Annotated in this window: 69 protein-coding genes and 2 tRNA genes (2 of these 71 only partly in view); 59 read left to right on the top strand and 12 right to left on the bottom strand. The window is 30.0% G+C overall.

The features are described from left to right. From NMK29_RS16165 to NMK29_RS16385, 45 genes are all read left to right on the top strand, one after another. On the top strand, positions 1-501 hold the 3' portion of the coding sequence (locus NMK29_RS16165) for an AraC family transcriptional regulator (protein ID WP_108801921.1). 618 nt of this gene lie to the left of the window's left edge; only the last 501 of its 1119 coding nucleotides appear in the window; its start codon lies beyond the left edge, outside the window; it ends in the stop codon at positions 499-501. Positions 502-566: 65 nt separating this feature from the next. Beyond that, the gene (locus NMK29_RS16170; protein WP_108801922.1) at positions 567-1256 is read left to right on the top strand and encodes a CPBP family intramembrane glutamic endopeptidase; all 690 of its coding nucleotides are present in this window, start codon (positions 567-569) and stop codon (positions 1254-1256) included. Between the two features lie 132 nt (positions 1257-1388). Then, positions 1389-2423 carry a serine hydrolase gene (locus tag NMK29_RS16175; protein WP_108801923.1) on the top strand — a complete coding sequence of 345 codons (1035 nt, stop codon included), beginning with the start codon at positions 1389-1391 and terminating at the stop codon, positions 2421-2423. A gap of 634 nt (positions 2424-3057) precedes the next feature. Then, positions 3058-3795 carry a LytTR family DNA-binding domain-containing protein gene (locus NMK29_RS16180; RefSeq protein ID WP_108801924.1) on the top strand — a complete coding sequence of 246 codons (738 nt, stop codon included), beginning with the start codon at positions 3058-3060 and terminating at the stop codon, positions 3793-3795. 122 nt (positions 3796-3917) lie between these two features. Further along, complete coding sequence (locus NMK29_RS16185) at positions 3918-5132, top strand: alpha/beta hydrolase (RefSeq protein WP_108801925.1); 1215 nt, start codon at positions 3918-3920, stop codon at positions 5130-5132. 447 nt (positions 5133-5579) lie between these two features. Continuing rightward, positions 5580-6377, top strand: coding sequence for a hypothetical protein (locus NMK29_RS16190; protein WP_108801926.1), 798 nt, complete (start codon positions 5580-5582; stop codon positions 6375-6377). A 42-nt stretch (positions 6378-6419) separates the two neighbouring features. Then, positions 6420-6962, top strand: coding sequence for a hypothetical protein (locus NMK29_RS16195; RefSeq protein WP_108801927.1), 543 nt, complete (start codon positions 6420-6422; stop codon positions 6960-6962). Positions 6963-7057: 95 nt separating this feature from the next. Then, the gene (locus tag NMK29_RS16200) at positions 7058-7756 is read left to right on the top strand and encodes a hypothetical protein (protein ID WP_108801928.1); all 699 of its coding nucleotides are present in this window, start codon (positions 7058-7060) and stop codon (positions 7754-7756) included. Positions 7757-7950: 194 nt separating this feature from the next. Then, on the top strand, positions 7951-8484 hold the full coding sequence (locus NMK29_RS16205; RefSeq protein WP_108801929.1) for a sigma-70 family RNA polymerase sigma factor: 534 nt from the start codon (positions 7951-7953) through the stop codon (positions 8482-8484). A 63-nt stretch (positions 8485-8547) separates the two neighbouring features. Further along, the gene (locus NMK29_RS16210) at positions 8548-9429 is read left to right on the top strand and encodes a PhzF family phenazine biosynthesis protein (protein WP_108801930.1); all 882 of its coding nucleotides are present in this window, start codon (positions 8548-8550) and stop codon (positions 9427-9429) included. A 147-nt stretch (positions 9430-9576) separates the two neighbouring features. Further along, the gene (locus NMK29_RS16215; RefSeq protein ID WP_108801931.1) at positions 9577-10161 is read left to right on the top strand and encodes a Crp/Fnr family transcriptional regulator; all 585 of its coding nucleotides are present in this window, start codon (positions 9577-9579) and stop codon (positions 10159-10161) included. A gap of 80 nt (positions 10162-10241) precedes the next feature. After that, positions 10242-10943, top strand: coding sequence for a hypothetical protein (locus NMK29_RS16220; protein WP_108801932.1), 702 nt, complete (start codon positions 10242-10244; stop codon positions 10941-10943). 164 nt (positions 10944-11107) lie between these two features. Further along, positions 11108-11434: a hypothetical protein gene (locus tag NMK29_RS16225; RefSeq protein WP_108801933.1), complete on the top strand. Its 327-nt coding sequence runs from the start codon at positions 11108-11110 to the stop codon at positions 11432-11434. Positions 11435-11443: 9 nt separating this feature from the next. Then, the gene (locus NMK29_RS16230) at positions 11444-12043 is read left to right on the top strand and encodes a hypothetical protein (RefSeq protein ID WP_108801934.1); all 600 of its coding nucleotides are present in this window, start codon (positions 11444-11446) and stop codon (positions 12041-12043) included. 86 nt (positions 12044-12129) lie between these two features. Then, positions 12130-12684: an RNA polymerase sigma factor gene (locus NMK29_RS16235; RefSeq protein ID WP_255411745.1), complete on the top strand. Its 555-nt coding sequence runs from the start codon at positions 12130-12132 to the stop codon at positions 12682-12684. Between the two features lie 29 nt (positions 12685-12713). After that, a complete protein-coding gene (locus tag NMK29_RS16240) occupies positions 12714-12995 on the top strand; it encodes a hypothetical protein (protein ID WP_108801936.1) in 282 nt (93 codons plus the stop codon). Between the two features lie 13 nt (positions 12996-13008). After that, positions 13009-13422: a hypothetical protein gene (locus tag NMK29_RS16245; RefSeq protein ID WP_108801937.1), complete on the top strand. Its 414-nt coding sequence runs from the start codon at positions 13009-13011 to the stop codon at positions 13420-13422. An 87-nt stretch (positions 13423-13509) separates the two neighbouring features. Further along, positions 13510-14859 carry a YHYH protein gene (locus NMK29_RS16250; RefSeq protein ID WP_108801938.1) on the top strand — a complete coding sequence of 450 codons (1350 nt, stop codon included), beginning with the start codon at positions 13510-13512 and terminating at the stop codon, positions 14857-14859. A gap of 67 nt (positions 14860-14926) precedes the next feature. Next, positions 14927-15958: a hypothetical protein gene (locus tag NMK29_RS16255; RefSeq protein WP_108801939.1), complete on the top strand. Its 1032-nt coding sequence runs from the start codon at positions 14927-14929 to the stop codon at positions 15956-15958. A gap of 674 nt (positions 15959-16632) precedes the next feature. After that, positions 16633-17469 (top strand): LytTR family DNA-binding domain-containing protein, encoded by an 837-nt coding sequence (locus NMK29_RS16260; RefSeq protein WP_108801940.1) that lies wholly within the window; start codon positions 16633-16635, stop codon positions 17467-17469. Positions 17470-17593: 124 nt separating this feature from the next. After that, positions 17594-18253 carry a CPBP family intramembrane glutamic endopeptidase gene (locus NMK29_RS16265; RefSeq protein WP_108801941.1) on the top strand — a complete coding sequence of 220 codons (660 nt, stop codon included), beginning with the start codon at positions 17594-17596 and terminating at the stop codon, positions 18251-18253. A 475-nt stretch (positions 18254-18728) separates the two neighbouring features. Continuing rightward, positions 18729-19310, top strand: coding sequence for a pentapeptide repeat-containing protein (locus NMK29_RS16270; protein ID WP_108801942.1), 582 nt, complete (start codon positions 18729-18731; stop codon positions 19308-19310). A 133-nt stretch (positions 19311-19443) separates the two neighbouring features. Further along, entirely contained in the window at positions 19444-20037 is a 594-nt protein-coding gene (locus tag NMK29_RS16275; protein WP_108801943.1) for a hypothetical protein, read from the top strand. A 62-nt stretch (positions 20038-20099) separates the two neighbouring features. Next, on the top strand, positions 20100-20564 hold the full coding sequence (locus NMK29_RS16280; RefSeq protein WP_108801944.1) for a hypothetical protein: 465 nt from the start codon (positions 20100-20102) through the stop codon (positions 20562-20564). A gap of 121 nt (positions 20565-20685) precedes the next feature. Next, the gene (locus NMK29_RS16285; RefSeq protein ID WP_108801945.1) at positions 20686-21357 is read left to right on the top strand and encodes an AIM24 family protein; all 672 of its coding nucleotides are present in this window, start codon (positions 20686-20688) and stop codon (positions 21355-21357) included. 83 nt (positions 21358-21440) lie between these two features. Then, positions 21441-22415: a polysaccharide deacetylase family protein gene (locus NMK29_RS16290; RefSeq protein WP_108801946.1), complete on the top strand. Its 975-nt coding sequence runs from the start codon at positions 21441-21443 to the stop codon at positions 22413-22415. Between the two features lie 127 nt (positions 22416-22542). Then, positions 22543-23130 carry a leucine-rich repeat domain-containing protein gene (locus tag NMK29_RS16295; RefSeq protein ID WP_108801947.1) on the top strand — a complete coding sequence of 196 codons (588 nt, stop codon included), beginning with the start codon at positions 22543-22545 and terminating at the stop codon, positions 23128-23130. A 120-nt stretch (positions 23131-23250) separates the two neighbouring features. After that, positions 23251-23655 carry a DUF3592 domain-containing protein gene (locus NMK29_RS16300; RefSeq protein WP_159092088.1) on the top strand — a complete coding sequence of 135 codons (405 nt, stop codon included), beginning with the start codon at positions 23251-23253 and terminating at the stop codon, positions 23653-23655. A 225-nt stretch (positions 23656-23880) separates the two neighbouring features. After that, a complete protein-coding gene (locus NMK29_RS16305; protein WP_108801949.1) occupies positions 23881-24948 on the top strand; it encodes a polysaccharide lyase family 7 protein in 1068 nt (355 codons plus the stop codon). A 132-nt stretch (positions 24949-25080) separates the two neighbouring features. After that, entirely contained in the window at positions 25081-25809 is a 729-nt protein-coding gene (locus tag NMK29_RS16310; protein ID WP_108801950.1) for an SDR family NAD(P)-dependent oxidoreductase, read from the top strand. Positions 25810-25949: 140 nt separating this feature from the next. After that, positions 25950-26483, top strand: coding sequence for a molybdopterin adenylyltransferase (mog, locus tag NMK29_RS16315; RefSeq protein WP_108801951.1), 534 nt, complete (start codon positions 25950-25952; stop codon positions 26481-26483). A 183-nt stretch (positions 26484-26666) separates the two neighbouring features. Beyond that, positions 26667-27482 carry a helix-turn-helix transcriptional regulator gene (locus NMK29_RS16320; RefSeq protein ID WP_108801952.1) on the top strand — a complete coding sequence of 272 codons (816 nt, stop codon included), beginning with the start codon at positions 26667-26669 and terminating at the stop codon, positions 27480-27482. 80 nt (positions 27483-27562) lie between these two features. Continuing rightward, positions 27563-27937, top strand: coding sequence for a VOC family protein (locus NMK29_RS16325; protein WP_108801953.1), 375 nt, complete (start codon positions 27563-27565; stop codon positions 27935-27937). 41 nt (positions 27938-27978) lie between these two features. Beyond that, entirely contained in the window at positions 27979-28134 is a 156-nt protein-coding gene (locus NMK29_RS16330; protein WP_159092089.1) for a hypothetical protein, read from the top strand. A gap of 62 nt (positions 28135-28196) precedes the next feature. Further along, positions 28197-29585 carry a hypothetical protein gene (locus tag NMK29_RS16335; protein WP_108801954.1) on the top strand — a complete coding sequence of 463 codons (1389 nt, stop codon included), beginning with the start codon at positions 28197-28199 and terminating at the stop codon, positions 29583-29585. Further along, positions 29585-29657, top strand: a tRNA-OTHER gene (locus NMK29_RS16340). Before NMK29_RS16335 ends, NMK29_RS16340 begins: the two co-directional genes overlap by 1 nt. Before the next feature lie 3 nt (positions 29658-29660). Next, positions 29661-29733, top strand: a tRNA-Lys gene (locus NMK29_RS16345). Between the two features lie 94 nt (positions 29734-29827). Beyond that, positions 29828-30505, top strand: coding sequence for a YiiX family permuted papain-like enzyme (locus tag NMK29_RS16350; RefSeq protein WP_108802313.1), 678 nt, complete (start codon positions 29828-29830; stop codon positions 30503-30505). 187 nt (positions 30506-30692) lie between these two features. Further along, the gene (locus NMK29_RS16355; protein ID WP_108801955.1) at positions 30693-31256 is read left to right on the top strand and encodes a TetR/AcrR family transcriptional regulator; all 564 of its coding nucleotides are present in this window, start codon (positions 30693-30695) and stop codon (positions 31254-31256) included. Positions 31257-31331: 75 nt separating this feature from the next. Further along, positions 31332-31889: a carboxymuconolactone decarboxylase family protein gene (locus NMK29_RS16360; RefSeq protein WP_108801956.1), complete on the top strand. Its 558-nt coding sequence runs from the start codon at positions 31332-31334 to the stop codon at positions 31887-31889. Between the two features lie 187 nt (positions 31890-32076). Continuing rightward, positions 32077-32556 carry a hypothetical protein gene (locus tag NMK29_RS16365; RefSeq protein ID WP_108801957.1) on the top strand — a complete coding sequence of 160 codons (480 nt, stop codon included), beginning with the start codon at positions 32077-32079 and terminating at the stop codon, positions 32554-32556. A gap of 117 nt (positions 32557-32673) precedes the next feature. Continuing rightward, the gene (locus NMK29_RS16370) at positions 32674-33543 is read left to right on the top strand and encodes an AraC family transcriptional regulator (RefSeq protein WP_234424206.1); all 870 of its coding nucleotides are present in this window, start codon (positions 32674-32676) and stop codon (positions 33541-33543) included. A 57-nt stretch (positions 33544-33600) separates the two neighbouring features. Beyond that, positions 33601-34674, top strand: a complete 1074-nt coding sequence (locus NMK29_RS16375; protein ID WP_108801958.1) for a family 16 glycoside hydrolase — start codon at positions 33601-33603, stop codon at positions 34672-34674. Positions 34675-34850: 176 nt separating this feature from the next. Continuing rightward, on the top strand, positions 34851-36128 hold the full coding sequence (locus NMK29_RS16380; protein ID WP_108801959.1) for a DoxX family protein: 1278 nt from the start codon (positions 34851-34853) through the stop codon (positions 36126-36128). Between the two features lie 896 nt (positions 36129-37024). Next, a complete protein-coding gene (locus NMK29_RS16385; RefSeq protein ID WP_155839795.1) occupies positions 37025-37174 on the top strand; it encodes a hypothetical protein in 150 nt (49 codons plus the stop codon). 57 nt (positions 37175-37231) lie between these two features. On the opposite strand, the gene pdxH is transcribed toward NMK29_RS16385, so the two are convergent. Further along, positions 37232-37849 carry a pyridoxamine 5'-phosphate oxidase gene (gene pdxH, locus NMK29_RS16390; RefSeq protein ID WP_108801960.1) on the bottom strand — a complete coding sequence of 206 codons (618 nt, stop codon included), beginning with the start codon at positions 37847-37849 and terminating at the stop codon, positions 37232-37234. Then, the gene (locus NMK29_RS16395; RefSeq protein ID WP_108801961.1) at positions 37846-40245 is read right to left on the bottom strand and encodes a heavy metal translocating P-type ATPase metal-binding domain-containing protein; all 2400 of its coding nucleotides are present in this window, start codon (positions 40243-40245) and stop codon (positions 37846-37848) included. The genes pdxH and NMK29_RS16395 overlap by 4 nt, the downstream gene beginning before the upstream one ends. Before the next feature lie 118 nt (positions 40246-40363). On the opposite strand from NMK29_RS16395, the gene NMK29_RS16400 reads away from it, so the two are divergent. The 10 genes from NMK29_RS16400 (at position 40364) to NMK29_RS16445 (ending at position 48187) form a co-directional block, all read left to right on the top strand. Beyond that, positions 40364-41275: a universal stress protein gene (locus NMK29_RS16400; protein ID WP_108801962.1), complete on the top strand. Its 912-nt coding sequence runs from the start codon at positions 40364-40366 to the stop codon at positions 41273-41275. Positions 41276-41505: 230 nt separating this feature from the next. Further along, the gene (locus tag NMK29_RS16405) at positions 41506-42354 is read left to right on the top strand and encodes a universal stress protein (RefSeq protein WP_108801963.1); all 849 of its coding nucleotides are present in this window, start codon (positions 41506-41508) and stop codon (positions 42352-42354) included. A 12-nt stretch (positions 42355-42366) separates the two neighbouring features. Continuing rightward, positions 42367-43275, top strand: coding sequence for a universal stress protein (locus NMK29_RS16410; RefSeq protein WP_108801964.1), 909 nt, complete (start codon positions 42367-42369; stop codon positions 43273-43275). A gap of 29 nt (positions 43276-43304) precedes the next feature. After that, positions 43305-44156: a universal stress protein gene (locus NMK29_RS16415; RefSeq protein ID WP_108801965.1), complete on the top strand. Its 852-nt coding sequence runs from the start codon at positions 43305-43307 to the stop codon at positions 44154-44156. A 129-nt stretch (positions 44157-44285) separates the two neighbouring features. Beyond that, a complete protein-coding gene (locus tag NMK29_RS16420; protein ID WP_108801966.1) occupies positions 44286-45134 on the top strand; it encodes a universal stress protein in 849 nt (282 codons plus the stop codon). Between the two features lie 67 nt (positions 45135-45201). Beyond that, a complete protein-coding gene (locus NMK29_RS16425) occupies positions 45202-45555 on the top strand; it encodes a universal stress protein (protein ID WP_254097233.1) in 354 nt (117 codons plus the stop codon). Then, positions 45515-46054 carry a universal stress protein gene (locus NMK29_RS16430; protein ID WP_254097235.1) on the top strand — a complete coding sequence of 180 codons (540 nt, stop codon included), beginning with the start codon at positions 45515-45517 and terminating at the stop codon, positions 46052-46054. The genes NMK29_RS16425 and NMK29_RS16430 overlap by 41 nt, the downstream gene beginning before the upstream one ends. Before the next feature lie 12 nt (positions 46055-46066). Continuing rightward, positions 46067-46504, top strand: a complete 438-nt coding sequence (locus NMK29_RS16435) for a hypothetical protein (protein WP_108801968.1) — start codon at positions 46067-46069, stop codon at positions 46502-46504. Positions 46505-46539: 35 nt separating this feature from the next. Next, positions 46540-47211 (top strand): hypothetical protein, encoded by a 672-nt coding sequence (locus NMK29_RS16440; RefSeq protein ID WP_108801969.1) that lies wholly within the window; start codon positions 46540-46542, stop codon positions 47209-47211. Next, positions 47180-48187 carry a 2-hydroxyacid dehydrogenase gene (locus NMK29_RS16445; protein ID WP_234424207.1) on the top strand — a complete coding sequence of 336 codons (1008 nt, stop codon included), beginning with the start codon at positions 47180-47182 and terminating at the stop codon, positions 48185-48187. Before NMK29_RS16440 ends, NMK29_RS16445 begins: the two co-directional genes overlap by 32 nt. Here the strand turns inward: NMK29_RS16445 and NMK29_RS16450 are convergent. From NMK29_RS16450 to NMK29_RS16465, 4 genes are all read right to left on the bottom strand, one after another. Further along, on the bottom strand, positions 48184-48597 hold the full coding sequence (locus NMK29_RS16450; protein ID WP_108801970.1) for a DUF6691 family protein: 414 nt from the start codon (positions 48595-48597) through the stop codon (positions 48184-48186). The two genes, NMK29_RS16445 and NMK29_RS16450, sit on opposite strands and share 4 nt — an antisense overlap. A 4-nt stretch (positions 48598-48601) precedes the next feature. Continuing rightward, complete coding sequence (locus NMK29_RS16455) at positions 48602-49159, bottom strand: YeeE/YedE family protein (protein WP_108801971.1); 558 nt, start codon at positions 49157-49159, stop codon at positions 48602-48604. A 98-nt stretch (positions 49160-49257) separates the two neighbouring features. Further along, positions 49258-49713, bottom strand: a complete 456-nt coding sequence (locus tag NMK29_RS16460; RefSeq protein ID WP_108801972.1) for an isoprenylcysteine carboxylmethyltransferase family protein — start codon at positions 49711-49713, stop codon at positions 49258-49260. Between the two features lie 83 nt (positions 49714-49796). Beyond that, the gene (locus NMK29_RS16465; RefSeq protein ID WP_108801973.1) at positions 49797-50003 is read right to left on the bottom strand and encodes a DUF2892 domain-containing protein; all 207 of its coding nucleotides are present in this window, start codon (positions 50001-50003) and stop codon (positions 49797-49799) included. A 200-nt stretch (positions 50004-50203) separates the two neighbouring features. Between NMK29_RS16465 and NMK29_RS16470 the strand changes: the two genes are divergently transcribed. Next, a complete protein-coding gene (locus NMK29_RS16470) occupies positions 50204-50809 on the top strand; it encodes a bifunctional 2-polyprenyl-6-hydroxyphenol methylase/3-demethylubiquinol 3-O-methyltransferase UbiG (protein WP_234424208.1) in 606 nt (201 codons plus the stop codon). 6 nt (positions 50810-50815) lie between these two features. Here NMK29_RS16470 and NMK29_RS16475 read toward each other — a convergent pair whose 3' ends face one another. The 6 genes from NMK29_RS16475 to NMK29_RS16500 all read right to left on the bottom strand — a co-directional run bounded on the left by NMK29_RS16475 (position 50816) and on the right by NMK29_RS16500 (position 55725). After that, the gene (locus NMK29_RS16475) at positions 50816-51415 is read right to left on the bottom strand and encodes a Crp/Fnr family transcriptional regulator (protein ID WP_234424209.1); all 600 of its coding nucleotides are present in this window, start codon (positions 51413-51415) and stop codon (positions 50816-50818) included. 93 nt (positions 51416-51508) lie between these two features. Beyond that, positions 51509-51940, bottom strand: coding sequence for a rhodanese-like domain-containing protein (locus NMK29_RS16480; protein ID WP_234424210.1), 432 nt, complete (start codon positions 51938-51940; stop codon positions 51509-51511). 72 nt (positions 51941-52012) lie between these two features. Beyond that, complete coding sequence (locus tag NMK29_RS16485; protein WP_108801976.1) at positions 52013-52645, bottom strand: Crp/Fnr family transcriptional regulator; 633 nt, start codon at positions 52643-52645, stop codon at positions 52013-52015. Between the two features lie 20 nt (positions 52646-52665). Then, positions 52666-53436 (bottom strand): patatin-like phospholipase family protein, encoded by a 771-nt coding sequence (locus NMK29_RS16490; protein ID WP_108801977.1) that lies wholly within the window; start codon positions 53434-53436, stop codon positions 52666-52668. 11 nt (positions 53437-53447) lie between these two features. After that, positions 53448-54869 (bottom strand): cardiolipin synthase, encoded by a 1422-nt coding sequence (gene cls / locus NMK29_RS16495; protein ID WP_108801978.1) that lies wholly within the window; start codon positions 54867-54869, stop codon positions 53448-53450. A gap of 19 nt (positions 54870-54888) precedes the next feature. Then, positions 54889-55725 carry a universal stress protein gene (locus NMK29_RS16500; RefSeq protein ID WP_108801979.1) on the bottom strand — a complete coding sequence of 279 codons (837 nt, stop codon included), beginning with the start codon at positions 55723-55725 and terminating at the stop codon, positions 54889-54891. A gap of 174 nt (positions 55726-55899) precedes the next feature. Here NMK29_RS16500 and NMK29_RS16505 point away from each other — a divergent pair, with 174 nt between their 5' ends. The 3 genes from NMK29_RS16505 to NMK29_RS16515 form a co-directional block, all read left to right on the top strand. Continuing rightward, complete coding sequence (locus NMK29_RS16505) at positions 55900-56331, top strand: hypothetical protein (RefSeq protein ID WP_108801980.1); 432 nt, start codon at positions 55900-55902, stop codon at positions 56329-56331. A 172-nt stretch (positions 56332-56503) separates the two neighbouring features. Continuing rightward, positions 56504-57571, top strand: a complete 1068-nt coding sequence (gene corA / locus NMK29_RS16510; protein ID WP_108801981.1) for a magnesium/cobalt transporter CorA — start codon at positions 56504-56506, stop codon at positions 57569-57571. Positions 57572-57594: 23 nt separating this feature from the next. Beyond that, a protein-coding gene (locus tag NMK29_RS16515; protein WP_108801982.1) for a mechanosensitive ion channel domain-containing protein crosses the window boundary here: on the top strand, positions 57595-57671 show its 5' portion. The gene runs 421 nt beyond the window's last position; only the first 77 of its 498 coding nucleotides appear in the window; its start codon is at positions 57595-57597; the stop codon falls past the right edge of the window.

Here is a 57671-nt window from a genome sequence, read left to right on the forward strand (position 1 = left end):
TATATGTATCCTGTAATTAACATTGGCATTTTACTAAGTTTTATGATTACAATACAAGTACTCTTTTCATTTATTTTTAATTCAAATGTATTATCTCAAATCTATGTTAGCATACCTAAAAAAGGCATTATAAAACAAGATACCAAACCAATAAACCAATTTAAAAATGAATTAGATGAGCTAAAAAAGGCTTTAGAAACAGAAAAGTATTATCAAGATGAAAATCTTTCATTGGTGAAGCTTTCAAGTTATCTAAATATTAAATCTGTAGAGTTAACTGAAATCATTAAATACAGTGAGTTTGAAAATTTTTACGATTTAATAAATACGTATAGAATAGAATCTATAAAAAGAGAACTCATATCATCTTCAGAACAAATTATGATTATTGCCTATGATAATGGTTTTAATAGTAAATCTGCATTTAATAGAATATTTAAAGAAAAAACAGGTCAAACACCTAGTGCTTTTAGAAATTTAAACAGAAATACGTCCCAATAATATTAAAAGGACGTCCATCCCTTCGACTGCCACTACTTTTGTTTCAAATTAAAATTTAAACAATTATGAAAAAAGTTTGGCAAAAAATTCCCGCTTGGTTAAAAGCAATGTTATTAAACATTATTTTATTATACCCAATAATAACTATTAATCATATAATAATAAAACTTAACCTTGAACACTTTCCAGAATATGGTATAGGTTTAATACTTGTTTTGATGATGCTTTACTTGTATTGGAGAATTATAATTAAATGGAATCCATTTACAAGTAAAGACGATATTGAAATAAGTTTTACGTTCAATATTTTAGATAAAAAAAACATAATAAGCATTTTAGGTTTAGGTTTATTTACTGTTTTAACTATTTACTTTAGTTATATAATTTTTGACATCGATAACTCACCACAATTAGACTTTATAAAATCATTTTCAAATTATGATGCTATAACAGCAATTCCACTTTTGTTAGCATTAACACTCACAGCTGGCGTAGTAGAAGAAGTTACTTATAGAGGTTTTATGCAGAATACTACAAATAGAAAATACGCTAAAATAGTAAGCTATTTAATTATTGGAGTATTATTCGCAATCATTCATTTTTTACCACTAGAGTTAATACTACCATATATTCTAATTTCCATTGCTTATAGTTTTATTGCTGATAAACAAAAGTCAACTGGCTTGGTAATATTCACTCATTTTTTAGCAGATTTTGTACTGTTTATGTTGATTTATCTCAATGTATTATCATAATAGTACATTCTTTATATAAGCACAATTAATTTCAAAAAGATAGTTATACGAATTTTTTGAAAACTTATGTTCAAATTGTAACAATATCTAAAATCTTAAATCTTTAGTACATACCCTTAAATTTCAAATTCTATGTATAAAATAGTATTAGCTTTAGTTATCATACCCTTTTTCGCCATTTCTCAAGTAGAGAAATCAGAAGAAAAACTAGAATCCTTACCGAACTTTGGAAATCAAAGAAGTATTGAAAATTGGTTAGAAGAAAACAAAATTCCGGCCATTGGAATAGGAATCATTGAAAATGGAAAACTTTCAAATATTAACGTCTACGGAAATCTTAAAAAAAATGAACAAGCGCCATATCACACGATATTCAAAGTCGCTTCTTTAACGAAACCAATTGTTTCAATTCTTACGCTTAAGCTTGTTAGTAACGGGGATTGGGATTTAGACGAAACCCTAGATAAATATTGGATTGACCCAGATGTAATTGATGACCCCAAACATAAACAATTAACAACGAGACATATTCTCACACACCAAACAGGGTTTCTTAATTGGAGGAGACAACACAAAACGAAAAAACTTACGTTCGATTTTGAGCCGGGAACAAATTTCAGGTATTCTGGAGAAGGCTACGAGTATCTCAAAAATGCTTTGGAACGTAAATTTAAAATGTCTTTAGAAAAATTAGCCGATTCTCTATTGTTTAAACCCATTGGAATGCTTGATACCAAATTTACATGGCAACATGGAGTTGATGAAAAAAGATTTGCTTTCAATCATGATAAGAACGGTGAAATTTTAGAAACAATTAGAAACGAGAAAGCTTACGCTTCAGACTTAATGTTATCCACTATTGAAGATTATGGTAAGTTCGCTGAATTTGTAATAAATGGTGCAGGTTTATCTAAAGAAATTTATAACGAAATGATTGACTTACAGGTAGAGACACAAAATGATTCCTATTTCGGGTTAGGTTGGGAAATCATACCTGATTGGTACGGAGAAAAAATCTTAATGCATTCTGGTGGAGACCCAGGAGTGAGAACATTGATTATATTGAATTTGCAAAAGAAAAAAGGTCTCATAATTTTCACCAATAGCGATAACGGAGGTTATCTTCTGTGGGAAAAAACAATTATAGAACCCATTCTAAGAGATTAATTAATTGAAAATAGACTTTGCCCAACAATGTTTATAAGCAATAGTAAATTAAGTGATAAAACAAAGGTTAGTGTATAACCAAAAGGTTTGTGAATAGAAATCTGCTACTGCTTATACACGAAATCGTAATGTGTCATACGAAAAAAAGATTTTGGAATTGAATAAACTTTTAAAATATCGAGAAAAACTAAATCTCACTTAAGAGGAATTAGCTAAAAAAACAGATGTTTCTGCTTGAACTATTCAGCGTATCAAAAAAAGTAACAGAACCAAAAGGGCATACTCTAAAGGTTTTGACAAATTAATATTTTTAAATAGTTTATTTGAAGTTATGATACAACAAGTTTATCCAACTTTTTTCTTGGTTACTTTATTTTTTCGGGCATTGGATTGATCGGACTAACATTATTGATAAAGCAAACTCACAACACTATATATAGCAAATATGGCGATTAGATTTTAATCGGAAATAATAGCTTATCTATTCTCCCTACTACTCATAGTCGAAGTCGTTAGCAATAATTTCCTATATAAAGAAACGCTACTCATTCGATAAACATTAACAAAATCGCAACAACATTTATATAATTTATTAAATGCTTAAATTAGTCCCAAACTCAAATATTATTAACAAATGAATAAACTTAATCCGTCTATAAAACATCACTTATTGATAGGGGTATTTATAGGAATTTGGATATTCTGTTTTGTTTACTTTATAAGGCCATTTGAGATAGAAACTTTTTCAAATACTAATTGGGTAGGTCTCGGAATTGGGTTTTCATTTCTTACATTTTTGTGTTACGGCATGGTAGCTGTTATACAAAACAAGGTTTATAAAAAGATAATGAGATGGAACGTTACTTTTGAGATTATAACTATTCTATGCTTATGCTTGATTTTGAATATTGTTTTCTATAAGTATTCTAAAAGTTCAATTGTAAATAGTGTCTATAATTTTTATTTCTTTTCTTTTCTATTTGCAAAGACATGTATTGTTTTAGTCCCCCTATTAATATTCTCTAGATTATACGTTGTAAGACTCATTCCTCATAAAGAGACTCAACTCACCATAAAAGGAGATAATAAATTAGATATTCTTAAAGTGTACCCTTCGGATTTAATAAGCGCATCTAGCTCCCAAAACTATGTAGAGATTTTCTATTTAGATAATGGAGAGTTAAGTTCAAAGCTTATTCGTTCTTCATTAAAAAAGCTGCATCAAGAGATTCCTTTTTTAGTACAAGTGCATCGTTCGCACTTTATAAATCCAACACATTTTAAGTCGTGGAAAAACCAAAACACGATTTACCTTACCCAAATGGAGGTCACTGTTTCCAAAAATTATAAAGACATTATTTTAGCCTTATAATTTTCGTCCCTGAAAAATCACATTTAGTACCAAACCCATATTCTTTAAGGATTTGAAGCTTTTTAAAATGTATTTTTATCCTGTGATAATATTACTAACAATTCTTCATAAAAGTTTCTTCGATGAAAAAAATATCATTATTATTAATTCTTATAAGTATACATTTTCAGATCAATGCTCAGTTTTGTAAAAACGAAAAAAACGAAATAGTTATTGGAATAGAAGATTCTTTATATTCTTATGTCCTTAAAGAACATCGTACTATTTGGGTACATCTTCCAGAAGAAATAGAAAAAGGAAAAAAATACCCGGTAATATATGTATTAAATTCTCCCAGGCATTTTTATCCAGTGACAGGCATGTTAAAATTATTGGAGGATTTTGATATTCCAAAATCTATAGTTGTGGGAATTACAAATACAGATGGTACTAGAGATTTTACTCCTACCAATGTAATTGTAGGCCGTCAAGGACAATCTGTTGAAACTTCTGGTGGCGCTTCTAATTTTCTAGAATTTATGCAATGTGAACTTGCTCCATATCTTGAAAAAAAATATCCTACAGATAAGCTGAGTACCATTGTAGGGCATTCTATAGCAGGACTTTTTACAGTATATGCCTATGTAAACCACCCAGACGTTTTTGACAATTATTTGGCTATAGACCCAAGTCTTTGGTGGGATAAAGAAAACCTAGTAAAACAATCTAAAAAGTTACTTGAAAAAGATAATTATAAAAACAAATCATTACATCTTGCTGTAGCAAATAGTTATAAAGTAGACACTGTTAAAGTTAGGAGAATGGATGATGAACCCACCGAAGGGTTAAGAGCAAATCTTAAATTTCACGATATACTGGTAGAAAATCAAAAACATCTTGAAACATCTTGGAAGTATTATCCAGAAGAAGATCACGGAGGTATTGTAACACTGGGAATGTACAATGGTTTACGATCTGTATATAAATGGTATAAATTTAAAGAAAGATGGCGTTTTAATACTCCAAAAAGATATAGTAAAGAAGAGCTGACACAACCTTTTTATGATCACTTTAATAAACTTAGTACTAGGTTTAAACGCGATATGAAACCAAAATGGGAGTTTGTAAATGAATTAGGATTCTTCATGTTAGACGTACACGATTTACCTGAAAAAGCCAAAGCCTACCTTGATATTAACTTACATTTTTATCCAGAAGAATCTAGAAGTTATGTAGCAATGGGTGATTTCTATTCAAAAATAAAAGAAAAGAAAAAAGCCATAGAACAATATCAAAAAGCTATTAAAATTGATGATAATAAAGATGCCAAAAAAAAGCTAAAAGTACTAACTAAATAAAAATTGTGACCTAGGACAATACAGTTTTCTAGATAACTATAAGTACCTAAAATATTAAGGTATTGAGGAATAATTTGAACTCAAAAAATCAACGAAATAGCAACATAGTATAAAACTAATTACTAGTACAGGTCTTTTTATAAAAGTCCTTACGAATTTTATATTCTGCTTCTATTTTCTAAATTAGTTGTCAAACAATGCAACTAATCTTATCCCAAACGTTAGCGACAAGTTGAAAATGAAAACTAAATCAACATCAATATTCCTTTTAATGATTTCTTTTATTAGTTGTAAAACTGACAAAAAAGAAGTATCTGATTTAAGTTTACAAAGTGAAAACATATAGTCAATACTGATTCAAGCACACTTGAAGTAATCAAACTCAAGACAGATAAAAATTTTAGATTTAAAGGGCTTGCAATTGATTCATTAAAAAAAATAGCATATTTGGGAAGTTGGGACAAAAAACAAATTGTTAAAGTATCATTAAAAGATAAAACTCATTCTACAATTCCAACAAAATATAGCGGAAAATTAAACGGAATGGGGACTTTCTTAAAGAAAAACTTGCTCTATGCTGTAATGAATGAAGTTGATGATGACCCAAACATTAAAGCTATTTCTGTATTACTTGTAATAGACACTAATTCCGATAACGTATTGCAAGCCTATGAATCTACAGCTAAAAACGGTCGAAATCATTTTAATCACGTTGTAGTTGATAATAATGGTGTTGCGTATATTTCAAACACACTTCAATCAAGTATACATACTGTTGATACGAAAAACCCAAAGGATAGTCTGAAAATATTCTTTGAGCATAAAGATTTATCTTTTGTACACGGAATAGATTTAAACAATAATGGCGAAAAGCTTTTTACAACAGCTTACGATGGAGGAATTAGATTTTTAGACATAAAAACTAAGCAGTTTTATTCGTTTCGAGACACTACATTAAATGCCAATGATGGACTTAAATATTACAAAGGTGACTTATACGGAGTAGGAAAAAATGCTATAAAAAAATACGCTCTTAACAAAGAAGAGAACAAAGTAATAAAAGTAGATACATTATTAATTGACCACCCTTTTTTCAATGACCCAAGATGTTTACATATTCAAAACGATTTCCTTTTTTGTTTAGCCAATATAGAATTTGAACCCGTTATTTTTCCAGGTGGAATCAGAAAAAAAAGAAAAAAAGCACTAGATGATACTTATTTAATAAAACTTAAACTAGAATAAAAACCAGTGCCTAACAAGCTTAAAAACACCTATTAACATTAGATGAAAAAGATTATCAAAGCATTTTTCAAAGAGATAGTTCCTATTATCGTTGGTATTTTAGTCGCATTATATATCAACAATTGGAATGAAGATAGAAAGGACAAAAATTATATTAATCGAATATCAACATCTATCCAAAACGAATTAACCGAATCCCATAATGATATAAACATAAAATTAGTTCAGCAAAAAACGTTAATTGACTCTCTTAAATTTTATTTAAAAGACGACCAAATTTCATTAGATATAATAATAAAAAAAGCAGATGGTATTTATATCCCGAAAATAAGAATCAACTCTTGGAAAGCAATTTCTAATTCAAAAATTGAATTAATGGATTATCAGAAAGTTTCTACTTTGGCAGATATCGAGGAGCAAAAGGATCTTTTGCAAATGAAAGCTGAAAAGTTAATAGACTTTATTTATTCAAATTATAAAGAAACTGAAAAAGAGAAAAAGGAATTTATGATAATAATGATGTCTGAAGTTATAAGTACCGAAAAATCTTTGCAAGAAGATATTAGGAAAATTATTAAAGAATAAAGGCCAGTCTGAATAATAAAAAATGTCTCAAGATTAAATACTATTATTAAAAAGTTCAGAAAATAACTAAAGCATAAAAACCCTTTACTAACAACATGTATAAAACTATAAATACATTTCTTCTTTCACTTTTATTCTATTACTCATATTCTCAAGCTGGTAAAATTACTGTTATTATCCCTGATTGCGGAGTAGACTCACAATGGAAAGAAATAAAAACAGATGTAAATAAAGTATATTGGGGTGTTTATGAGGAAAAAAAGTATCATAACTGGGGTAATTTTCTAATCAAAAAATATGATAATACTAAATCTACTATCCCAAAATTTTTAATAAAAGGGTTGAATTTAAAAGATAGTATTTTCACAACAGGAAAATGGATAAATAGAATGTTGTACCCTGCAGAATCAATTACATTTTCTGTTTATAATATAGAGGATGAAGAGAATAGCAAAAATTACTTTCTCTACGCCAAAGGGAATATAATTGAAACAGAAAAAGGTGAATTCCCTTATTTTAAGAAAATTAAAAATTATGAACTTGTTGTAGATTCATACAACGATAACACTAGACAAACAATTAGAAAAATGGATCTTTTTTCTTTTCCTTCTGGTGGTTTTGAAGGAGGAGTGTTTATCCATTGGATTGGAGATTTGAATTGCGACAAGCTACTTGATATGCTAATTGGAACTTCTGAACATTATGCCGGATCAACGCTTTCATTATTTTTATCTGACAATATTTCCAAAGAGTTATTTAAAGAATATAAAGTGGGTGGGTGTTCCTGGGACTAACACTATTGCTAACATTACATATGAAATTCAAACGAAGTTTAGTACTAGATAGAGGTCATTTCTTTTTTGCTGTAACGCTAAATTTTCATAAATTGAATAAGAAAAAAAATGTGCAGATAAATTGATGGGGGCAAGTATATTTACTATGTTCCAATTAATATATTTGACGTTGGCAACAAGCTAAAACCAATATTGTGAATACTGAAGAAATCAATACAATTTGGATTGACCTACATGAAGAACTTTATAAGTTCATTTTAGGAAAAATGAAAGATGAACAAATAGCAAAAGATATTCATCAAGAGGTTTTCTTAAAAATTCAAACTAAAATCCATCAACTAAAGCATACTTCTAAACTTACTTCTTGGGTTTACCAAATCACAAGGAATACCATTATTGACTACTTCAGAAAAGCAAACAATAAAAACGTATCAATAAGCGATTTAGAAATTCCACAAACGGATACTAATAGTTTTGATTACAAAAACTTGACCAGCTGTATCAATCAAAAAATCGAAAATCTTTCCTCTCTTCATAAAGAAGCAATTATTTTAACTGCCTTTAAAAACTACTCTCAAAAAGAACTTGCAGAACATTTAAAAATCTCATATTCTGGCACAAAATCAAGAGTTCAAAAAGCTAAGGAAATTCTAAGGGAAAACATTTTAAATTGTCCGAATGTAGAATCCGATAGTACGGGGAAGCTGATAGACTTTGAAAATAATTAAATTTAACTACGTCTTTTTCTAACTAATTGCGTCCATCTCATATAACATATAAAAAAAATAAAAATGGGCAGTTCAAAAAAAATAGTTACCGTACAGATACTTAACGCCTTTGCGGAAAATGGAAAAGGTGGTAATCCAGCAGGAGTAGTTTTAAATGCAGATGAATTATCTAATAAAAATAAACTTGAGATTTCTAAAAAAGTAGGGTTATCAGAAACCGCTTTTGTTTCAAAATCTAAAACGGAAGACTTTAAATTAGACTTTTTTACTCCAAATAAACAAATAGCACATTGCGGACATGCTACAGTAGCAACATTTTCTTATTTAAAACAAATTGGTTTACTGAAAAATAATAGTTCTTCAAAAGAAACTATAGATGGAAAACGAAAAATAGAAATAATTGGAGATTTAGCATTTATGGAACAATTGGCTCCAAAATATACTGATGTAAGTCATAAAGAAAGTGTTGTTTTAAAATCTTTAGGATTGAAGAAAAAGGACTTAATTCCAAATGCTCCAATCCAAATAGTTAATACTGGAAATTCATTTATACTAGTTCCAGTTATAAGCAATGAAATTTTAAAGAATACAATTCCTGATTTTGATTTGATAAATGAAGTTAGTGATGAGTTTGATTTAATTGGTTATTATGTATTCTCTACCGTGACAGAATTTGATGCCACTTCAAGAATGTTTGGTCCTCGTTATGGAATATTAGAAGAGTCAGGAACAGGAATGGCTGCCGGACCACTTGCTTGTTATTTATTTGACATTTTAAAAATTAAAAAAAGCACTTTTAATATTCAACAAGGCAAGTATATGGAAAAGCCCTCACCAAGCCTGATTATTGTTAACTTACAAATAGACAAAGGAGAAATTAAAGATTTAATGGCTGGTGGTAAAGGAATATTACATAGGAAATTAGAAATTGAAATTGACAATTAAAAGCAAGTTGTCAAAACTGTGTATAATTAATTGCGGGTTATTGTTTCTCGGAAAATTCTATTAACTCCCCTCAGGTTCGTCCACTTTTGCTATCTTTAGTTGCAACGCGACTAACCATGCATAAACACGTTGTAGCCAATACGAAAAATGAACCCGACTAAGAACAATTCCCTGACAAAATTCATTAAACAAACCATTCCTTTTAATGAGATGGAAGTAAACGAAATTGTTGACTATTTTCATTTATTAAAATTAAAAAAGGGTGATTACTTTTTAAAAGAGAATCAAATCAGTGATGATTATTTTTTTCTTGAAAAAGGATTAATGAGAACATATCTACACGATTTAGAGGGAAAACAAATTACTACAGATTTTTTTTCTGAAAATAACATTGTTTTTGAAGTTACATCATTTTTTATGAGAGTGCCTTCAGAAACCAACATTCAAGCCATTTCAGACTGTATAGGTTATAGGATTTCATATGAAGAATTAAACATGCTTTTTCATAACAAACCAGCATTTAGAGATTTTGGACGAGCTATTTTGGTTAAAGAATTTATCGCATCGAAAAAAAGAGTGTACGCTATGATTAATCAAACTGCCGAAAAACGATATCAAAATTTGCTCTCTTCAAAACCAGAAATTATAAAAAGCTCCCCCTTGAAGTACATTGCTTCCTATTTGGGTATTACCGACAGTACACTTAGTCGAATAAGAAAAAACATTATATGATGTAACTCAATTTCTTGCCTTTTATCAAGTGTAGTTAGTTTTTTTAAACTGAATTTTGTAGTATTCAAAACGTTGAAAAAATGACAGAAATTGCAATTACTACATCCATTGGGTTTACATTAACAACGGTACTTACTCTCTGGTTCTTTTTTAAAGCTTCAAGAAGTAAAAAAGCACTTTACGCTATTTTATTTTGGATGAGTATAGTAGGTACTCTCGGTATATTTGGATTCTATCAAAAGATAGATACCTTTCCTCCAAGATTTATATTCTTACTTGCTCCAAGTATCATATTTGTCTTTTTACTTCTTCTAAATAAAAAAAGTAGAAATTTTATGGACAATATAAATTTAAAATGGTTGACTTTATTGCATACCATTCGAATTCCTGTAGAAATTGTTCTGTACTATGTCTATTTAGGAGGATTAATTCCTGCCCTTATGACTTTTGAAGGTTATAATTTTGATGTTGTTTCTGGGATAACAGCTCCTATAATTTATTACTTGGTCTTTGTTAAGAAAGTACTGGATAAAAAAACACTTTTAATTTGGAACTTTTTGGCTTTAATATTACTAATAAACATATTAACTATTGCCATACTAAGTGCCCAAACACCATTTCAAAAATTGGCATTTGAACAACCGAATATAGGTGTAACTTATTTTCCATTCGTTTGGCTTCCAGCGGTTATTGTTCCTATAGTTTTATTTTCCCATTTATCCAGTATAAGACAATTATTAAAACTTCAAAATAAAAACGGAAAGATTGAAAATGAGGCATAAATAATAAGTACTGGCTAGAACAAAGTATAAAATTAATTGCTTGTAAAACTTACCCAAGAAATATCTCGTAAACTTTTCTGCTCGTGATTCATTTACTAACTTTAGTGCTTAATCACACAACAAAACCATGGACGAACACGTGTTGTGCTTAATTTAAAGAAACATTGTCATTTCCTAAGAAAAAATCTAGAAAAATTATTATTGATAATCATTCTTTTAGATGGATGATTAAAGTAGATTATTATGGAGTAATGTTATTAATAATATCAGAAGAATATAATGGTCAAAAACTGTTTGCAAACTTTAGACATAGTATAAACGGAAAAGGCTCTTGCATGTATAGTAATCCATTTATTGTAGAACCTAACTTAGTCAGAAGAACAATTTTATATGGAATATCTAAAGGTTATAACCCTAAAGAAAAAGGTAATGATATGAATTTAGGTGATTTAAGTAAAGAATTAGTCATCAAAACAATTGATAAAAACTAATTAATATAAATGAAATTCGGAATCTTTGATAGCTTTTGGGACAATCAGCCAAACCACTTACCTCTTTTAAATCTAAGAATTGATTTATCTGATACCGAAACTTTCAATCTTGGAAAATCTTTAAAACTACTAGACCAAATAATATCTAACAGTACGATAGAAGAAATATACAATGATACATTAGCAATGTTAGCTGAATTAAACTGGAGGCTTCATTTAGTAGCATTAATTACGATTCTAAAACTCGAAAAATCAGAGCAGCAAAAATTCATTGATTTTTTATGGAAACGACTTTGTCTAGGGACTTGGGTAAGTCCACAGCTTTTAGTAACTCTTTTGAAAATTGATTTTAATTTTAAAGAAAAGTCCGAACTGTTGCTTAATGAAATCGGATTGAATGAATTCAGAACAAATTATCTTAGTGAACAAGAATTAGTTGGAAGAACGTTTAATTATGAGTTGGCTGACTACAAAATATTAAACTCTCTAAGATATTTAAACGACAGAAAAATTCTAACGGATATTGATGATGATAATGGAGCGAAAATTGCTCAAAACTGGAATGAACAACTAACCGAATTGAATAAACTTGGACTAATAAAAAACTAAACTACTTATTGATCCGTTGATGAATATAGGACAGTGTTCCTATTTAGATATGACCATTTTACATAAGCAATAATTCTGTATAAATTATCCATAAAAAACTTTTAAAACATATAGCCCTAGGTGATCGTAAAGCTTTTCTAAAATTATATATATTGTATAAAGATAAAGTATATAATACAGCTATAGGATATGTGCAAAATATTGAGGAAGCAGAAGAAATCACACAAGACGTTTTTTTAACTATTTATAACAAAGCTAATACATTCCAGGGAAAAGCTAAGGTAAGTACCTGGATTTATAGAATTACTGTAAACAAAGCGCTAAATCAAATAAAAAAAAGAAAAAAACACACTATATCTAGAAATGAAATCAAAGAGTTTTATCGTATTGATTTCAACCATCCGGGAATTCAATTGGAAAATCAGGAGAAAGCGCAATACCTGTTTGCAGCCATTAATAAACTTCCTGAGAATCAAAAAACTGCATTTCTATTAAGTTATGTAGAAGGATTACCTAGACAGGAAGTTGCTGATGTTATGGAGACTACATTAAAATCTGTAGAGAGTCTATTACAACGAGCTAAGGTTAAATTAAGAAATCAATTAACTGCTATATATCCCGAAGGAAAAAAGAAAAAATGAGGTCTAACAAATATTAGGATAACGAAACAATGGATAAAAAAGAAAAATGGGTACATGAAACTTTAAAAAGTTTGGATAACATAAAGACTGCCTCCCCTAGAGATGATTTATTCGATACTATAATTACTCGAATTCCCGTCAATAAAGAAAGAAAAATTATTCCACTTAGACATTTAGGATGGGTTGCTGCTGTAGCGGTTATAATTCTAACAGTAAATATATATACGTTGAAACTCAAAAAGGACAGTATCGATAATACTGCGAAGAAATCAGAAGACCAAATTTCCTTATTAACGGATTATAGTTTTTAAAAATCACAAACATATGAAGCGAGAAACATTATATAAGATTGCGGTACTCGTTCTATTAATAATCAATGGAGTACAAATCTCCTTTTTTTTAGTAACAAAAAAGCCGAGAAAAAATTCTAAACAACATCATAAACCAAGTGCAAGAGAAATATTACATTTAAACACGAATCAAGACAATCAATTTAAAGAATTTAGTAGAACACATGGGGAAGCTATGAGGTTATTACAAGAAGATCAAAAAGAAAGCGTTCGTACCTACTTTTTAGAACCCACAGATTCTCTACTACGTCATATTTCAGACATTGAAGCAAAAAAAATAAAAATTACAAAGAAGCATTTTGAAAACATGAAGTCGATACTTAACAAAGAACAACTTACTTATTATGAGGACTTTAAAAAGAAAGCGCTAAAATTTATTTTACGCTAAAGTTTATTTTAATTAATAAAAAATCAAAAATGCGCGAAGGATTTGAGATTAGTTCTTGTCAAAAGGTTAAATTAAAACCTATACATCATGAAATTAAACTCATTTCTTATTCTGGCAATACTCCTAATATCCAGCTTTATTGCTGTAGCACATGAAGGAGGACACGGTACCAACGACCATAAAACCTGGAAAATTAATAATCAAAATATCGAAGCTTCATTCCTTGCTTTTAAAGATGGACAGGTATTATTAGAAACAAAAACAGGAGAAGTTCTTTTCTTAGATTTATCATCATTCTCCAAAGAAAATCAGCAATTGATCAATAAAAAAATTGATCAAATAGAAAAAATTAATTACCAGTCAAGCTCTAATGCGATTGCACCTATATATCAACAACAGACAGGCTATAATATACTGATAACAATATTGCTTGTTGGGTTACTATTAGGAAGTATCTTTGTTATAATCTTTTTCAAAAAGAATAAAAAAATAGCCTCTTTTATAACCACGTTATCATTATTAATTATAATAATAGTGGCTTGTACTACAGATGATGCTATAGATGCTGTAGATGATGAACCAATAGATACTTCTGTACCTGCCAATAATTTAACCATATTACAAGAACATTTTGGCCATTTCGTAGATGTTACCACAAGCTCAGACGATACTTACTTTTATATTTCATCAACAGGACTTCCTGAACATAGTATGATGGTTGGTATAACAAATTGGCAACAACAAGTACCGATTGATCAAAACTATACAGAAACAAATAGTTGGGCTTTTCCAATACAACCTGTCCTTGCAGAATCTCCTTTATCATCTTCTGAACACTTTTTGAGAGGAGCAATCGCAATTGCAGTTAATGGGATTCCAATTTTTAATCCTTTAAATAATCGTGGAGAAGATGCACTGGTTATAGGAGAATTAGATAACTGGGGAGGGCATTGCGGAAGAGCGGACGATTACCACTATCACGTTCCTCCTACTCATTTAGAGTCTATTATTGGCTCTGATCAGCCATTGGCTTATGCACTTGACGGTTTTCCTGTTTATGGCGAAACTACAGATACACTTGATGAATATTTAGGAAAATTTAATGATGATGGTTCATACCAGTACCATACAACAAATACATTCCCTTATTTTATTGCAGGAATGCGAGGTGAAGTTATGCTAGATCCTAATACTACAGCTCCAGAAGATCAAATTTTTCCGCAGGCTATGACACAAGAAGTCAGACCCGCACTAACACCATTGGCGGGTGCAGAAATTACAGAGTTTACTTCTACAGGAGTTAACGCTTACTCTTTACAATATCAGATCGGAGCAGATATCTATTACACCAATTATAGTTGGGACGAAAGTGGATTATACACCTATGAATATGTTGATAGCGATGGTAATGTAACAACAGAAACATATCAACGATAATTGCGCAAAAGTTTTTGATACGAAAAACACTCACCATTAATTGTATTACTTATTAAAAAAATTAAACATGAAAACTTATAAAAAAATGTATATCCTTTCGCTATTATCAATAATCCTATTATCGTTTAGTAATTGTAGTAATAATGATTCTAATGGGAACACAGTCGATCCTGATGATGACAATCCTGTTACTGATGAATATTCTGGTACGGCTTCTGTTAGCCAAGGTATGGGAATAACTACAATCGATAACCTATATGAACCTGGTATAAGAATAGCAACTATGGGAACCATTACAACATCAGACAATACTATTTGGACAGTTCCCGCAGAAGTAAATTATACCGATAATTCTTTTCCATTTGCTCCTGATTTACATAATTCAGATGGAACCAGCTATAATACAGCAGAAGAAGCTTTAGCAGCATTTGATGATACCAATAGTATAGAAATAGATAGTGATGGTGACCTCATTACTGGGTATATTTTTGGAGATAATTATTTTGAACTATATATAAATGGACAGGCCGTTGGAAAAGATGCCATTCCATTTACAGAATTCAATTCTCACATCGTAAAGTTTAAAGTATCTCGACCATTTACTATTGCAATGAAATTGGTAGACTGGGAAGAAAATTTGGGTCTGGGCACAGAACAAAACGGAGGTTTTGCACATCATCCAGGAGATGGAGGAATGGTGGCCGTGTTTGAAGATGCATTACAAAATACTATCGCCATTACCAATAGTGATTGGAAAGCACAAACGTTTTACACTGCTCCTATAAAAGACCTAAATTGTCCAACAGAAAATGGCACCATTAGAGACTCTTCTAATTGTAATACGGATTCTGAGATGGATGGAACTTCTTTTTACGGGTTACATTGGGAAATACCAACTAATTGGACAAATGAAGATTTTGATGATTCTAGCTGGCCCAACGCCACAACCTATACCAATGCAATTATTGGTGTGGATAATAAACCTTCTTATACAAATTTTACGGATGTATTCGATGATGCATCAAATGACGCGCAATTTATTTGGTCTACAAATGTTATTTTGGATAATGAGGTAATCGTTAGATATACTGTAGAATAGAATCAAATAGTAACATTAATATTCTTAACAGTTCTGGTGTAAACCAAAACCTTCAAACTAAACAATATGTTGTCAACTTTTAATTACCCTATATTACTCATTTTGGATGTTTAATTGTTGGTAACTCCGCTTTACAAAATTACAACTTTCTAACTATTTTCATCTAAAACAAAAACAACAGAAATATATACTCAGGTCGCGGTAAACAGTTTTAAGTTAACCATAAATCCACTCGATTTGTGAATACTATATAGATATATGTATATTGATAAACATATATCTATATAGTATTTAATTAACAAAATGAATGTCTTAGGAACTTACCGCAAAGAATAGAAAAAAAGAATTTAATAAAATTTTCAGAGAAAAGAAAAGTCAAAGTAATTGCGTCAATAACTTGTAGAAAATAAAAAATATATAAAGAAATACTATCTATACTAATCTGGCGATCAGAAAACTTTCCCTATATCACCTTATTACTATTACCCATTTTTCTTTTATTTCTTATTTATGTTTTTGAGAGCTTGGAAGAAATTACCTTGAACATATTTTATTGAACTCTTATGCCACAGGGCCATAAGCTATTTTTTATTCAATATTTTTATTACTAAAACATTTATAGAAAATATCTATTATTTACTTTTGAAGCTGACAAAAAAAGAGCTTCAAAATTCATGAGTACCACACAACCAACCAAGAATACAACAAAAACACTGCGACATACTTGGATTAATGGTGCTGCATGGCGTTGGTGCAAGAAAGCAATTGTATTAACGATTTTCTCTTTAGTAGCCAATCATTTAGCGACCCGCGATAGTTTTCCCGGTGGAGAATCATATAGATTTCCTATAGAAGGTTTTCTGTCGACTATTGTTTTATCCATTCTTGTTGGGATCATAGCTGATCTTAATTTTAAATTTTACAAGAAAAAGTATTTCTCTAAAAAAGTAGAAATTGCTACGGTCGCACGATTTATGTTCTCTACTCTAGGATATATTACAATCATGTATATTCCTGTAAACATTATTATTGATAAAACAGCCGGTGGACAGACACAGTTCTATTATTTATTAATTGGCTTACTAATTACCTTGTTGTTATGTTTTATACTCATAGGTTTATTATATGCCCAGGATGTATACGATTTATATAAGTTATCAATAAAAGATGCCGAGATTACTATAGATAGTGGTACGAAAGTAAAAAAGCTTACCTACGAAAATATTGCGTGCTTCTATAGCGAAAACAAAATTGTATATACTGTTCAGAATGATGGCACAACAATTAACACCGATTTTACATTAAATGAGCTCGAAGAAAAAATAAACGATCAATTATTTTTTAGAGCCAATCGGCAAATTATTATTCATAAAGATACTGTAGACATAATCGAAAAGATTGAAAATGGCAAGTTACGTATCCGACTAAAAGCTTTCATTAAAAACGATGCAATTGCAGAAATCAATATCAGTCGTTACAAGCGAAAAATATTTATGGATTGGTTTCAATAAAGGATATAAAAAACTACCGACTATTCAGTTCTAAATTCCGACCATTCAGTAAAAACATCATTATTTAAAGGGAGTTTCAGAGATTTTGTTCATTATTTCGTTTAGAATTTAAAATCAAAAAACAATGAACAAAATCACATTACGTCAAATATTAATTCCATTAATTACCATCGCAATCATCTGCTTTTTTTGGTTTGGACCATTTCGTATAACCATAGAAAATATCATTATTTCTATATTAATCATCATAACGAATTATATAGAATATAAAGGAAAAGCATTTTCTGAACTTGGATTTCACCGTGAAAAATTCACATTCAAAAACATTTTTGTACTTGCTCCATTAGTGGCACTAGGGCTTTTTATTTTTTATGTTTTTATATTGGTTCCGGGGATTACAAAACTCACAGGAACTCCTATAGATTATTCTGCTTTTGATCAATTAAAAGGAAATCTTCCAGCTTTTTTAATTACTTTATTATTAGTATGGGCTACAGCAGGATTTGGAGAAGAAATTATCTTTCGTGGTTATTTTATGCGACAATTTGTAAAATTCTTCGGAGAAAGCAAAGTCAGTATAGCAGTGAACATTATTTTAATTACTGGTTTTTTTGGCTTTATGCATAGTTATCAAGGAATTACTGGACAACTTGTTACTTGGATCGTGGGAGCGCTCTTAGCCCTGATATTCTACTTACGTAAATATGATTTGTGGTTTCTGATTTCCGTACACGGTTTTTTTAACACCATCGCCTTATGTTGTATTTACTTTGATTTGGTATAACGATTCCCAGTAAAACACATACATCTTTTTTGGAACTATACTTTATTATAAAAAGAAAACAAAACGAGCACTATGCCCAACTGGTTTATGACAGTTAGATGGAGTTCTTGTACCAAATTTGATTCGAAAAAATGATTGTGAAAATTACAGTGGATATATTTCGTACTGTAGGCAGTACCGTTTATACTTTACGGTTATTAATTGCCTATTCACGAAAATATTCGCTGTCATTTTATTTGTTTTTATTTAGTATATTTTGGTAATTTTCAGCACCTCTTTTAGGTTATGGGATTTCCTTTATAATTGGGTATTCAATTGCAATAACGGGGTTAATTAAAAAATAGATAAAAAACGAATTAAATCCGAAGCTATTGTTACAATCAGTACGTAGAAGAAACGGACACGAATATCTTGATTAAAAAACAAACAAATTGATAAAACGTACCGCAAAGAATCATCTAAGAACAAGTATTAAATGAAAGAACAGTTTATAGAAGAGAAAACATTTGATAGAAAAGATTTTTCGGAAATTCCACTTGAAAAAGGTGAATACGAATTATGTGTGTTTTTAAATTGTAATTTTTCAAATTCCGATTTATCTCATATCAGATTTGTTGATTGCGAATTTCACAACTGTAATCTAAGTACTGCTAATATTTTCCAAACAGGATTTCAAAATGTACTTTTCAAAGATTGTAAAATCTTAGGATTACATTTTGATAAATGTAATGATTTTGGATTCTCAATTAAAGTTGATAACTGCCAGTTAAATCATTCGTCATTTTTTAAACGAAAGCTTTCAAAAACTTTATTTAAAAAATCTAAACTTCAAGAAGTCGATTTTACTGAATGTGATTTAAGTTCAGCTATTTTTGATGATTGTAATTTACAAAACACAATATTTAATAAGACAGACCTACAAAATGCTGATTTCAGAAATTCTTTCAACTTTACAATTGACCCAGAGAACAATAAGATTAAAGGAGCGAAATTTACTTTGGAAACTATAGTAGGGCTTTTAACAAAATATAATATCAAAATAGAACCAAACTTATAAAAATAGAATAAAAACTGTTTCTAACATTATACGTAGTAAATATAGATTTCGGTACTTAACGAATGTTTAGTTCTATATTTAATCACCACCAAATCGTTGATTTGGTTTTTAAGAATAATAAATTAAAAACAATATGGGAGGAATGTTTCATCCTACTAGTATGGGAATAATTGACGGACGTATAATAGGTTTAAATAACTCAGTTGATATTACTCGATTTATTATAAACAATGGCTTAAAAGAGATAAAAATGCCTGATCATTATACATTACCTGGAACCGAGTATTATATTGGTTTTGGTACAGGTTATGAGCTTGGTCAAATAATGAGAAAATTATTAGAAAAGGATACCACATCTAAAATGCCCTTATCCAAAAAAATAGACTGTCTTTCGTTTCTACTAAAAAAACAAGAAGGCTGTAGATTAATTCTATCAACTGACTCTTTTCTAGATAATATCAAATGCTGGGATGAACTTAACATTTCAAAAACGATTGTAAATGATATCCAAAGTCTTCTAAAAGAAAATAAAGTCCAAAGAGCTGTTAACAAAATGCTTATATATCTAAAGGATAGATTTTATTTAAAAGCTTCTATAGAATTTTATCCTATTTATGAGAAGCTATTAAACCTTAGACAGGAAAAAAAGAAAAATAAAGATTTTGTTATTACCGAAGAATTAGAAAAAATAAAAATAGAAATCCAGAGTTGGATTCGTTTAAATTAAAAAAAACGAGTGGAGCACAAAAAACAAGAACCTTTGACAGTCTTTAGATAAGACTAAAATAGATGAATGAGCTACTAAATAAAATAATCGATATTCCAATAAATAGTCTAGTCTTAAACTATCTCAAAATAGACTTTTCGGATGATTTATTATATTTTAAAAACTGGGGAAAAGCCAGAACAGAATTTGATGAAGGTGGAATCGCTTTATTTGATGAATTCGGCATTAACATTCCAATTGAATACAAATATTCAATTAGCATATATAACATAATGGTAGATCCTAACACAGGAGAAATTTTTGCTTTTCATAGAGGTAGGTATTCATTATTTCTAAAATGTGACTTTGAATATTTTGGCATAACTAATTCAGATGCTTATAGAAAAGGATATACGTTTGATTGTATCACAGATATTACAGAATTGGGAAAAGAATGGGCTTTTATGGATAAGTTTGAAGATTCAGAAAGCGAAAAACTTGAAAGGACATACGAATTAATAAAAAAACGAAATGCTAACAATGTATAACGAATCAGCAAAGTCTTAGGAATTTTGCTATGCGCATGGCAGAAGGTAAATATTGATTTACTACCGCACTTTTCATAACTAATCCAATGTAACACATTTAGCACAATTACGTCAGATAAATATGAAATTTAAAATATCAGACTATCCAAGTTCTTACTTAGGAATTGAATTTAAAAAAGATGAAAAAATAATTACCGAAAAAGGGAATCTAATATACTGCGACGGAGAATATACTTTTGAGAATAAAATCGAAGCTAAAAGTTACAAAAATTGGATTGCAAAAATATTTGGAGGTAAAAGCTTAACATATAATATCTATACGGCAAAAGAGGATTTAAAAATGGCTTTATCAACCAAAGATAATTCAGAGATATTTGACATAGAAATTACTAATGACAACCCCGTTTTATTTGAGCCAAATCTGCATTTTGCAAGAACAATTGATTTAGAAATTAAATTAGAAAGAAAAGACTGGAAAAGCACACTTAATGATGGATTAAAACTTAGAACTACTGGGAATGGAAAATTATTTTTAAAAGGTTACGGAAAAATAATTGAACACGAAATAGACTCCGAAAAACCAATTTTTGTGGATGAAGATGCTTTAATTGCTTTTGAAAACAAATTAAAGATTAAAACCGTTTCTAGAGGAGTTAAGGAGTTAGTTACAAGTGGAGAAGGTTTCTTGTATGCAATATCAGGAAAGGGTAAAATCTGGATTCAAACAAGAAAAAAAGGAGAATATTCAAGTAGTGGAGGAATTGTAGACGGAATATTTAACTTTATGAAATAAAGTTGGGTTGCAGAAATATCAAAACCACATCAGCTAATGAAAAAAATGATACTTAATAGTAACTATGTATTTATAACAAAAAAATGAAACGCTTACAACCACTAATCTTATTACTACTAACAATCTTTCTTGGGTGTAAAAATTCAAGATCTGACAAACCAGAAAAAGCACTAGAAAAACCAAAAGAAGCTATCATAACAAAACCAATAGTAAGCTTTACTTTCGACGATGGAAATACATCCGATATAGCAAATTTCAAATTTGAGGAATGGAATAAAATGATTTTAACACATCTTGAAAAAGAAAATCTAAAAGCCATATTTTTTGTTACTGGAAAAAATAAATCTAGCAAAAAAGGCCAATTCTTGCTTAAAAGCTGGAATGATAATGGTCATAAAATAGCCAATCACTCCTATTCTCATCCAAATTTCAATTCTGAAAAAAATGATTCACATCTTTTTGAGAATGAACTTAGAAAAACAGATGGGATAATTTCAAACCTTAGTAATCACATTAAGCTTTTTCGATTTCCTTACTTAAAAGAAGGTAGGAGTCAAACAAAAGTTGATAGCATTAGGGACATACTTAGTAAATACAATTACCAAAATGGTTATGTAACTATAGATGCTTCTGATTGGTATGTAGATCAACGCTTAATCAAAAGAATAAAACAAATTGGACTCGAAAAAGTAGAAATGGACAGGTTTAAAAACTTTTACTTAGAACATATTTTAGAGCGAGCGAACTTTTATGAAGAGCTTTCTTACGAAATGAACGGAAGACATATCAATCACACATTATTGCTTCATCATAATCTAACGTCAGCTTTATTTTTAGGTGATCTCATTAAGAAATTTAAAAAACAAGGTTGGGAAGTTATTGATGCCGATAAAGCTTTTGAAGATGAAATATTCACAAAGATTCCTACATCCGATTTTGCAGGAGAGAGTTTGATTTATTCAATGGCTAAACAATCAAAAAAATATGATCAGATATTGCGATATCCTGCAGAAGATAGTAGATACGAAAAAAACAAAATGCATACACTCGGCCTTTAACATAGAAGAAATTACCTAAATAATGTTTATAATTCGTTATGACCAACAGAAAAGCTAAAAAACGAGGTGACATTTTGTGCTACTATCATGCATATATAAAACCTTGCACCCAATCAAAACTTAAAAAATGAAAAAAGTAATCTTATTACTCTTATGTTCCGTGTGTATTGTTTTCAACATATATTCACAATCTAAAACTCACGAATTATGGGAAAACACCGAAATAGGACCTGTAGTAGTATACTATTCTTTAGAAGAAGCTTTAAAAAACCCTGAAAAGGTTAAAGGTTTACAAATTAGAGATAAAGGGCTTGAAAAAATACCTAATGAGATTGTCAAATTAGTTAACCTTGAATATTTGCGACTACATCATAATAGATTTGAAAAAATTCCTGATTTTATTTTCAAAATGAATACAATTAAAGTTTTAGAAATTGGAGGAAACAAACTAAACGTAATACCAGAAGGAATTGGTCAAATGACACAATTAGAATATTTAGGATTAAAAGCAAATGGATTAACTACTCTCCCAAAATCAATTGGTAATTTGACTAATTTAAAACATCTTGATTTAGATTTTAATCCTCTAATAACACTCCCAGAGTCTATAAAAAATTTAACTAAACTAGAATCAATTTATTTTTCTCACGCTAAATTTTCTGATGCAGAAATAAAAAGAATCAAACAATTATTACCACATCATTTCGGTACGTAAAATTTAGTTATAACAACGAAGAACGTTTGGTAAGGAATTTGAAAAATATAATTTTAATAATGAGATTAAACTTGTATTCGAGTCACGAAATAGTAAAAACTATTACAAACTAAAATGAAAATGATTGAATATTTATACGGAGGAATGTTAGTGATATCAGTTATACTAATATATTTTGCAATAAGACATTATAATGTAACAAAAAATCTATTAACCGATGGAATAAAAACTAAAGCAAAGGTTATTGATTTAATTAAAATAACTAGCGATGATGGATACACTTACAAACCTGTATTTGAATATAAGGACAAAGCAAATAATGTAGTTACATTTAAAAGTGATGTAAGCTCTAGCCCAGCGCCATATGATATAGGAGATACAGTTAATATGGTATACGCTAAAAATAGCGATGAGAAAAAAATTATATCATTTTGGGGATTATATCGATGGACAATAATATTATTATCAATTGCTTCTCCTCTATTAATAATTGGAGGAGGATATATTTTATATTCAAGAGGGTAAAAAACGAAAACTAATACTGTGTAATGATAATTTAATACGTTTTAAAGATTCAAATTAAAAGGAACTTTTTACTGCAACACACATATAATTATATTAGTTAATTAATCAACCAAATGGTTATTGTATTTTTGGTACAGTGTAAAGCTTACTCTGAAGAAAAATTCGCTAATCTAACACCGAATATTTCCAGTAGGAAATAATAAAACCGTGTAAATATCCATTGAAATGAAAAAAATAAATAAATCACTGTTTCAAACGCCTATACTAATCAGTGTCCTTGCACTATTCTTAAATAGTTGCTTTCATACTAATGCAACAAAAAAACCTAAGGACGAAGGCGCTAAAACCATCATATACCCTAGCGATATTATTCCGTTTATGGATGAATGGACAATTCTAACAGGTGATGGTACGCGCACTGAAGAATTAGCTAATTACGAGCAAAAAGATTTCTTTTATGTTTCTAATGACGGAGAAACAGACTGGGTAGTTTATAAAACGCCAAACTCAGGTATTACATCAAAAAATTCGAGCAATACAAGAACAGAATTAGGGCAAAAAAAACATTGGATCCCTGAAACGGGTGGCAAGCTAAATGGCACCTTAAAAGTAATGCACGTTTCAACTTCTGGTGATGCCAGAGTTGCTGCATCATACTCTGTAGTCGTTGGACAAATTCACAGTGATGACGGACATGAGAACGAACCGCTAAAAATATTTTATAAAAAATTCCCTGGACACACAAAAGGATCTGTTTTTTGGAACTACGAAATCAATACAGAAGGCGATAATGGAAAAAGGTGGGATTACTCAACAGCCGTTTGGGGTAATGACATGTCTACTATTGGATCAAGTCCAACTACTTATCCTAAAGAACCTAATGAAGGGATCCAACTGGGAGAAGAATTTAGCTATGAAATAAATGTTCATAAAGGTATTATGTACCTCACTTTTACGAGTGAAGGTCATCCAACAAGGACATTTACAAAAAACTTATTAAAATCAGAATTTATCTCTAAGGAGACCATCCCTCAACAAATAACAACATTGTACGCGTCTATAGGTCGAGATGGTATAGAACGCCCAAATGCATATGCAGGCGAATTGCAATTTTTTAAACAAGGTGCATATAATCAAACTAACGGAAAGAATCCAGAAGATAATATCGTTTGGAATACTGGATCAAAAACTTATGATGGTGATATCTCAAAACAATATGCAAATGGATGCTATGCAGAGGTTTGGTTTAAGGAAGCAGCTGTAGGTTCTAGCACAGTCCCTGATAAAGAATAAGGTATTCATGAAATTAATTTTAGATTTCTTTTTGATGCAAGGCATTATTAAGAAAAAGAAAGCAAAATATTATATTTAGTGGAGTAATACCACCTGAAACATTACAGTACATTTTAGAACGTGAATTAAGGTTTGAAAAACACACAAGGAAAAGCTATTATTATTGGAGGAACTTCTGGTATTGGAAGAGGTTTAGCAGAAATACTGTTAGAAAATAGTTGGATGGTGGGTGTAACTGGTCGTAGGATCGAACTACTTAATCAAATAAAAGAAAAATCTAACAACCGAATCATAATCCAAGAACATGACATCACAGAAATAAATAGTTCGGATAAAAAAATGGAAGCTCTTTTTAACCAAATGGAAGCAGTTGATTTAGTGATTGTTTCTTCTGGTATTTCAGAATTAAATCAAAAATTGGATTGGGAAACTGAAAACAAAATAATACAAACGAATGTAAATGGGATTTCTAAAGTGTATGAATTCGTGTTTTCTAAGTTCAAAAAACAGGGCTACGGTCACCTTGTTGGAATTTCATCTATTGCCTCTTTAAGAGGTAATAGGTATTGTCCTTCGTATAGTGCATCCAAAGCTTTTCAGGTAAATTACCTCGAAGCGTTAAGATGTATTGCAAAAAATGAAAAATTAGATATACAGATTACCGATGTGCAACCTGGTTTTGTAGATACACCAATGGCCAAAGGGGATGGACTATTTTGGGTAGCTTCTGTAAAAAAAGCTTCCACTCAAATATATTCTGCTATTCTAAAAAAGAAAAGAAAAGTTTACATAACCAAAAGGTGGAGATTAATCGCTTGGGTTATGAAACTTGCTCCAAATTGGATGTTAGAAAAAATGTAAAAATACACTATCGATAGAACTACAATCCATTCAGAAAGTGAATTAATAGTTTTCTGCAAATTTTGTATTCGGTTTCTATTTGTTAAATTAAATGCTTCCAATATATTAGCAGAAAGGTATACATCAAGTAACAAACTAATATGTCAATAGCTAAAATAGGAATAGTAACTGTAAGTGATCGAGCTAATGCAGGTATTTATGAAGATATAAGTGGAAAAGCAATTATAAATACATTGAATGATTATCTTACTTCTCAATGGGAAGAAGTGTATAAAATAGTTCCCGATGAACAAGAAGTTATTGAACAAGCACTTATCGATTTAGTAGATCAAGAGAAATGCTGTTTAGTAATTACCACTGGTGGTACAGGTCCTGCTAAAAGAGATGTTACTCCAGAAGCTACCGAAGCAGTTTGCGATAGGATGATGCCTGGTTTTGGAGAACTAATGAGGGCGGAGTCTTTAAAGTTCGTACCAACTGCGATTCTTTCGCGACAAACTGCAGGACTCAGAAGTAGTAGTTTAATTATTAATCTCCCTGGAAAACCAAAATCAATCAGAGAATGTTTGGATGCTGTTTTTCCTGCTGTTCCATATTGTATCGATCTCATGCACGGACCATTTTTAGAGTGTAATGAAGATGTAATCAAACCATTTAGACCAAAGAAAAAATAAAAGTCTTTAGCGTAACCTGAATAAACTTAATAAATAACACTGCTAACATCATTTTATATAAGTAATAGTAATTTGGCTTCATACTCAAATCGCGATTCTCTTTTATTTTGTAAATTACTTTACGAAAAGAAATTGGTATAAATCCAAACCTAAGAACCTATTTGAACAAAATTAATCTGCCAAATGAATCCCAAAATATTTGAACCACAACAGAATTTAGTAGAATGGATCAAATGTTATTGGACATTAGAAAGTAATTTTGAAAACACCCCCATAAAGAACACCATTATTCCGGATGGTACAATGAAATTGATTTTTCATTATGGAGATACATATAAACATCACCTAAACGATAAAGAAAGTATAATTTTACCAAAATGCTTTTTAATAGGACAACTCACACGTCCCTATATTGTTGAACCACTTGGCAATACTGGTTCCTTTGTTGTTCGATTTCAACCAAACGGACTTTTACCTTTTACTAATGTAGACATAAAAGAAATTCAAAATACAGCTGTTCCATTAGATAAAATCTTCGGAAAAGATGGAGAGCAAATTGGAGAACAAATTCTAAAAGCCAATACTACATCGGAGAGGATAGAGTTAATAGAAACATTTTTATTAAAAAGATTGACTAAAAAAAACACTATTGACACTATTATAAAATCAACAATTGATACAATTTTGCAAGCTAACGGACAACTTTCGGTACACGAGCTTTCTAAACAAAACAATATTAATCGTAGACAACTAACTCGTAAATTTTCTTCGACAATTGGTTTAAGCCCCAAACAACTTTCTAAAACTGTAAGGATTCAAAATACATTAAAAACATTATTAACAAAAGAGGTTACAAGTCTTACTGATTTGGCCTACCAGAATGAATATTTTGATCAAGCACATTTTATAAAAGATTTTAAAGAATTTACAGGTCTAACACCTAAAGAATTTTACGGAGATGATTTAAAAATGTCTTTGATTTTTGACAATGAAGATTAGCCTTGTCCCATTTTTACAATTTTATATTTTAAAGTCAACCCATATTTGCATCAAGACATAACAATAAAATATAAAATAAAATGAAAAACGTAAATCCTGTAAACTGGTTCGACATTAATGTATCAAACTTAAACAACGCTAAAAACTTCTATGAAACTGTTTTTAATATCAAGCTTGTTGATTTCCCGATTGAATTTGGTAAACAATCTGGCTTCCCATTTGACCCAAAAGGTTCAAATATTACTGGAGCTCTAGTAGAAAAAGAAGATTTTGTACCCAACAGTAATAACACTATTATTTACTTTGAATCTCAAGATTGTATAACTGAAGAAAGTGTCGTAGAAAAAGCCGGAGGAAAAATCATAAGGCCCAAAATGCCAATAGGAGAATTCGGTTTTGTCTCTATTTTAATGGATATAGATGGAAATACTATTGGCTTACATTCAAGAGAATAACAATATATAAGATCGCTATATAAACCTATAATATTTTTTTAATGAAAGTTTTTGATTTTGACATAAAAAAGGGGATCTACAGTTTTGAATTTGATGAGTTGAATACGGAAAGTCATTCACATCCTGTTGTCGAATTTATAAACGCAATACATGGTAGTTTTTCCTTAGAAATAAATGGAAAAATCAAGAACAATTAAATACTACGCAAAAAGGATGCGCAATTGACTAATAAACTTGCATAAGATTTCAAATCTTATAAATGAAAGAACTAAAAAAACTACATATAACACTAAGTGAAAGAAAACGTCCAGAAGATGTTGCTCAAATGATCCTCGAAATATTGGAAGGAAAAATTTCTTCTAAAGAAAAAAATATTTTGAAAAAAGCTGCAAAAGGATCTCTTAAGAAAACTTTTTTTGGGTACACTTCTATGATGCAAGAATTTGCTACGGCAATAGGGGCTGAAAAGCAGATTAAAAAGACCATTGAAATCTTCAAACTTGATAATAATGAATCTATTGACTATAACAATGTCAACGATATCGAAAACTTTATTGAACAAGTTTCTCCAATAATTTATAAAACGGTTGGAGCAAATAACTTTCTTGCCGATAGACTTAATAAGGAACAACGAAAAGAAAAAGGTATAGATTTAAGTAAACGAAGTTATAATAAGAAATGGAGACTTTTAAAACGCTTAGAAAACAAGCTTATTAAATATAGCCGAGAAATTAAAAAAATAGAATTTCAAAAAGTTGGAAAACATGGCTTATCACATACAATAGATTTTAGCGAGTTTCAAAAAGATCCTAATTCTGCTTGCTTTATAGCATATTATAACGCTAGATGTAATCTTAGAAGTCTATTTACCAATACAAGTCAAGAAAGAGCATTTGATGAAATTTCCGAAATGCTATTGAATCGTTGTAAAGAAATAAAGACACCTTCAGTTTTAGGTATATTTAAAACTGAAACAAGAAAAGAATCAATTCCAACAACTAATTGGTGGGCAATTTCTCATATTTACTCTAGTCAAGAAGTTTTATGTAAACTCACTGATGAACAAAAAGGAAAACTATTAGGAAAATGGACTGGCATACTACAGGAAATAGCTCTTTTCCTAAATGAACTATGGATAAATAGTGATATCAATAGACAAACAATGGTTGTTAAAAGAGGAAATGACTCCACAACTTGGAATAATACCGCTGGAGCTTGGAACAAAGCGAGAGACAACTGGATGAACATTATTTATTCTTTAGGAATGGACTATATTCTTGACGAAATTTGTTTTGGAAAAGTTTTAAGATTAATGGCCGCTGATGTTGTAGCTTGGCATTTTTCAACTGGAGGAAAACTTGATCCAAATACCGAAGTATGGAATAAAATACCATTACCTTGGGAAGTATTTCAAGGTAAAGAATTATGCAATAAAGAATTAGTAATAGAATATTGTCGACAAGCAGGAATAGATCCTGAAAAATCTGGGTGGATAGCACCAAGAAAACATGGGATTGCCGAATTTAAGCCTACTCCAGAACTTGTGCACGGTGTTGTTGTTTCTAATCCTTATTTGGCAACAGTTCTTAAAAAGCATAAATATTTTTCTGGTAAAAATGTAAAAACGTTTTTTCCTGAAAGAAATTAGATAGGTTAGTTCAGTGGTAGAACGTTCGGCTCTTCTTCCGAATGGACGCAGGTTCGAGCCCTGCACCTATCTAAGTCTGATATAGCTCAGTGGTAGAGCGTCCGGCTCTTGGACCGGATGGACGTAGGTTCGAGCCCTGCTATCAGACCTAATAAATTAGTTATCATAAAACATATGAAATCATAGACTTCTATCTGTAGTCTATGATTTCATATCTAAACCTGCAAAATATCATAATACAAATGAAAAAAATACTCTTAGCAATAGTATCCGTTGGAATCTTAATTTTTATTGGTTATTGGGGAGTAGAAATGTATCGATCCACTGTAGAAACTAAAAATAATGCTGTTGTTCCAGAGAATTTTAAGATTGAACAGAAAATTCAGAATGGTGATATAATTTTTCAGACTTCAAAATCAAATCAAAGCAAAGCTATTCAATTAGCAACCAATTCGAAATATAGTCATATGGGAATGATTTATGAAAATGATGGAAAATACTTTGTTTATGAAGCAGTCCAACCCGTAAAACAAACACCTCTATCAAAATGGATTGATCGTGGAAAAGACAACCATTACGTCATTAAAAGATTGCGAAATGCTAGTAAAATATTAACTAATTCGACCATAAAAAACATGAAAAAGATAGGTTCGCAATATAACGGTAAGTCCTATGATCTATACTTTGAATGGTCCGATGATAAGATGTATTGTTCAGAACTTGTATGGAAAATATATAAAGAAGCAACAGGAATCGAAATTGGAGAACTTCAAAGACTATCTGATTTCGATTTAAGTCATAAAATTGTAAAAACCAAAATGCAAGAACGTTATGGAACAAATATACCAATGGATGAAAAAGTAATTTCACCTGCTGCCATGTTTAATTCGGACAAATTGATTACTATAGAAGAAAATTAAAAAAGAGCGATAACAATTTATACACGTATATGAGTCTTACAAATGCAAAGAGATCATATAACTCGATTTTTCCAAACAATAATTTCTTAGTAAACAGGGAGCCAAATACATTAAACTTCAGAAATAAAAGTTAAAAGATTTTTTATTACTAACCGATTGTTTAGTTTTGTCTTGTTTTAATATAACAATGGCAAGAAAAAAACAATATATAGAATCAGAAGTTATTGATAAAGCTATGAACTTATTCTGGCGTAATGGATATGAGAGTACTTCCATGCAGATGTTAGAAAAGGAAATGGGTATTAATAAATTTTCTATCTATTCGAGTTTTGGTAGTAAGCATGGCCTATTTCTAGAAAGCTTAAAAAGCTACAAAAGAAAGGTTAATAACATTTTTGAAAAATTTAAGAACTCATCTAATGGTATAGAGGATATTAAAGAATTCTTTTATGACTCTGTAAAAATTTGTCATCAACCAGGTAGTGAGAAGGGTTGTTTGGTAACGAATACCTATAACGAATTCGTTGGAAAAGAGGACGAATCAATCAATGACGAGATGACTAAATTCATGGAAGACCTTAAAGAATTGTTTATTGACAAGTTAAGTGCCGATAAGACCAAAAAACAAAATGACATTTTAAAACAAGCTAACTTTTTATTATTAGCCAAGCATGGTCTTGCTGCTGCATCTAAAGTAAATAGTAAAAAAGAAATTGAAGATTATATCGAAATGACATTTAACAATTTGTAGCATTTTTTTTAAATCATAACTAAACGATCATTTAGTTATAAAAGATAATTATATATAACAATAAAATTTAAAATCATGACAACGTTAAAAGTAAACACAATCGAATCAGCACCAGAAGAGAGTAAAGCATCTTTAGAACAATCTGTAAAAGCTTTTGGTATGTTACCAGGTCTACATGCTGTCTTAGCTTCTGCTCCAGAAGTATTGGAAGCTTATAAAACATTACACAGTGCTTTTCAAAATTCATCATTTAATGCTGAAGAACTTACGGTAGTTTGGCAAACAATTAATGTAGAACACGAATGTCATTATTGCGTTCCTGCTCATACAGGTATTGCTCATATGATGAAAGTAGACTCTGCACTAACTGAAGCTCTTAGAAATAGAACAGCTATGCCTAACGAAAAACTGCAAGTATTACACGATTTCACTCTAAAAGTAGTTCGTAACCGTGGACATGTAACACAAGAAGATTTAAATACATTTTATGCTGCTGGTTATGGAGAAAGACAAGTGTTAGAAGTTATTTTAGGACTATCACAGAAGGTAATTAGTAATTATACTAATCATATCGCCAACACACCGGTTGATGAAGCGTTTCAAAAATTTGCTTGGGAAGCACAAAAAGTGTAATGCTAAAAACAGATACGTCCAACCCTTATTATTTAAGGTTTGGACGTATCTTATTATAACATTAATTATCAATATTATCTAAGTATCCAATCAAAAATTAAAGAATTAAAATGTAACAAATACTACTTTCGATATACCAATAAATAAAACATCTCTATATTAGTATTTAGGTATCTAAAAAAAATAAATGATAAGAATTAACTGGAAAAAAGATCTTTTTTCGTCTAAGTATAGACTTCGATCTCACAACCAAAACGTAGGAGAATTCGATCAGTATTCCTTTAAGAATTTTTCAATTGGAAAATTAAATGATACCAAACTCAAATTTGAAAAGAAGGGATTTTTTAATTCAGAAACGCACATCATAGACCTGAATTTAAATCAACCTATCGGGAGTATTAAATTTAGTAACTGGGGAAGCGGAACTACTATTTCACTTAACGGGAACAACTACAGGTGGAACTATGATAATTTCTGGCATTCTAAATGGAGTATCTCTCAAAATCAAAAAAGATTAATTCATTATAACAGCTCAACAACAAGTGGTTTAATTGAATCTTCGGTTGATAGTGAATCTTTAATGTTATGCGGACTTTTTGTACATAATTATTATATACTAACCTTAGTTATCATTTCTACATTAATCATCATAATATCAACAAACTGATAAAAATGATTATTGAGAACTAAGCAATAAAGAATTTCGACTTTGCTATAAAATTTATTTTATTTTTATGGTGTTACGAAATGCTTGGATTCTCATTTTAGATAAAAAAATAATAGTTTGAGAAAATTTATTTTTGAAAAAAGAAAGTATGGATTCGAATTACTGATGGACCTACATAGATTCGAAAATAATGCAAATGTATTTTTTGAACCCAAGCCTCATACTACTGACTTTTTTGAGATTATGATTTTTGAAAAAGCAAACGGAGTCATTGAATTAAATGGACATCTTATAGAAATAGCAGATAATAGCTTTTTCTTTATCTCCCCTTTTCAGACTAAAAGCTGCAGAGTTTCTCTAAATCAACTAAAAGGATTTCATCTTGTATTTCAAAGTGATTTTTTATCTGATTTTTTTAATGATGCTCTGTTTACTTACCGATTACAGTATTTTTACAACACACAATATCCTCAATATTTATGTTTAAAAGATGCTGATTTTAATATTATAAAAATCGCTTTTAACGAAATTATCACTGAAATAAGTAATTATCAAAACGATAGTACTCACATATTACGTTCTTTACTATATTTTTCATTATCTAAGTTAAATCGATTATATTCTAATTTCTACCATATCTCTCCAGACACACAATCTAATACAGTAATTTATAGATTTAAGGCTTTGCTAGAACAGAACATTAGAAACCTACATGCAGTAGCGGATTACTGCAATCTACTTAATGTTACACGGCATCAACTTAATACGTTAGCGAAAGAATATACTAAACATACTACAAGAGAAATAATTAACAATAGATTACTTCTAGAAATAAAAACAGAATTACGTTATTCTAATAAAACTATCGCAGAAATTTCTGATGCCTTACAGTTCAGTGAGCCAAATAATTTGACTCGTTTTTTTCAAAAATTAACAGGAACAAGTCCAACAACATATAGAAAAAATTACCAAAATGATAGATTTTGATTGTAAATTGATACGGAATTTAAGCTAATTCAATCAGATATTTGCAAATAAAAAATCATGATAAAACTTTCTTCATCATTCATCTTATCCTTATGCTTTTTAGTCTCCTTCTCACAGAGCTCTAAAACAAAAATTGAAATGATCGCCTCCAACTGGAATACTACAAAAGAAGCTACTTTCGAAAAATTCGACAATAGAGAAACCCTTGTATTAAAAAAAGGAAGAATTACTGTAAAGAATCAGAAATTTACCAATGGTTCTATTGAGGTTGATGTATATGCCAACACTATTAGAAGTTTTGCAGGAATTACCTTTAGAAAGAAGGATAATACCATGGAAGAAGTTTATATGAGACTTCACAAAACAAACCAAGCAGATGCGATACAATACACTCCTATTTTTAATAATGAATCTAACTGGCAGTTATATAGAGAACACCAAGCGAACGTATTATTTAAGAATAAAGGATGGAATACACTTCGTATAGAAGTAAATAATGACCAAGCTAAAATTTTTGTAAACAATGAAAAAGTGATGAGCATTTATAACTTAAGAACAGATAATATATCAGGTGAAATTGGTTTATTTGCCCTATTCACTAACAGGTTTTCTAATTTTAGAATAACCCCAAAAGAATCTAGTGAAGTACCTGAAAAGACTAAAGAAACACCAACCGACCTCAACATTATAAAAAAATGGAAAATTACTGAGGCAAAACTATTCGATCGAAAAAATCTTAATTTTAAAAATTTTTTAAAGGAAGAATACATTACTGTTACCGCAGAAAAATCGGGGTTATTACCTATTTCCAAGTATATTAAAAAAACTTCCTCTGGCAACTTTGAACAAAATACCGAAGATTATACCATTGCCTTTACAAATGTTTATTCGGAAAAAGAAGAAACAAAACTTTTCTCATTTGATTATAGTGATACAATACTAGTTTATTTAAACGGTAAAATCATTTTTGAAGGTAAAAATGGATTTAGAACAAAAGGAGTTCAATATATGGGACACTTAGATATTAATACCAATACACTATACATGCCACTTAAAAAAGGTAATAATACAATTCATTGTGTAGTTATAGATAAAGCAAATGGTTGGGGACTTATGGGAAAATTACAATAAAATATATTGCTATAAGTCCCCAACAAACTAAATAAGGCAAATGTTCTAAAATCCTATAAATATGTAATGAATAAATATAGATCGTACTATTTAATGTGAAAAAGATCCGTTGCATATAGGATAAATATGGAGTAAGATTGTATTTTTATGATTTTCATCAATCAAACAATCAAACAATGACCCATATAGAAACACCTCATTGGAGTTTATCTAGCAAAATTTTTCTACGATTTATATTTCTATACCTTTTATTCTATATATATCCATATGGATTCGAATATATACGAGAACTAGATACCTCCGATATTTCTTTTTGGCAAGGGATCACTGTTTGGTTTGGAGAAACTTTTCTTAATTGGGAGTTTGATAGACAAAACCTTCTCAATGGTTTTGATTCTAAATATGACTATAGTAGATTTCTATTAATTACCCTGCTTTCTATAATTGGTACTATAGCTTGGATGCTCATAGACACTAAATTTAAACTTAATTATAATCAAAAATTAAAAACTCTTACCAGAACCATTCTTAGATATCATATTGGGTTAACTCTTATAATCTATGGACTATCAAAGGTTTTTATGCTTCAGTTTGGCGAGATGGATCTGGATCGATTAGAAAATACGATTGGCAATCATAATGGTATGAGTTATCTATGGACATTTATGAGTTATTCTAAATTCTATACAATGACCACTGGTTGGGTAGAAGTAATAGGTGGTATCCTTTTATTATTTAGGAGATCAACGTTTATAGGTGCTTTTATTTTATTTATAGCCATGATCAATGTAGTAATTATTGACATTGGCTATGATGTTAGAGTAAAAATGTTCGCTATTCATCTTTTATTTATGACTATTTTACTAATTAGTAATGACCTGAAAAGGATGATTAAATTTTTTATACTTAACAAGTCTACAGCTCCGATTATTGAACAACCACTGTTTACTAACCCAAAAACAAAAAAAATCGGATATATTCTTAAAGCTTGTATCTTACTATATTTTACAGTTTCTAGTTCTATAAACTTCTCTAATAGAATTAAGAGTCAGACAACAAATAGATATCCTAGTATGACAGGGTTTCACGAAGTGGAAATTCAGTTAATAAATGGTGATACCATACCTAAATCTACTAATATTCGATGGAAGAACATTTCCATTAATGGTAGTTCTTATAGACCAGAAACTTTAAAAATAATTCAAGAAGATAAAAAGCAACTTTATTTTCTCTTTGAAGCGGATACAATAAAAAAGACCATTGGCTTTCATGAATATAATGATCCAGAAAAGAAAGCAAATTCATTTACTTATGATCAATTAGATGATAACGTATTCATTTTTAAAGGTTCTTATAAGGGTGATTCTTTTTGGATTAGAACTAAAGCTAAAACATTTAAGAATTATCGATTGACAAAAAGTGGAATGCGATGGATAACTGATCTTAAAGAATAAAACTCTTCAATATTATAATACTATAAATACCTATTCCTCGAGATATAATACCTCGGTAAGAAAACTGTACCAATATATTATAACCGATACTTATATATAGGTATCTAAATTTAGAGCAATCATTGCTAATTCAGCAAAAGTTATCACCATATTCTTCTACTCTAGTTAAAAAATCAACAGTTAAATTTCTTTCGTTTTTGCCAAAAAACACCTCAAATCTCCAGTGTTTTCGTTAAAATATGTTAAAATAGTACCTTTTTATACATAGTACTGTAACGAAATACAAACATCTGCGTCTAGTAGGTATATAACAATTTAAAACAATAGAAATTATGAGAACATTAGATAGCAACCAAATCAGTAAAAAATTAAAGAATACAAACGGAAATATCTGGAACGCTAAAAGACGATACAGATAATCCACAACAATCAAAGTATTCATCAATCAATCATCAATTCAATCAAAAAACAAAACATTATGAGAACATTAGACAGTAATCAAATCAGTAAAAAATTAAAGAATACAAACGGAAATATCTGGAATGCTAAAAGACGGTATAGATAATCCACAACAATCAAAGTATTCATCAATCAATCATCAATTCAATCAAAAAACAAAACATTATGAGAACATTAGACAGTAATCAAATCAGTAAAAAATTAAAGAACACAAACGGAAATATCTGGAATGCTAAAAGACGGTATAGATAATCCATAACAATCAAAATATTCATCAATCAATCATTAATTCAATCAAAAAGCAAAATATTATGAGAGCCTTAGACAGCAATCAAATTACTAAAAAATTAAAAAATACAAATGGAAATATCTGGAACGCTAAAAGACGTTATAGGTAATTCGGAAATCTAATTATTCATCAATCAAAACTAATCATCATGAGAACTTTACAAAACATACGAAACATATCACGAAATAGTGGTACTCCGCAATATAGCAGATTCGTAAATTATATCACGCAATTCTACGATTATGAAGGAAATATTATTACTGGGAACAAACGGTACACTTACCAAGTTGAACGATAAAACTATAAACTGAATTTTGGCATAAACTCCATAATTCAGTTTTATTTTTTATATCCTCTAAACCCTACCCCCTTTTTTTAACTTTACTTCTTTTTGCCAACTATAGTCCAATGTTATTTTATAATTAACGATACTGATAACATCTGCTATCGGATCTTGTTTCATAAATTCTAAATAGTGTGGCTTTACAATATATCCACCCCAATAATCCGGTTTAGTAATTTCTTTATTTTTAAATTGAATTCTATATTTTTTCAAACGTTCCTCTAATACATTTCGAGAAACGATTACTTCACTTTGATTAGATGCCCAAGCACTTAGTTTACTCTCTTCTGGACGAGATTCGAAATATCCTTCCGACATATTTTCTAAAAGCTTCTCTGCACTCCCTAAAACTAGTATCTGACGCTTTGATTTTATCCAGTTAAACGACAAAGAAACTCTGTTATCATTTAAAATAGCTTTTCCTTTTTCGCTATTGTAGTTTGTGAAAAATATAAACCCTTCCCACGTAATTTTTTTAAGTAATACTACCCTGCTTTTAGGAAAGCCATCCAAACCTTTTGTTGATAATATCATGGCGTTCGTTTCATCTTCTGGATATGATTTATCCACTTCAAAAAACCATTTCTGGAAATGTTCTATTGGATTGTGATCATCTGATCTATACATCATTCCTTGAGTTTTATCTTTCTTCCGATATAATTGGTTAAAATAGTTACATAAATAATCACAGAAATAGAACTTAACGGCATTAGTATAGCTGCTACAATGGGTGATAGTTGTCCAGTAACAGCAAAATACAACCCTATAATATTGTACAAGAAAGATAAAATAAAACTCGACTTAATGACCCTCATTGTCTTTTTAGAAATCATTAAATACTGCGGAATTTTATCAAATTGCGAAGCATCTAAAATAGCATCACAGGCTGGAGAAAAAACATTCACATTTTCGGAAATAGCAATCCCTACATTACTTTGTGCCAAAGCACCTGCATCATTAAGGCCATCACCTATCATAATTACTTTTTGCCCTAACTCCTGCAAGGATTTAATATGATCTAATTTATCATCTGGTTTTTGGTTAAATAGTAATACCGTATTTTCCGGAAGTGTTTGCTCCAAATGTTCTCTTTCTCCTTCATTATCACCAGATAGGATAGATAGTTTATATCCACTATTAAGAATATCAAAAACATTTCTAATATTTTTTCTGTATTGATTATGAAAAATATATCTCCCTTTGTATTCATCATTCGCACTTACGTGCACATTGGTGTTTTGTGTTTCTGAAAATTGATTATTCCCAACGAAGTTTGAAGAACCTATCTTAATCGTACTTTCATCTATCTTACCTTCAATTCCTTTTCCTATGTGCTCCTGATATTCATCAAGCGTATATATATCGTGATCTTCTAATATTTTATACAATGCTCTACTTAGCGGATGATTAGATGCTCTTAGACTATTCTTAAGCAATGATTCTTCTTCAGAAGTTAACTCGATTCCTTGATACTCAATATTACTTTCAGTATTAGTTGTAATAGTTCCTGTTTTGTCAAATATTATGCTATCCATTTGAGCTAATTGCTCTATTACATCTGCATTCTTCAAATAAAATTTATTTTTTCCAAAAATCCTCAACATATTTCCCAAAGCAAAAGGTCTAGCTAGGGCTAATGCACAAGGACAAGCAATAATCAAAACAGCAGTAAAAACATTAATAGCTTTATTGATATCAATAAAGAACCAAAAAACCGTTGTGATTATAGCAATGCTCAAAATAATAACTGTGAAATATTTACTAACAGTATCTGTTAGGTTAGTAAAACCGATAGACTTATCTTTTTTAAATACATCATTACTCCATAAACTCGTAAGATAACTTTGCTCTATAGTTTTTGTCGCTTCAATTTCTATAGCTCCATATAATTGCTTGCCTCCTGCAAAGAGCTTATCACCAGATCTTTTAGGAACTGATTCGCTTTCTCCGGTTACAAAGCTATAATCGATCCTTGCCTCTCCTTTAATTAATATAGCATCTACTGGTATTAATTCTCCATTACGTATAAGCAATCTATCACCTTCTTTGATATCATACACCTGAATACCCTCTTCAGTATATTTTTTATTGTTTTTAGTATGAACTAATCTGGTAACTGCAATTGGAAAATAGGATTTATAATCTCTTTCAAAAGACAGAAAAGAATAGGTTTTCTGTTGAAAAAATTTACCTAACAATAGGAAAAACACCAACCCAGTCAAACTATCAAAAAAGCCAGTTCCCAAATCAAATATAATTTCAGAAGTGCTTCGTAGAAAAAGTACTGCAATACCCAACGCTATAGGTACATCTATATTCAATATTTTAGATTTTAGTCCTTTATATGCAGAAATAAAATAATCCTTAGCTGCATAGAAAACAACCGGTAACGAGAAGGCAAACATTAGCCAACGGAATACCTGTTTATACTGTTCTAACCAATATTCTGATACCTCAAAATACTCAGGAAAGGATAAAAACATAACATTACCAAATGCAAATCCAGCAATCCCTAACTTGTATATTAAACTTCTGACATTCTTCTTTTTACCTTCTGAATAATCATCCAGGCTGATATATGGTTCATAACCAATTGAATTAAGAAGTATGACAACTTTTTTTAGGGATGATTTTTCTTTATTAAAGGTGATCCGAACTGTCTTCTTTAGAAAATTGACCTGTGAATTAATAATAGAAGGTTCTAGTTTATGTAAATTCTCTAAAACCCAAATACAAGAACTACAATGTATATCAGGAATATAAAGCGTACTAATTACTGTAGTATCATCACTAAACTCTATTAATCTTTCTGCAATAGAAGACGCATCGAGATAATCATATTTTTTTTCAATCTCTTTAGGAATATTACCAGGTGCGGATTGCAGATCATAATAACAATCTAAATTATTACTCGAAAAAATATCATATACCGTCTTACAGCCATTGCAGCAGAATGTTTTCTGATCATATGTAATTCCTAATCCATCACAATCGTTTCCACAATGATAACATGTAGATTCTATCATAAGTATCTAATTTGAGATACAAAAATCAAAAAGACCGTATGCATATACTATGATAAAAGTCATAGTTTTAGGCCTAGTGATGATTTAGTTTTGGCATATCAACATAACACTACTGATTATGAAAAATATTTTATTACCAACAGATTTTTCGGACAATTCTTGGAACGCTATTGATTATGCTACAGAACTATTTAAGGATGAAGACTGTACTTTTTTTTTACTAAATATATATAGTCAGATTATTTATGAATCAATACACGTTTCTGATATCCCTTCTAAACGTAGTATTGAAAATACTGTGAAAACAAATGCTATAACCAATCTAGAGCACGTAAAAAAAACCTTTATACATACCAGTCCCAATCAAAAACATCAATTCGAAATCATAGCCTTATTTGGATCCTTAATAGAAGCTGTAGAAGAGGTTGTGAAATCTAAAAAAATAGATCTCATTGTTATGGGAACTAAAGGCGCAACGGGGACAAAAGAAGTATTTATGGGTAGTAATACGGTTCGGGTTATCAATACTATCAAAAGTTGTCCAGTATTAGCCATTCCTAAAAATTTTACACTTATTTCTAAACCATCAGAAATTACATTCGCCACAGATTTTACTCATTTTTATAGTAAAGAAGAACTTCAGCCCATAATAGAGTTCGCAAAATCTTTTGATGCGATTATTAGAATTGTTTATATACAGCAACAAGAAGGTTCCTTAACAGAGGAGCAAAAGTTCAATCTTAGTATGCTTCAAAAATATTTTAAAGACATTACCTATTACCAACATAGCTTGACAAAAAGTGAATCCATTTCAAAATCAATAAAAGTATTCACTAAAGAGCTAGATGTCTATCTACTTGCTATGCTAAATTACGCTCATGGCTTTATGGATAAGCTTACGAGAGAACCTGTAATAAAAAAAATGGCATTCCATACACAAATACCTTTATTAGTAATTCCTGAATCAGGCATGAGTACAGCCTATAGCAAAACAATAAAAAAGACCTCTAAACTAGAAGGAATAGAATAGTTTAATAAACTATTTATTTGGTAGAAATTAATGATTATTAACACCAACGATGTAGTAATAATTTACCTCTCTACATAAACGAGAAGGAATTTATTTAAACCTCTAAAAATCAAATAAACAAACCCTTTTCTATTCGTTTAAAGAAATAGATAACTGACAAAAGTCATAGTTTCTAAACCTGCTCTTTTCTAGCTTTGAGTTAACAAATAACAACACTAATAGTTAGGATAATGAGAAAAATATTAATCCCTACAGATTTTTCAGAAAATGCAATGAATGCGATTCGATATGCAGTCGAGCTATTTAAGTATGAAAAAAGTGAATTTTTAATCTTTCATGCCTATGCAGATGAAGTATATGATCATAACAAACTAGCTTCTCGTTTGGATTTAGAAGAATTGAAAAAAAAGACACTCGATAATTCTGATTCAACATTAGCCAAAATACTATTTGAACTGCAGATGATTTCTCCAAACCCAAGACATACTTATAAAACTTTATCAATTTTTGGAACACTCATCGATGAAGCTAATGAACTCGTGGAACAAGAAAATATCGATATCATTATTATGGGTACCAAAGGCAAAACAGATGATCGTGACATCACCTTTGGGAGTAACACTTTACAAGTACTTAAATATGTAAAAAGCCCCGTATTAGTAATACCTGAAGTTTGTAAATACGAGCAACCAAGAAACATTCTCTTCCCAACGGATTATATGTTACCCTATAAAAGACGAGAATTAAAACTACTTAGCACATTGACTAAAAGTTTTAGATCTACAATTAATTTTTTGCACGTATCTAAGTATGAGAAACTATCTATTAGACAAGAAGATAATAAAGAATTTATAAGAGAAAGCTTACCAGATACGGAGGTGTTATTTCATACTGTCGATGACAAAAATATTACTAAGGCTATTAATTTATTTATTAAAGAAAATAAAATCAACCTATTAGTAATGGTAAACTCCAGACATTCATACCTGGAATGTGTATTATATCAATCCACTATCGACAAGATCGGATTACACATAAAAATACCTTTTCTAACCTTGCAAAATTTACAACGAAATTAAAACAATTGAATTATGAAACGGATTCTATTACCAACTGATTTTTCTGATAACGCATATAATGCGATACGATATGCCATGCAATTTTTCAGAAATGAAGAATGCACATTTTATCTACTTCACACCTTTACACCAGCATCGTATACTATTGGATATCTTATAGAAAATCCAATGCCATATGGATTGGAAGATATCGCAATGATGAACTCTAATAAAGAGATCGAACATATTGAAACTAAAGCAAAAGAGGAGTTCAATAATCCAAAACATAGTTTTGAAAGAATTTCTGCTTTCAATATGTTAATCAATGAGATTAAAGATACTGTAGATCGCTATGATATTGATTTAATAGTAATGGGAACCAAGGGGACAACAGGGGCCAAAGAGATATTTATAGGAACTCATACCATGTATACCATCAAAAATGTAACATGTCCTGTATTAGCAGTACCTTCTGGTTTCGAATTTGAAGAACCAAAAGAAATTCTGTTCCCTACAGATTATTACCTTAGTCCAACTAACAAATATATTCCTTTTATAAAAGAGATATGCAATAACCACACTTCAAGACTCCATGTACTTAATGCATATTATGGGATTCCTTTAAATCAAAATCAAGAAAATATAAAAGATTTTATAGATACCTATTTTACAGACAATGCACATATTTTTCATATTTCCGATGGTATGGATGTTATAGAAGCAATTGAAGATTTCCAAAAAATGAATATCATAAATATGCTAGTTATGGTGCATAACAAGCATTCCTTTTTTGAGAACTTATTGTTTAAACCTGTTATCAATCAAATTGCACATCACGCAAATATCCCTTTTTTAATAATTCCTTCAGAAAAAAGAATAGGAACAGATAAAAAAAATAGCCAAAACAGAAAAAAGGAGAATCAAGATATGGTTGTAGAATAATCCGACCATTAACAATATTATTTAGAACAATGAAAAAAGTATTAGTTACAACTGATTTTTCTAAAAAAGCTTGGAATGCTCTTGTATATGCAACTGAATTATACAAGAGCATTCCCTGTGAGTTTTACATTCTTAATACATATGATCTTAATGCAGCTCAACTAGTAACTACAGTAAGTTCGCAAAGAGTAGGTCATTTCTATACGTCTATTAAGATCAATTCGCAAGAACGATTAAAAACAATTTTAAAAGACATAAAAGACCTCTCAATTTCTAAAAATCATACACTTCAAACAGTTTCTAAACCTGGTATATTGGCCAAAGTTTTAGAACAAATGACTGCACAGTATAAATTTGATATCATCCTGATGGGCTCCAGAGCAATTATAAGTTCAAAGCATTTTTTTATAGGTAGTAATATTAACCAGACATTAGAAAGTGAATTTAATTGTCCCATACTTATAATCCCAGAAGGCGCTAATTTTAACGGAATCAAAAACATTGCATTTGCTACAAATTTTGAAAGAATATATTATAAATCAGAAATAAAGCCAATAGTTGATTTAGCAAAAAATAATAACGCTACTGTAGAAATGATCCACGTACATGATCAATCAAAGCTAAATACTGTACAACATTATAACACCAATACTCTCGAAGGTTTTTTTAAAAATGTAAACTTCAATTTTCAGGTAATACCGAAATCTTCTAATGTAGAAAATGGGATCCAATCTTTTATAGAAAACCTAGAAATAGATCTATTAGCAATGATTATCTATAAACATAATTTTATGGAACGCTTAACCAGAGAATCAGTTGTCAAAAAAATTACATCACACACTAAAATTCCCATTTTAGTCATTCCTGCCGATCATATATAATCATCGAAATATGTATTTGGATAACTAAGTCATAAATTGATTTTATATTTCACCCCAAGTATGAGAATTGTCATAGTATTCTGAGTGTTTTAGAAATACTTTTATCGTAGATCTATAAAACAAAAAAAGATGAAAAGAATACTTGTTCCCACAGATTTTTCAAACAATGCATACAGTGCTCTTTTTTATGCTACAAGATTATTTCAGAATCAGCCTTGTCAATTTTATATACTAAATACTTTCGAAGTTAACACACCACTACTTACTGGAAGAATTGATACTAGCAAAGGAGATGATTTATATCAAGAGTTAAGCACTAAGTCCAGTGACTCCCTAGCAACAACATTCCATTCAATTGTAAGAGATTCCGAAGATTTTAAACATACTTTCGAAACGATCTCTATTTCAAAAGGTTTGACTGAAACCATTAATAAAACGATCAAAAATAAAGACATTGATTTAGTAGTTATGGGTACAAAAGGCGTTACAAATACTACTACTCTTTTTATGGGAAGTAACACCGTAAAGGTGATACAACAAATAAAAAAATGCCCTGTTTTAATTGTTCCCAATGAGTTTGATTTCCAAAAACCCTTGGACATCGCTTTCCCTACTGATTTTAAACGGTTTTATCTAGAAAAAGAAATAAGGCCTTTATTAGGTATTGTGTCCTTATTTAATTCTAATCTGCGAATTTTTCATATCAATGAAGAAAATAAATTAGACGACATACAAGAATACAACTATAACATGTTAAAGAAACATCTTATAAATTTTACGCACAGTATTCATTGGATTTCTAAAACCGGGCAAAAAACTACATTAATCAATGATTTTATTGATGAATTTGATATCAATTTAGTCATTATGATTAATTATAAACATAGTTTAATAGAAAACATAACTCACGAACCGGTTATCAAAAAAATAGGGTTCCATCCATCTGTCCCGTTTTTAGTAATCCCTGATATGATCTGACAAATGTCATAGTTTTTAGCTAAAGTAGCTTATATATTTATCTCATTAATCTTTAAAAACTTATCTAATGAAAAAGAAAATTTTATTACCAACAGATTTTTCTAAAAACGCTTGGAACGCGATAAGTTATGCAATTGAATTATATAAAAATGAAGAATGTGATTTTTACATTCTCAATGTTTTTAATGCTACGGGATACGCCTTAGAAAGTATGATGATTCCAGAACCTGGAGAAAAGATCTATGAAGAAGCAAAGGAGAAATCAGAAAAGGGATTAGAAAAAATATTAAAACGTCTTTCTTTTAGAGATGATTCTTCTAATCACAAGTTTATTATGATCTCTCAATTTAATAGTTTGCTCGATGGTATAAAAAACTATCGTGGACAAACAAGATATCGAAATGATCATTATGGGAACTAAAGGAGCTACAAATGCTAGTGATATAATTTATGGTAGTAACACTGTTTTGGTCATGGAAAAAATAAGAACCTGTCCTGTAATGGCAATCCCAGAAGATGTGCTCTATACGGAACCAAAAGAGATTGTGTTTCCTACTGATTATAAAATGCAGGTAAAACGTAGAGAACTACAATATCTAATAGAAATTGCTAAAATTAGCAATGCAGCTATACGCTTTTTACATGTTTCTAAAGAAGACTCCTTGGATGAAGAGCAATTAAACAATCAAAACTTATTAAAAGAGTATTTTGAACATATCCCTCATACATTTCACACGCTACATAATGTAGATGTAAAAGGAGGACTCAGTGCTTTTGTAGAAAGTAGAAATAGTGATCTGATTACTTTTATAAACAGGAAACATTCTTTCTTCGGAAGTATATTTTCTAGACCTATGGTCAAAAATTTAGGATACTATTCTAAAGTACCAGTACTAGCGTTACACGATATTAAAAATTAACACCCAACAATTATGAAAAACGTAGGAATATGGATGGATAAGGAAAAAGCTTATATCATCAACGTAAAAGAAAATAACGAAGAAATGACAACAATTTTTTCTGAAATAGAAGATTATCGAATTCATGGAGGTTCTGGAACTAGAATGAAAGGTGGACCACAAGATGTTGTTCAGGACAGCAAATTCTTAGAACGCGAAAAACATCAATTCAAATCTTATTTTAAAAAGATCATTCCTCTTATTAAGAACTCTGATACTATAGTGATTTATGGACCCGCCGAAGCTGGTGAAAAATTCAAAAAAGAAATAGATGAAAATTATAGAGACCTCAGCAAAAAGGTAAAAGCTGTTCTTAAATCAGATAGCTTGACTGAGAACCAAACCAAAGCTTTGATAAGAGATTATTTTAAAAAAAATAAAGCAAAGTATAATACAATTAAGGAATTCTAATAACTCATGTCTTTTTTCACTTAAATTTAAGACCTATGAATACGCTAAATAAAGTATACTTAACAATTATAGTTATAATTTTAACCAGTTGCTCATCCAGCGAACTTGTAGAAGTTTGGAAAAATCCAGATATAGATAGTTTTGAAGCTAATAAAGTATTGGTGATAGGAATTACCTCTGACATTGATGCACGAAAGGTATTCGAAAAGAAACTTACCGCTTCACTTAAGAAAAACGGTGTCAAATCAGAAAAAAGCATTGATTTCTTTGAAAAATCATTCACCAATTCGCCAAAAACCGAAAAAGAACTACTAGCTATGGAAAGTAAACTTCTGGAAGCAGGTTTTGATGCTATCCTATTATCAAAAGTAGTTGCTATAGAGGATAAAGTAACGGTAGTAAATGCCTACCGAAATATGGATAAAGATTTTAGAAACTTTAAAGATGATTATTATCAAAACCAAAGTATCTATTATGAAAATGACTACTACGAGGAATATGAAATTTATCACGCAGAAACCTCCTTATATTGTATCTGTCCAGATAAAGAAAGAGAATTAATCTGGAAAGGATCTATTGATATTACAGAACCAGAAAACATAAAAAAAGCGACCGGAGATTATATAAAAGTGTTGATTTGGGCGCTTAAAGGTCAAAAATTATTAATAGTTGAAGATGAAATCACCAATGAAGATATTGATCTATAGTGCTAAAGATTTTGAAATTCCATTTCTTGAAAAAGCAAATAAGAATGTTTACCAAATAAAATACATTCCGGAAAGATTAACTTCTAAAACAGCTATGATGGCTTTAGGATTTGATGTGATTTCTATTTTTTCTGCAGATGATGGTACTTCCAAAACATTAGAGTTATTAAAAGAGTTTGGAATTAAACATATTACTTTAAGATCCGCCGGTTATGATAACATTCATTTAAAAACAGCAAAAAAACTGGGTATTAAAGTTGCCAATACTCCAGATTACTCACCTAACGCGATTGCAGAACATGCGATCGCTCTATTATTAGCATTAAATCGCAAACTGATGATCTCAAACCAACAGTTCCTTAATTATAATTTTTCTCTTAGTAATTTAATTGGGTTTGATCTCTATAATAAAACTGTTGGTATTATAGGAACCGGAAGAATTGGAAAAATAATTGCAACTATTTTAGTTGGATTTGGATGCAAAGTAATCGCGACTGATACTAATGAGGATAGTTGCTTTGCAAAAAAAAATAACATTCAATATGTATCATTAGAAGATTTATGTCAAAAATCGGATGTTATTATGCTAAGTGTACCTCTTAATTCTACAACTAATTATATGATTAATACAGCTCTTATTAAACTCATGAAAAGAGAGGTCTATATTATAAATATTGCTAGAGGCGCGATAGTAAAAACATTAGACTTAATAGAAGCTCTAAAATGGGATAGAATTGCTGCTTATGCCGCTGATGTATATGAATATGAGCACAATTTATTTTTCTATAATCATTCTAACGATAAACCAGATGACTCCTTATTACAACAGCTTATAGACTTACCTAATGTTTTAATGACGCCACATCAGGCATTTGCAACTACAGAAGCATTAACTAACATTGCAGAAACGACTTTTTATAATATTGACTGTTGGCAGCAGAATAAGGTTTCTAAGAATGAGCTTTTTTATAATTAGTGAGGTAACTTATCTTTTATCAAACCGTATAAAAATGTTCCTAAAATTGAGGCCAAGATCACTATAATAATTGGTAGATAACCAGCACCCATCAAAACAAACATTGGACCTGGACAAGCTCCTGCAAGTGCCCATCCTAAACCAAAAATAATACCACCAAACATATAACGGAAAAAACTTCTTTCTTTGGATGAAATGACAATTTGATTTCCCGAAAAAGACTTTATCTTTTTTCTTTTAATAATTTGAACTACTATAATACCAAGTCCAATAGCTGATCCTATAATTCCATACATATGAAATGATGCAAACTGAAACATTTCATAAATTCTAAACCAAGAAGCCGCTTCGGACTTAAAAAGAACAATTCCGAAAAAAACACCAATAATTAAATATATAATTGTGCGCATCTGTTTAAAATATTAAAGGGAATATTATATGTACCATGATCAAACCTCCTATAAAAAAACCGATAACAGCAATTAGAGAAGGTACTTGTAAATCACTCAATCCAGAAATAGCGTGACCAGAAGTACAACCACCAGCATAACGAGTACCAAAACCAACTAAGATCCCTCCAATAATTAGGATCAGTAAACTTTTGAAATCTAAAAAGGCCCCATCAGAAAATAGTAGAGCAGGCATGTAACTCTCTCCTGCATCTAAAAAACCTTTGGAAATAAGATCGCTCTTAACTTCTGAATTTAAATGAATTTCTGTGTCAACCGATAAATAATTATTGGCTATAAAACCTCCTAAGATCATACCGGCAACAACAACTAAATTCCAGCGCTGTGCTTTCCAATCAAATCTAAAAAAACCTGCAACTTTTCCTGCTCCACAAACAGTACAAATTGTTCTTAGGTTTGATGACATTCCTAATTTTTTTCCTGTTATAAGCAGTAAAACCATAACCACGGTAATTAATGGACCTGAAACATACCAAGGCCAAGGTTGAAATATCCAATTCATTGTACAATTCAATTTTATACAAACAACTCAAATCATATCTAAAAAGTCAGTAACCTTTGTTACACTGGATAGATCTTTTTGCTTATTTACTAAAAAAATCAGAAAAACTTTGGTAGAAAACGGCTTGTAGTTTTCTTATATGCTTCATACTCTGAAAAAAAGCCAAGTAGTTTCTTTTCTTCGTATTTTGATTTAAAATAAAAAAGCACGAAAATAAAAGTAGTTATCATCAATTTAAAAATAGATCCTATATAAAACCCATACCCGAATGCAATGCCTAATATCCCTGTATAAATAGGATGTCTCATAAATTTATAAAGACCTGTCTTAATCAATTTTGAATTTAATTTTGGTGTTGGAAAAGGTGATAGGTTTTTATTTAACTGTACTAAAGAAACTAACACAATTAAAATGCCCATAATAAGTATAAACAAACCTGTTTTATCTAGAAATGGTAACCAACTTACACTTACTATTTTTAGATCAATTATGTATACTAAAAAGAGTACAAACTGGATAAAAACGAAAAGAAAATCCTTGTTTTCTAATTTCATAATTTAAAAATATAGAATAGTATCTAAAAAAAACCTGCCATTTAAGTATATGGCAGGTTTGTAAGCAACATTATTAATCAAGTTTAGTTCTTTACTTTACAGGTATTTAAACCTACAAGTGAATATAAAGGGCAAAAACTAACAAAACCAGTCACAGCAAATATTCCTGCTAATCCCAATAAAACATATGCCACTGTACCCTGAATAATATTAAAATAATAAAGTAACGCAATTGTAACAGCAACAATCAATCTCAGAATACGATCGGTATTTCCCATGTTCTTTTTCATAGTTTATAATATAAAATTAGATTTTAAAGAATTCAATAAGAAGAATTATTATGGTTGTAATGCTTATGCATAATAAACAGACAATTAAAAATTTAATCCCCTTACGTATTTTCATCCTCAATATTTTGAGTTATTGATGAACAAATTTATCTTAGAAGAAGAATAAAAACTGTGACAAATGTTACAACTAAGTATATTTTATGATGACCATTCAAAACTTAAGATCAGAACTGGGTAATATCGATATCTACTTATTAGATCAATTATTAAAAGATAGGTATTCATCACAAGATAAGATCTTGGATGCTGGATGTGGCAGTGGTAGAAACATACATTGGTTCTATAAAAATAAGTTTAATATCTATGGAGTAGATCGAGATGTAGAACAGATCAAATATATAAAAAGTATATATCCTGATTGGGATACTAAATTTGGTGTATCCTCTTTAGAAACACTCAAATATGAGGATGATTTTTTTGATCATATTATTTGCAGCGCTGTGCTACATTTTGCTTCTGGTACAGATCACTTTACAGCTATGTTTTCAGAACTTATACGTGTCTTGAAACCAACAGGAACTCTATTTATAAGAATGACATCTAACATTGGAATAAAAGACAACATATCGCATATAAATGAAGGTGTATATCGGTTAGGAGATGAGTCGGATCGATTTTTACTTACTCCAGAGTTACTCACTTCTATTATGAATGATCATAAATTGTCATTTTTAGAACCTCTAAAATCTACCAATGTACACGATCTAAGATCCATGTCTACATTAGTACTTCAGAAAAATAATTAAACACATCTAAGTCGAGGCAATTAATTCAATAGCGCCTTGTTTTAAAAATATATGCCCTTCTTGTTCTAACTTTTTTAGTAATCGAGATATCACCTCTCTAGAAGATCCTAGATCATGGGCTATGTGTTGATGTGTTGTATTAAGGATATTTCGACCTTTTAACTTAGCTTCTTTTTTTAAATACTCTAACAACCTTTTATCTTTATTAGAAAATGTCAAAATTTCTATAACATCTAATAATTCTTCAAATTTAAGATTAAAGAGGTCATATATAAACTCATTCCATTTTGGATATTTTTTTGCAATTGCTAATGCCTTATCTGCTGGTATGACTACCACCTCAGAATCTTCTTCGATCACCGCTTTTACCTGACTTTCCTGATTACGTATTAAAGTAGTAACTGACATTACACAACTTTCTCCTGGCTGTATGTAATACAATAAAACCTCGTTTCCGTTAATTGGTTCTTCTTTAAATACTTTTGCTAAACCTGATATCAATAGTGGGATGACTTTAATATATGCACCTTGTCTAAGAATAACCGTGCCTGCATCAAATTTATGAATACTACTAATTTCTACAAGCTCTTTCTTTAAATCTGGCATTGTAGTTAATTTTGGAAAATAAGTATCTAAAGCTTCAGAAATCAATGGTTTTTATTTTTTACTAATTTAATCAATAATTGATTCTGTATTATATCATTTTTCTGAATACGCACTCCAAGCTTTATATCCTCCCTTGAAGTCATATATCTTATTAAAACCTAGTGTAACCAATAATTTAGCAGCCCTATGACTTCTCCAACCAGAATAACAATAGATGAATACTGGTTTTTCTTTATTTAATTTTTGAAATTCTAAAGCAAATTTCTCTCTATCTTCAAAACTAATATTAATTGCGTCATCAATATAACCTTCAGTATATTCTTTAATAGTCCTTATATCGATAAGTTGCACATCCTTATTTATCGCTTGATCGACTAGCGTATTGATATCGATAATGTTAATTTTATTATTCTCTTTTATGGCATTAGGCTTTTCAGTTTTAAAATTTTGCTGCGAAAAACCTACCGAAACAGATAATAGTAACATTAAATGAATAATATACGATACCTCGTTAAATTTTGTCATTGATTTCCCAAACATTTTTGTAAACATACCATCAAGATAAGAGAATCACAGTAACAATAGTCACTTAATTTTTTAAAGATCTAAAACCGTAATGCTATTTCGATGTAATTGTATCTTTCCTTCTATTTCTAATTTTTTCAATAATCTAGATATTACAACTCTAGAAGTATGTAAATCATATGCGATTTCTTGATGTGTATTGTGCAATATATTATCCTTATTAACTTTCGCTTTATCATTCAAGTATTTTAAGAGCCTCTTATCCATTTTAAGAAAAGCTATACTATCTATTGTCTCAATTGCTTCCATCAATCTTTTATGATAACTTTCGAAAACGAAGTTTCTCCACGAAGTATATTTTTTCGTCCATTCTTCCATTTTGCTTACAGGAATCATAACAAGTTTAGAATCCATCTCAGCAATTGCCTTGATTTCACTTTTATGATGACCGATACAGCAAGATAATGTCATGGCACACGTATCTCCTTTTTCTAAAAAGTATAGTAATAACTCATCCCCTTCTTTATCTTCTCTTAATATTTTAATAGCTCCATGAATGATTAATGGCATTGATTTGATATAACTACCTGGTTTTATTAAGGCTGCTCCTTCTGTAACTTCTTTAATGGTAGAAACGTTATTAATCTCTTCTAAAAGCTCATTTTCAAAAAGGTGTGCATAATTATTCTTAAGTTCCTGAATCATTCTTCTAATTACTGCTATTTCTAATTCTTTGCGTACAATTCTAATTGTTGTTTTGCTTCTTGATAGCCTAACTCAAAAATCTGATCCAAATTAGTACTACTAAAAATCCCGTGACTTGTAAGTTTTTTCGGTTGAATCACTAAGTCACATTCTTCAAATTTTGTTTCAGAATTAGGCATGGCTCTTAAATAATATGCTCGTTGCATCACATTATACGCATGCTTAAAATCTGTTAACTTAGGTTTTCTAATTGGAGTAACATCAATCCCAATGATCATATCACATTGTTTTTTTATTGGCATGATCGGAAAATTATCTAAAATCCCACCATCAGAATATAACTGATCTCCAATCTGTATTGGAGAAAACACCCCCGGAAAAGCAGCTGAAGCTAGTATGGGTTTAATCAACTCTCCCTCATTAAAAACCATTACAGTTCCTGTAAGAAGATTGGTAGCAGTCACAAAAAGTTTTTTCTCTAGGCTTTCAAAAGAATTATCATCAAAATAATTTATCAGATCATCATAGAATTTTTCAGAATCTAGAAAACCTGCCTTTCTTCTGGTAAATCGATTAAACTTAAACAAGGGAGTTTTACTAAAAAAATCTTTTATTTTTTCAATAGAGTGTCCTGCTGCATATAATGATCCTACAATAGCTCCTGCACTGGTTCCAGAAACAAAGTTAGGATGCAAACCTGCTTCTTCAATAGCTTTTATTGCTCCAATATGTGCAACTCCTTTAAAACCTCCTCCAGAAAGTACAAGACCTACATTTTTTACGTCTTTCATCTTTAGATATTTTAAAGAACTGGGCTAAAAATTTTAGCCAATCCTTCTTTTAGTTTTTCAATCCACGGTCTATTGACAAAAGTACTATAGTTTAGCTGAACACTTTGTTTACAATCACTTAAAAAATCATTTTTTAATTCTACAGCAAAAGTATCATCATATATTATCACATTCACTTCATAATTTTGTTCAAAACTTCTGATATCAAGATTAGTAGTACCTACTGAAGAGACTGTATCATCTGCAACTATTGTTTTACTGTGCAAAAAGCCATTAGAAAATAAGTATATTTTAACACCTGCTTCCATCAATCCTTCAAAATAGGATCGTACACACCATCTAACAATTATGTTATCAGAAACTTCCGAAAGCAGTAACCTCACTTCTACTCCGCTCAGCGCTGCAACTTTTAATGCTTCTAATATCGCTTCTCCAGGAATGATATACGGATTGGCTATATACACATAATCTTTAGCTTCATTTATTAGAGAAAAATACATTTGTTGGGTAGAAGAAAAATCCTCATCTGGACCACTGTGAACAGTTTGAGCTGTCATATCTCCTACATCTTCGTAATTAGAGAAATAAGAAGATTGCAAAATGCTTTCATTATTACTAACAAGATACCAATCCATTGCAAAAATAGCTTGTAAGCTATGTATTATTGGCCCTTCTAATTGTAAATGCATATCGTTCCACATTCCCAAATCAGAATCTCCTGTAACATATTTATCAGAAACATTAATACCACCTGTAAACGCTATTTTATTATCAATTACAATAATTTTTCGATGATTACGGTAATTTAATGATGAGAGAAATTTACCGAATTTGATTGGCAAAAACCCATATATTTCAACACCTATATCTTCAAGCTTTTTGATATACTTTTTACTTAGTGATAAACTTCCGATACCATCATATAAAATGCGTATCTGAACACCTTCTTTTACCTTCTGCTCAAAAAGCTCAAAAAGCCCTTCTGCCAATATACCATTCTCAAAAATATAATATTGTAGATGAATAAAATGTTCCGCTTTTTTTAAGCTTTCGAATATCGCGCGGAACGTAGCATTTCCATTTTTAAGAAGTTTTAATTTATTACCCGCACTTGGTGAAAAACCACAATTTTTAGTAATAAGCTCAATTAGTTTTTGATGCTCCAGATACTCAGTTTTCTTTATCTGTTTATAATAGCTTTCTGCTTTCTCTAAATAGGTATTAATTTCATCAGTTCGTTTTAATTGAAATAGCTTGTTTTTTCTTCGGTTTCTGCCTAATAATAAATAAAATAACATTCCTCCAACCGGAATTGTAAAAATAGCTAGTATCCAAGCTAATGTCTTAGTAGGTCGCATCCCATAAAGTATGAGCCTAATAACAATTACTAATCCTGCCAAAAAATATATGATAAGAAAAGTAATGTATATCATTTGCTAATATTTTATAAAATCAATTATGTAGAATAAGCAACGGCACTCTGGTACCGTAGCTAATTTTAGAAGTTTCTGAACCGTAAAAAAAACGTTCCATAAAAGTTTCCTTTTTAATAAACATAGCATTCATATCTACATGCATTATTTGAACAAAACTATCTATAGCTAGTACACTAGGAACATTAGTAATTGAATGAAAGGTATGATTAATATTTTTAAAAAAATCTTTTAATTCTTTCTTATCCTCAAACTCTGCAATAGTTACAATATCATCTTCTTTTATTTTAAGAATTCTTAAAGACGAATTATGCTTAGATAAAGTATCTATAAGAGGTTCTATTCCTTTGGCATTAAAATGGTCATTATCATCGATAGTGTATAATACAGTTTTTAAATTTTCAAAAAGATATCCTTGGGGAATCACAAGAACAGGACAATCTATCTTACGAATAACATTCAGCGTATTACTCCCAAAAACAACCTCTCTCGCTCCAGTAGCTCCATTAGTTCCCATGATAATCAAGTCGATTTTTTTAGCTTTTACAGCTTGTTTAATCGCATCGGTAAAAATATCATAGTCGGTAATTGCCCGAAACGTGTAATTCTGATTTGCAGTGTCTTTCTTAAGTTCTTCTATGAGTTCAACGAGCTTTTGTTTTGATGTATTCACTACAGATTGATGAACAGAGGCGTTCATCGGAGCCGTCATAAGATCATCCGTCATGTATACAGAAGCTTTCTGTACGTTTAGGATATAAAAAGTACATAACTCGTTATTAAAAAACTGCATAGCATAATTAATAGCATTTCTTGAGTTCTCTGAAAAGTCGGTAGGAAGCAGGATATTTTTCATCTTCAAAAGTTTTTATATTCTAAAAGTAGCTGAGATTTTCTTGAAGAACTATGATAATTATCATCGTTAACAAAAAGACTATTTGTTAATTTTGTTTAAACATTTATAAAAAAAATTAAACGTTTTTGTATCTTTATAAAAACTTCTTTTTTAAATTTTTATAGCTAACACCCTATGCTTTTAGAAACTACATATAGAAATAAAAAAAACAAAGCCCTTATAAATAATTTGGTAGGAAAACCATTTTCTATATTAAATGCCTTTAAACTCAAAGGTATTGGTTCAAAACGCATGATTATAGAAGATGTTAGTCCAAACTTAAAAGGTATTATCAACAGCGTCTCTGATGTCAATTACGGTAGTATCGAATTAAGACCTAATGGAATTTTAATAGCTATTAATAAAGGGCTACAAAATTTTACTTGGGTAATTCCCTATTATCAATTTTACCTTTATAATACGAATGGAATAAGTATTCATGCGCAAGGAAGATTTGTCCATTTTAGAAATAATCGAACACATCAAGAAAACACTCCTTTTTTAAAAAAAATGGTCCGTTTAAAAGTAGAATATGATCAACGATTTCCGCACGTTGATTCTATTTAAAATAAAAGAACTATAAAACTCCAATTCATTTCAAATCTTATTGTGCAAAAATTTATAGTATGATGAATTAACAATAAGATATCATAAAAAATCAGTATATATTCGTTATTCCAATTACTTGGAAGAGGTAAAAAATTATGATATCTTATTGTTATTTAATTTAAGAGTTAAGATGGAGGATGTTAAACAAACATTTTATGGGCATACATTAGGACAAATTCCTGGTACTGTCGTGTATGTTGGTAAAAAAAACACTAGCGATTTATTTATAGACGTATTCAATTATGATAAAGAATCTTATGAAGAAAAAGAATTAAAAAATATTGAAGAAGCATATTCTTTTATTGATTCAGAACCTATAACTTGGATAAACGTTAATGGTCTTAACCATATAGAGACAATTGAAAAATTAGGCGGACACTGTAATTTACATCCTTTAATACTTGAGGATATCGTTAACACCCAACAAAGGCCTAAGATTGACGAGTATGATAATTACCTTTTTGTAGTTCTAAAAATGATTTATTTTAATGAAAAAGGAGAGCTTTCTATAGAACATATTAGTTTCGTTTTGGGAAATGGATTTGTCATTTCATTTCAAGAATCAGATGGAGATGTCTTTGATTCTATTCGGAATCGTATTCGAAATAATAAAGGCAAAATTCGAACTATGGGATCGGACTACCTTCTTTATATTTTGATGGATGCCATAGTGGATAATTATTTTAACCTAATAGAAGTGATAGGCGATAAAATAGAAGAGTTAGAAGATGATCTTTTTCAAAATAAACAAAATGATAATATCACCTACCAAATACAAACGCTTAAAAAAGAAGTTCTTAAAATTAGAAGAGCCGTACTCCCACTAAGAGAGGTAGTTAATAGAATTGAAAAAAGCGAACACAAATTAATTGCAAAAAAAATACGATTATACCTTCGAGATCTATATGATCATATCATTCAGGTATCCGAAAATATTGAAATTTATAGGGATATGATTTGGGGGTTAATGGATATGTATATGACAACTATTAGCAATAAGATGAATGAGGTAATGAAGGTATTGACTATTATTGCTACCATATTTATTCCGCTTACTTTTATTGCCGGGATATACGGCATGAACTTCGAACATATTCCCGAACTTAAGTTTAAATATGGTTATTTTGTGCTTTGGGGAGTAATGATATTTATTTTTGTAGCTCTTATATATTTTTTTAAAAGAAAAAAATGGCTTTAAAATAAAATCCAAAATCGATATTCATGCTAAAGTATCAAACAGAAATTTTTCTTACTCTCGTACTGGTGATCATAATGATCATATTATTATTACTAAGTAA

Source organism: Aquimarina sp. Aq107 (assembly GCF_943733665.1).
Taxonomy (GTDB): Bacteria; Bacteroidota; Bacteroidia; order Flavobacteriales; family Flavobacteriaceae; genus Aquimarina.

Coding starts and splice junctions, on each gene's coding strand:
- NMK29_RS16180 (WP_108801924.1), top strand. CDS start 3,058: ATGAATAAACTTAATCCGTCTATAAAACATCACTTATTGATAGGGGTA.
- NMK29_RS16325 (WP_108801953.1), top strand. CDS start 27,563: ATGAAAAACGTAAATCCTGTAAACTGGTTCGACATTAATGTATCAAAC.
- NMK29_RS16505 (WP_108801980.1), top strand. CDS start 55,900: ATGCTTTTAGAAACTACATATAGAAATAAAAAAAACAAAGCCCTTATA.
- NMK29_RS16375 (WP_108801958.1), top strand. CDS start 33,601: ATGATAAAACTTTCTTCATCATTCATCTTATCCTTATGCTTTTTAGTC.
- NMK29_RS16360 (WP_108801956.1), top strand. CDS start 31,332: ATGACAACGTTAAAAGTAAACACAATCGAATCAGCACCAGAAGAGAGT.
- corA (WP_108801981.1), top strand. CDS start 56,504: ATGGAGGATGTTAAACAAACATTTTATGGGCATACATTAGGACAAATT.
- NMK29_RS16415 (WP_108801965.1), top strand. CDS start 43,305: ATGAAAAAAGTATTAGTTACAACTGATTTTTCTAAAAAAGCTTGGAAT.
- NMK29_RS16480 (WP_234424210.1), bottom strand. CDS start 51,940: ATGACAAAATTTAACGAGGTATCGTATATTATTCATTTAATGTTACTA.
- NMK29_RS16170 (WP_108801922.1), top strand. CDS start 567: ATGAAAAAAGTTTGGCAAAAAATTCCCGCTTGGTTAAAAGCAATGTTA.
- NMK29_RS16435 (WP_108801968.1), top strand. CDS start 46,067: ATGAAAAACGTAGGAATATGGATGGATAAGGAAAAAGCTTATATCATC.
- NMK29_RS16300 (WP_159092088.1), top strand. CDS start 23,251: ATGATTGAATATTTATACGGAGGAATGTTAGTGATATCAGTTATACTA.
- NMK29_RS16355 (WP_108801955.1), top strand. CDS start 30,693: ATGGCAAGAAAAAAACAATATATAGAATCAGAAGTTATTGATAAAGCT.
- NMK29_RS16185 (WP_108801925.1), top strand. CDS start 3,918: ATGAAAAAAATATCATTATTATTAATTCTTATAAGTATACATTTTCAG.
- NMK29_RS16455 (WP_108801971.1), bottom strand. CDS start 49,159: ATGAATTGGATATTTCAACCTTGGCCTTGGTATGTTTCAGGTCCATTA.
- NMK29_RS16475 (WP_234424209.1), bottom strand. CDS start 51,415: ATGCCAGATTTAAAGAAAGAGCTTGTAGAAATTAGTAGTATTCATAAA.
- mog (WP_108801951.1), top strand. CDS start 25,950: ATGTCAATAGCTAAAATAGGAATAGTAACTGTAAGTGATCGAGCTAAT.
- NMK29_RS16295 (WP_108801947.1), top strand. CDS start 22,543: ATGAAAAAAGTAATCTTATTACTCTTATGTTCCGTGTGTATTGTTTTC.
- NMK29_RS16280 (WP_108801944.1), top strand. CDS start 20,100: ATGAATGAGCTACTAAATAAAATAATCGATATTCCAATAAATAGTCTA.
- NMK29_RS16195 (WP_108801927.1), top strand. CDS start 6,420: ATGAAAAAGATTATCAAAGCATTTTTCAAAGAGATAGTTCCTATTATC.
- NMK29_RS16380 (WP_108801959.1), top strand. CDS start 34,851: ATGACCCATATAGAAACACCTCATTGGAGTTTATCTAGCAAAATTTTT.
- NMK29_RS16285 (WP_108801945.1), top strand. CDS start 20,686: ATGAAATTTAAAATATCAGACTATCCAAGTTCTTACTTAGGAATTGAA.
- NMK29_RS16240 (WP_108801936.1), top strand. CDS start 12,714: ATGGATAAAAAAGAAAAATGGGTACATGAAACTTTAAAAAGTTTGGAT.
- NMK29_RS16230 (WP_108801934.1), top strand. CDS start 11,444: ATGAAATTCGGAATCTTTGATAGCTTTTGGGACAATCAGCCAAACCAC.
- NMK29_RS16460 (WP_108801972.1), bottom strand. CDS start 49,713: ATGAAATTAGAAAACAAGGATTTTCTTTTCGTTTTTATCCAGTTTGTA.
- NMK29_RS16395 (WP_108801961.1), bottom strand. CDS start 40,245: ATGATAGAATCTACATGTTATCATTGTGGAAACGATTGTGATGGATTA.
- NMK29_RS16250 (WP_108801938.1), top strand. CDS start 13,510: ATGAAATTAAACTCATTTCTTATTCTGGCAATACTCCTAATATCCAGC.
- NMK29_RS16330 (WP_159092089.1), top strand. CDS start 27,979: ATGAAAGTTTTTGATTTTGACATAAAAAAGGGGATCTACAGTTTTGAA.
- NMK29_RS16215 (WP_108801931.1), top strand. CDS start 9,577: ATGAACCCGACTAAGAACAATTCCCTGACAAAATTCATTAAACAAACC.
- cls (WP_108801978.1), bottom strand. CDS start 54,869: ATGATATACATTACTTTTCTTATCATATATTTTTTGGCAGGATTAGTA.
- pdxH (WP_108801960.1), bottom strand. CDS start 37,849: ATGATGTATAGATCAGATGATCACAATCCAATAGAACATTTCCAGAAA.
- NMK29_RS16485 (WP_108801976.1), bottom strand. CDS start 52,645: ATGATTCAGGAACTTAAGAATAATTATGCACACCTTTTTGAAAATGAG.
- NMK29_RS16440 (WP_108801969.1), top strand. CDS start 46,540: ATGAATACGCTAAATAAAGTATACTTAACAATTATAGTTATAATTTTA.
- NMK29_RS16420 (WP_108801966.1), top strand. CDS start 44,286: ATGAAAAGAATACTTGTTCCCACAGATTTTTCAAACAATGCATACAGT.
- NMK29_RS16335 (WP_108801954.1), top strand. CDS start 28,197: ATGAAAGAACTAAAAAAACTACATATAACACTAAGTGAAAGAAAACGT.
- NMK29_RS16275 (WP_108801943.1), top strand. CDS start 19,444: ATGGGAGGAATGTTTCATCCTACTAGTATGGGAATAATTGACGGACGT.
- NMK29_RS16385 (WP_155839795.1), top strand. CDS start 37,025: ATGAGAACTTTACAAAACATACGAAACATATCACGAAATAGTGGTACT.
- NMK29_RS16320 (WP_108801952.1), top strand. CDS start 26,667: ATGAATCCCAAAATATTTGAACCACAACAGAATTTAGTAGAATGGATC.
- NMK29_RS16365 (WP_108801957.1), top strand. CDS start 32,077: ATGATAAGAATTAACTGGAAAAAAGATCTTTTTTCGTCTAAGTATAGA.
- NMK29_RS16490 (WP_108801977.1), bottom strand. CDS start 53,436: ATGAAAGACGTAAAAAATGTAGGTCTTGTACTTTCTGGAGGAGGTTTT.
- NMK29_RS16445 (WP_234424207.1), top strand. CDS start 47,180: ATGAAATCACCAATGAAGATATTGATCTATAGTGCTAAAGATTTTGAA.
- NMK29_RS16265 (WP_108801941.1), top strand. CDS start 17,594: ATGAACAAAATCACATTACGTCAAATATTAATTCCATTAATTACCATC.
- NMK29_RS16290 (WP_108801946.1), top strand. CDS start 21,441: ATGAAACGCTTACAACCACTAATCTTATTACTACTAACAATCTTTCTT.
- NMK29_RS16400 (WP_108801962.1), top strand. CDS start 40,364: ATGAAAAATATTTTATTACCAACAGATTTTTCGGACAATTCTTGGAAC.
- NMK29_RS16470 (WP_234424208.1), top strand. CDS start 50,204: ATGATGACCATTCAAAACTTAAGATCAGAACTGGGTAATATCGATATC.
- NMK29_RS16210 (WP_108801930.1), top strand. CDS start 8,548: ATGGGCAGTTCAAAAAAAATAGTTACCGTACAGATACTTAACGCCTTT.
- NMK29_RS16270 (WP_108801942.1), top strand. CDS start 18,729: ATGAAAGAACAGTTTATAGAAGAGAAAACATTTGATAGAAAAGATTTT.
- NMK29_RS16245 (WP_108801937.1), top strand. CDS start 13,009: ATGAAGCGAGAAACATTATATAAGATTGCGGTACTCGTTCTATTAATA.
- NMK29_RS16175 (WP_108801923.1), top strand. CDS start 1,389: ATGTATAAAATAGTATTAGCTTTAGTTATCATACCCTTTTTCGCCATT.
- NMK29_RS16350 (WP_108802313.1), top strand. CDS start 29,828: ATGAAAAAAATACTCTTAGCAATAGTATCCGTTGGAATCTTAATTTTT.
- NMK29_RS16220 (WP_108801932.1), top strand. CDS start 10,242: ATGACAGAAATTGCAATTACTACATCCATTGGGTTTACATTAACAACG.
- NMK29_RS16425 (WP_254097233.1), top strand. CDS start 45,202: ATGAAAAAGAAAATTTTATTACCAACAGATTTTTCTAAAAACGCTTGG.
- NMK29_RS16260 (WP_108801940.1), top strand. CDS start 16,633: ATGAGTACCACACAACCAACCAAGAATACAACAAAAACACTGCGACAT.
- NMK29_RS16465 (WP_108801973.1), bottom strand. CDS start 50,003: ATGAAAAAGAACATGGGAAATACCGATCGTATTCTGAGATTGATTGTT.
- NMK29_RS16405 (WP_108801963.1), top strand. CDS start 41,506: ATGAGAAAAATATTAATCCCTACAGATTTTTCAGAAAATGCAATGAAT.
- NMK29_RS16255 (WP_108801939.1), top strand. CDS start 14,927: ATGAAAACTTATAAAAAAATGTATATCCTTTCGCTATTATCAATAATC.
- NMK29_RS16305 (WP_108801949.1), top strand. CDS start 23,881: ATGAAAAAAATAAATAAATCACTGTTTCAAACGCCTATACTAATCAGT.
- NMK29_RS16500 (WP_108801979.1), bottom strand. CDS start 55,725: ATGAAAAATATCCTGCTTCCTACCGACTTTTCAGAGAACTCAAGAAAT.
- NMK29_RS16200 (WP_108801928.1), top strand. CDS start 7,058: ATGTATAAAACTATAAATACATTTCTTCTTTCACTTTTATTCTATTAC.
- NMK29_RS16410 (WP_108801964.1), top strand. CDS start 42,367: ATGAAACGGATTCTATTACCAACTGATTTTTCTGATAACGCATATAAT.
- NMK29_RS16450 (WP_108801970.1), bottom strand. CDS start 48,597: ATGCGCACAATTATATATTTAATTATTGGTGTTTTTTTCGGAATTGTT.